This is a genomic window from Streptomyces callyspongiae (assembly GCF_047200695.1).
Lineage (GTDB): Bacteria > Actinomycetota > Actinomycetes > Streptomycetales > Streptomycetaceae > Streptomyces.
The window spans coordinates 1-57671 of record NZ_JBJZOM010000001.1 but is presented as its reverse complement, the minus strand read 5'-3'; the positions used below and the strand labels follow the sequence as shown (position 1 = coordinate 57671).

Annotated in this window: 48 protein-coding genes, 2 tRNA genes and 1 pseudogene (1 of these 51 running past the window's edge); 29 read left to right on the top strand and 22 right to left on the bottom strand. The window is 71.4% G+C overall.

What is annotated here, in order from left to right; genetic code table 11:
• A protein-coding gene (locus tag ACL06G_RS00255) for a S9 family peptidase (RefSeq protein ID WP_412784871.1) crosses the window boundary here: on the bottom strand, positions 1–994 show its 5' portion. Its footprint begins 842 nt before the window's first position; 994 of the gene's 1836 nt are visible here — the first part of the coding sequence; it begins with the start codon at positions 992–994; the stop codon falls past the left edge of the window.
• A 169-nt stretch (positions 995–1163) separates the two neighbouring features.
• Between ACL06G_RS00255 and ACL06G_RS00250 the strand changes: the two genes are divergently transcribed.
• The 3 genes from ACL06G_RS00250 (at position 1164) to ACL06G_RS00240 (ending at position 3017) form a co-directional block, all read left to right on the top strand.
• Positions 1164–1580, top strand: a complete 417-nt coding sequence (locus ACL06G_RS00250; protein WP_412784872.1) for a rodlin — start codon at positions 1164–1166, stop codon at positions 1578–1580.
• A 33-nt stretch (positions 1581–1613) separates the two neighbouring features.
• A complete protein-coding gene (locus tag ACL06G_RS00245; RefSeq protein ID WP_412835145.1) occupies positions 1614–2033 on the top strand; it encodes a rodlin in 420 nt (139 codons plus the stop codon).
• A 144-nt stretch (positions 2034–2177) separates the two neighbouring features.
• Positions 2178–3017, top strand: a complete 840-nt coding sequence (locus ACL06G_RS00240) for an ATP-grasp domain-containing protein (RefSeq protein WP_412784874.1) — start codon at positions 2178–2180, stop codon at positions 3015–3017.
• Between the two features lie 607 nt (positions 3018–3624).
• Here ACL06G_RS00240 and ACL06G_RS00235 read toward each other — a convergent pair.
• The 4 genes from ACL06G_RS00235 to ACL06G_RS00220 all read right to left on the bottom strand — a co-directional run bounded on the left by ACL06G_RS00235 (position 3625) and on the right by ACL06G_RS00220 (position 7629).
• A complete protein-coding gene (locus tag ACL06G_RS00235; protein ID WP_412784875.1) occupies positions 3625–4527 on the bottom strand; it encodes an ATP-grasp domain-containing protein in 903 nt (300 codons plus the stop codon).
• Between the two features lie 364 nt (positions 4528–4891).
• Entirely contained in the window at positions 4892–6133 is a 1242-nt protein-coding gene (locus ACL06G_RS00230) for an NsdA family TPR-like regulatory protein (RefSeq protein WP_412835144.1), read from the bottom strand.
• A 397-nt stretch (positions 6134–6530) separates the two neighbouring features.
• Positions 6531–6604 (bottom strand) — tRNA-Pro (locus ACL06G_RS00225).
• 83 nt (positions 6605–6687) lie between these two features.
• Entirely contained in the window at positions 6688–7629 is a 942-nt protein-coding gene (locus tag ACL06G_RS00220) for a metallophosphoesterase (protein WP_412784877.1), read from the bottom strand.
• 130 nt (positions 7630–7759) lie between these two features.
• On the opposite strand from ACL06G_RS00220, the gene ACL06G_RS00215 reads away from it, so the two are divergent.
• Positions 7760–8224 (top strand): GatB/YqeY domain-containing protein, encoded by a 465-nt coding sequence (locus ACL06G_RS00215; protein WP_412784878.1) that lies wholly within the window; start codon positions 7760–7762, stop codon positions 8222–8224.
• 103 nt (positions 8225–8327) lie between these two features.
• Here the strand turns inward: ACL06G_RS00215 and ACL06G_RS00210 are convergent, their stop codons facing one another.
• From ACL06G_RS00210 to nth, 4 genes are read right to left on the bottom strand one after another with little or no spacing between them, the layout of a single operon-like run.
• Positions 8328–10565, bottom strand: coding sequence for a transglycosylase domain-containing protein (locus ACL06G_RS00210; RefSeq protein WP_412784879.1), 2238 nt, complete (start codon positions 10563–10565; stop codon positions 8328–8330).
• Positions 10566–10608: 43 nt separating this feature from the next.
• Positions 10609–11811 (bottom strand): MarP family serine protease, encoded by a 1203-nt coding sequence (locus tag ACL06G_RS00205; protein WP_412784880.1) that lies wholly within the window; start codon positions 11809–11811, stop codon positions 10609–10611.
• Positions 11812–11823: 12 nt separating this feature from the next.
• Positions 11824–12534 carry an NUDIX hydrolase gene (locus ACL06G_RS00200; RefSeq protein ID WP_412784881.1) on the bottom strand — a complete coding sequence of 237 codons (711 nt, stop codon included), beginning with the start codon at positions 12532–12534 and terminating at the stop codon, positions 11824–11826.
• Positions 12531–13277 (bottom strand): endonuclease III, encoded by a 747-nt coding sequence (nth, locus tag ACL06G_RS00195; RefSeq protein WP_412784911.1) that lies wholly within the window; start codon positions 13275–13277, stop codon positions 12531–12533. The genes ACL06G_RS00200 and nth overlap by 4 nt, the downstream gene beginning before the upstream one ends.
• 411 nt (positions 13278–13688) lie before the next feature.
• Between nth and ACL06G_RS00190 the strand changes: the two genes are divergently transcribed.
• A complete protein-coding gene (locus ACL06G_RS00190; protein ID WP_027765274.1) occupies positions 13689–14363 on the top strand; it encodes a Crp/Fnr family transcriptional regulator in 675 nt (224 codons plus the stop codon).
• 102 nt (positions 14364–14465) lie between these two features.
• Here the strand turns inward: ACL06G_RS00190 and ACL06G_RS00185 are convergent, their stop codons facing one another.
• From ACL06G_RS00185 to sp36, 4 genes are all read right to left on the bottom strand, one after another.
• Positions 14466–15299, bottom strand: a complete 834-nt coding sequence (locus tag ACL06G_RS00185; protein ID WP_412784882.1) for an MBL fold metallo-hydrolase — start codon at positions 15297–15299, stop codon at positions 14466–14468.
• Positions 15296–16198: an NUDIX hydrolase gene (locus tag ACL06G_RS00180; protein WP_412784883.1), complete on the bottom strand. Its 903-nt coding sequence runs from the start codon at positions 16196–16198 to the stop codon at positions 15296–15298. The genes ACL06G_RS00185 and ACL06G_RS00180 overlap by 4 nt, the downstream gene beginning before the upstream one ends.
• Positions 16199–16313: 115 nt before the next feature.
• A complete protein-coding gene (locus ACL06G_RS00175; RefSeq protein WP_412784884.1) occupies positions 16314–16787 on the bottom strand; it encodes a RidA family protein in 474 nt (157 codons plus the stop codon).
• Positions 16784–16939 (bottom strand): Sp36 family protein, encoded by a 156-nt coding sequence (gene sp36 / locus ACL06G_RS00170; protein ID WP_412784885.1) that lies wholly within the window; start codon positions 16937–16939, stop codon positions 16784–16786. Before sp36 ends, ACL06G_RS00175 begins: the two co-directional genes overlap by 4 nt.
• A 110-nt stretch (positions 16940–17049) precedes the next feature.
• Here sp36 and bagA point away from each other — a divergent pair, with 110 nt between their 5' ends.
• The gene (bagA, locus tag ACL06G_RS00165) at positions 17050–18039 is read left to right on the top strand and encodes an ATPase BagA (protein ID WP_412784886.1); all 990 of its coding nucleotides are present in this window, start codon (positions 17050–17052) and stop codon (positions 18037–18039) included.
• Positions 18036–19439, top strand: a complete 1404-nt coding sequence (bagB, locus tag ACL06G_RS00160; RefSeq protein WP_412835143.1) for an ArsA family ATPase — start codon at positions 18036–18038, stop codon at positions 19437–19439. Before bagA ends, bagB begins: the two co-directional genes overlap by 4 nt.
• Before the next feature lie 87 nt (positions 19440–19526).
• Here bagB and ACL06G_RS00155 read toward each other — a convergent pair whose 3' ends face one another.
• From ACL06G_RS00155 to ACL06G_RS00130, 6 genes are all read right to left on the bottom strand, one after another.
• Positions 19527–19856 carry a WhiB family transcriptional regulator gene (locus tag ACL06G_RS00155; protein ID WP_412784888.1) on the bottom strand — a complete coding sequence of 110 codons (330 nt, stop codon included), beginning with the start codon at positions 19854–19856 and terminating at the stop codon, positions 19527–19529.
• Between the two features lie 356 nt (positions 19857–20212).
• Positions 20213–20398, bottom strand: coding sequence for a hypothetical protein (locus ACL06G_RS00150; RefSeq protein WP_412784889.1), 186 nt, complete (start codon positions 20396–20398; stop codon positions 20213–20215).
• 154 nt (positions 20399–20552) lie between these two features.
• Positions 20553–21488, bottom strand: coding sequence for an alpha/beta fold hydrolase (locus tag ACL06G_RS00145; protein WP_412784890.1), 936 nt, complete (start codon positions 21486–21488; stop codon positions 20553–20555).
• A gap of 12 nt (positions 21489–21500) precedes the next feature.
• Positions 21501–21959 carry a phage holin family protein gene (locus ACL06G_RS00140; protein ID WP_412835142.1) on the bottom strand — a complete coding sequence of 153 codons (459 nt, stop codon included), beginning with the start codon at positions 21957–21959 and terminating at the stop codon, positions 21501–21503.
• A gap of 185 nt (positions 21960–22144) precedes the next feature.
• Positions 22145–24109 carry an acetate--CoA ligase gene (gene acs / locus ACL06G_RS00135; protein ID WP_412784892.1) on the bottom strand — a complete coding sequence of 655 codons (1965 nt, stop codon included), beginning with the start codon at positions 24107–24109 and terminating at the stop codon, positions 22145–22147.
• A gap of 113 nt (positions 24110–24222) precedes the next feature.
• On the bottom strand, positions 24223–26631 hold the full coding sequence (locus ACL06G_RS00130; protein WP_412835141.1) for a SulP family inorganic anion transporter: 2409 nt from the start codon (positions 26629–26631) through the stop codon (positions 24223–24225).
• Positions 26632–26927: 296 nt separating this feature from the next.
• Here ACL06G_RS00130 and ACL06G_RS00125 point away from each other — a divergent pair, with 296 nt between their 5' ends.
• On the top strand, positions 26928–28193 hold the full coding sequence (locus tag ACL06G_RS00125; protein ID WP_412835140.1) for a polysaccharide deacetylase family protein: 1266 nt from the start codon (positions 26928–26930) through the stop codon (positions 28191–28193).
• Between the two features lie 51 nt (positions 28194–28244).
• Here the strand turns inward: ACL06G_RS00125 and ACL06G_RS00120 are convergent, their stop codons facing one another.
• Positions 28245–29228: an ATP-binding protein gene (locus ACL06G_RS00120; RefSeq protein WP_412788022.1), complete on the bottom strand. Its 984-nt coding sequence runs from the start codon at positions 29226–29228 to the stop codon at positions 28245–28247.
• A 105-nt stretch (positions 29229–29333) separates the two neighbouring features.
• On the opposite strand from ACL06G_RS00120, the gene ACL06G_RS00115 reads away from it, so the two are divergent.
• Positions 29334–30170: a Fic family protein gene (locus tag ACL06G_RS00115; protein ID WP_412788021.1), complete on the top strand. Its 837-nt coding sequence runs from the start codon at positions 29334–29336 to the stop codon at positions 30168–30170.
• Positions 30171–30515: 345 nt separating this feature from the next.
• On the opposite strand, the gene ACL06G_RS00110 is transcribed toward ACL06G_RS00115, so the two are convergent.
• Positions 30516–31355: an HAD family hydrolase gene (locus tag ACL06G_RS00110; RefSeq protein WP_412788020.1), complete on the bottom strand. Its 840-nt coding sequence runs from the start codon at positions 31353–31355 to the stop codon at positions 30516–30518.
• A gap of 486 nt (positions 31356–31841) precedes the next feature.
• On the opposite strand from ACL06G_RS00110, the gene ssd reads away from it, so the two are divergent.
• From ssd to ACL06G_RS00075, 7 genes and pseudogenes are all read left to right on the top strand, one after another.
• Positions 31842–33038, top strand: a complete 1197-nt coding sequence (gene ssd, locus ACL06G_RS00105; protein WP_412835139.1) for a septum site-determining protein Ssd — start codon at positions 31842–31844, stop codon at positions 33036–33038.
• A 158-nt stretch (positions 33039–33196) separates the two neighbouring features.
• Positions 33197–34339 (top strand): TadA family conjugal transfer-associated ATPase, encoded by a 1143-nt coding sequence (locus ACL06G_RS00100; RefSeq protein ID WP_412788023.1) that lies wholly within the window; start codon positions 33197–33199, stop codon positions 34337–34339.
• Between the two features lie 317 nt (positions 34340–34656).
• A complete protein-coding gene (locus tag ACL06G_RS00095; RefSeq protein ID WP_412788018.1) occupies positions 34657–35301 on the top strand; it encodes a type II secretion system F family protein in 645 nt (214 codons plus the stop codon).
• Positions 35298–36167: a type II secretion system F family protein gene (locus tag ACL06G_RS00090; protein WP_412835138.1), complete on the top strand. Its 870-nt coding sequence runs from the start codon at positions 35298–35300 to the stop codon at positions 36165–36167. The genes ACL06G_RS00095 and ACL06G_RS00090 overlap by 4 nt, the downstream gene beginning before the upstream one ends.
• A 147-nt stretch (positions 36168–36314) precedes the next feature.
• A complete protein-coding gene (locus ACL06G_RS00085; RefSeq protein ID WP_412788016.1) occupies positions 36315–36554 on the top strand; it encodes a DUF4244 domain-containing protein in 240 nt (79 codons plus the stop codon).
• The gene (locus ACL06G_RS00080) at positions 36541–36990 is read left to right on the top strand and encodes a TadE family type IV pilus minor pilin (RefSeq protein WP_412835137.1); all 450 of its coding nucleotides are present in this window, start codon (positions 36541–36543) and stop codon (positions 36988–36990) included. Before ACL06G_RS00085 ends, ACL06G_RS00080 begins: the two co-directional genes overlap by 14 nt.
• Positions 36987–37259 (top strand): annotated as a pseudogene (locus ACL06G_RS00075) (Rv3654c family TadE-like protein); the annotation flags it as partial. The gene ACL06G_RS00080 and the pseudogene ACL06G_RS00075, both read left to right, overlap by 4 nt.
• A 142-nt stretch (positions 37260–37401) precedes the next feature.
• On the opposite strand, the gene ACL06G_RS00070 reads toward ACL06G_RS00075, so the two are convergent.
• Positions 37402–39762, bottom strand: a complete 2361-nt coding sequence (locus ACL06G_RS00070; RefSeq protein ID WP_412835136.1) for a DEAD/DEAH box helicase — start codon at positions 39760–39762, stop codon at positions 37402–37404.
• Between the two features lie 193 nt (positions 39763–39955).
• Here ACL06G_RS00070 and bldG point away from each other — a divergent pair, with 193 nt between their 5' ends.
• The 13 genes from bldG (at position 39956) to ACL06G_RS00005 (ending at position 57607) form a co-directional block, all read left to right on the top strand.
• Positions 39956–40297 carry an anti-sigma factor antagonist BldG gene (gene bldG, locus ACL06G_RS00065; protein WP_237318857.1) on the top strand — a complete coding sequence of 114 codons (342 nt, stop codon included), beginning with the start codon at positions 39956–39958 and terminating at the stop codon, positions 40295–40297.
• A gap of 132 nt (positions 40298–40429) precedes the next feature.
• Positions 40430–40876 (top strand): ATP-binding protein, encoded by a 447-nt coding sequence (locus ACL06G_RS00060; protein WP_412788013.1) that lies wholly within the window; start codon positions 40430–40432, stop codon positions 40874–40876.
• 501 nt (positions 40877–41377) lie between these two features.
• Positions 41378–43771, top strand: coding sequence for a sodium-translocating pyrophosphatase (locus ACL06G_RS00055; protein WP_412788012.1), 2394 nt, complete (start codon positions 41378–41380; stop codon positions 43769–43771).
• A 209-nt stretch (positions 43772–43980) separates the two neighbouring features.
• The gene (locus tag ACL06G_RS00050) at positions 43981–44544 is read left to right on the top strand and encodes a small secreted protein (RefSeq protein WP_412788011.1); all 564 of its coding nucleotides are present in this window, start codon (positions 43981–43983) and stop codon (positions 44542–44544) included.
• Between the two features lie 96 nt (positions 44545–44640).
• Positions 44641–46200 (top strand): DUF7059 domain-containing protein, encoded by a 1560-nt coding sequence (locus tag ACL06G_RS00045; RefSeq protein WP_412835135.1) that lies wholly within the window; start codon positions 44641–44643, stop codon positions 46198–46200.
• Between the two features lie 140 nt (positions 46201–46340).
• Entirely contained in the window at positions 46341–46538 is a 198-nt protein-coding gene (locus ACL06G_RS00040) for a hypothetical protein (RefSeq protein ID WP_412788009.1), read from the top strand.
• A 210-nt stretch (positions 46539–46748) separates the two neighbouring features.
• The gene (gene topA, locus ACL06G_RS00035; RefSeq protein ID WP_412835134.1) at positions 46749–49619 is read left to right on the top strand and encodes a type I DNA topoisomerase; all 2871 of its coding nucleotides are present in this window, start codon (positions 46749–46751) and stop codon (positions 49617–49619) included.
• 85 nt (positions 49620–49704) lie between these two features.
• The gene (gene tmk, locus ACL06G_RS00030; protein WP_412835133.1) at positions 49705–52668 is read left to right on the top strand and encodes a dTMP kinase; all 2964 of its coding nucleotides are present in this window, start codon (positions 49705–49707) and stop codon (positions 52666–52668) included.
• A 154-nt stretch (positions 52669–52822) separates the two neighbouring features.
• Complete coding sequence (locus tag ACL06G_RS00025) at positions 52823–54034, top strand: DNA polymerase III subunit delta' (RefSeq protein WP_412788006.1); 1212 nt, start codon at positions 52823–52825, stop codon at positions 54032–54034.
• Positions 54035–54095: 61 nt separating this feature from the next.
• Positions 54096–55697 carry an alpha/beta hydrolase gene (locus ACL06G_RS00020; RefSeq protein WP_412835132.1) on the top strand — a complete coding sequence of 534 codons (1602 nt, stop codon included), beginning with the start codon at positions 54096–54098 and terminating at the stop codon, positions 55695–55697.
• A 93-nt stretch (positions 55698–55790) separates the two neighbouring features.
• Positions 55791–55867 (top strand) — tRNA-Thr (locus ACL06G_RS00015).
• An 829-nt stretch (positions 55868–56696) separates the two neighbouring features.
• The gene (locus tag ACL06G_RS00010; protein WP_412788004.1) at positions 56697–57044 is read left to right on the top strand and encodes a MerR family transcriptional regulator; all 348 of its coding nucleotides are present in this window, start codon (positions 56697–56699) and stop codon (positions 57042–57044) included.
• Positions 57045–57403: 359 nt separating this feature from the next.
• Positions 57404–57607, top strand: coding sequence for a cold-shock protein (locus tag ACL06G_RS00005; RefSeq protein ID WP_027735515.1), 204 nt, complete (start codon positions 57404–57406; stop codon positions 57605–57607).
• The last annotated feature ends 64 nt before the right edge of the window (positions 57608–57671 follow it).

Here is a 57671-nt window from a genome sequence, read left to right as displayed (position 1 = left end):
CGCCGCCCGTGGAACGGATCTGCGGCGGTTCCGCGGCGGAGGACCACAGGTATTCGACGGTGCCGTCCGGGCGGCTCGTCGCCCCGGTCACCGAGCCGGCGGGCGTCGGGAGGCGCTCCGGAGTGCCCGCACCGGTCGCGGTCAGCGGGCACCGCCACATCTCGCTGCGGGCCCGGTGGCTGTGCACGACCAGCAGGGCGCTGCCGTCCGGGTACCACTCGGCGCTGACGTCGCCGGGCAGCCCGAGCGCGACCTCGACCGTCCCGCCGGTCAGCGGATTCCACACCATCGGCTCCCAGCGCCCCCGGCGCTGGTGCCCCACCAGCAGGCGCGGGTCGCCCGCGACCGGGGCGAAGCCCAGCACGTTCAGGCCCAGGCCCTCCGTGCCGCCGCGGGTGTCGTCCAGCTCGGCGACGGTGGAGCCGTCGGTACGGACCACGCGCAGCGCGGCGTGCATCGCGTCACCGTGCTCGGTGTGCTCGACGGCGATCAGCTCGCCGTCGTGGCTGAGGTCGGCGACGTCCGCGGACTCCGCGTGCCGGTAGATCTCCACCGGCTCCGCCCCGGGGCGCACGACGTGGAGCGTCGAGCCCTCCTCGTCGGTGGAACGCCCGATCACCGCGGTGCCGTCCCGCCCAAGCGCCAGTCCCGCGGGGTAGGAGGCCGCGAGCCCCGGCGCGGCCGGCTCGTCCGGACCGCCCTCGAAGGGCTGCCGCATCCAGACGCCGAACTCGTCGCCGTCGGTGTCGGAGAACCACCAGATCCAGGCGCCGTCCGGGGTCAGGACACCGTCCGTCGTGCCGTTCGGGCGGTCGGTGGCCTGCCGCTGGGTGCCCGTGGCGCGGTCCCAGGCGTACAGCTCGAACGTCCCGGTCGCGTTGGAGACGAACAGGGAGCGGTCGGGGGCGTCCTCCGCCCATTCCGGCAGCCCCACGCGGGGCGCCCGGAACCGCTTCTCCCAGTCGGGCATGGCGTCGTCCGTGTGCGTCGTCATGGCATCCATTCTGCGGTGGCGGGCCGAGGTCACGGCCTGTGGGGGCAGGTACGTCCGTACAGGTGCCTACACAGGGCCATACGAGTGAAGCACGGCAACTTCCGGCGTGTGCGGCAGTTGTCCAGGATGCTCCGGCACCGGGGCACTCCATGATCCGGAAGGAATACTCGTGCTCAAGAAGGTCTGTGCGACTGCTGCCGTCGCTGCTTCCGTCGTCGGTGTCAGCGGTGCTGCTGCCGCCCCCGCCCTCGCCCTCGGCGACGGCAACGGGAGCGTGGCCACCCAGAACGGCAACGGCGCCAAGCAGGTGTACGGCAACACCACCACCGGCGGCAAGATGAGCCCGAACATGTCGCTGGTCAACGGCTCGCTGAACAAGCCGTGCGTCGCCGTGCCGGTCACCAAGACCAACGTTCTGAACGGCATCGGTGCCGTCGGCGTCAACGTCAACGACATCCTGACGAGCCAGAACAACCAGAACTGCACCGAGAACTCGACCCAGGTCGACGGCGACGACCCGCTGTCGCACCTGCTCGAGGAGGTGCCGATCATCTCGCAGAACGGCGCCGCCAACGGCAACGGCTGACGTCCCTCACGTCACGACCCGAAAGGAACTCCCGTGCTCAAGAAGGTCTGCGCGACCGCTGCTGTCGCGGCCTCCGTCGTCGGCGTCAGCGCTGCTGCCGCCGCCCCCGCCCTCGCCGTCGGTGACGCCAACGGCAGCGTCCACACCCAGAACGGCAACCACGCCGACCAGGTGTACGGCAACACCACCACCGGCGGGTACATGAGCCCGAACATGGCACTGGTCAACGGCTCGCTGAACAAGCCGTGCATTGCCGTGCCGGTCACCAAGACCAACGTGCTGAACGGCCTGGGCCTCATCGCCGGCGTCAACGTCGACGACGTGCTGACGAGCCAGAACAACCAGAACTGCACCGAGAACTCGACCCAGGTCGACGGCGACGACCCGCTGTCGCACCTGCTCGAGGAGGTGCCGGTCATCTCGCAGAACGGCGCCGCCAACGGCAACGGCTGACACCAGCCCCGGCCCCACGGCCGAACGACCCTCCGAAGGCCCCTTCCCGCCGCCGATGCGGGGAGGGGCCGCGCGTCGTCCCGGCGTCGTCCACCCCCTCCGCACCCGGTACGTTGGCGGAAACTGCCGCCACCCGGGAGAGCCATGTCGCCGGCCGTCGCCCGCCCCCGCCTGCTGTACGTCACCGACCTCACCTACCCGGCCCGCGGGCGCCGCTACGGCGACGAGGACGCGCACCTGTCCGCCGCGCTGCGCGACACCTACGACGTCGCACTCTGCCACCCGCGGGACGCCGCGGCGCTCCTCGACTCCTTCGATCTCTGCCTGGTCCGCAACAGCGGCCCGGTGATCCACTACCGGGAGGCCTACGACGCCTTCCGCGCGGCGGCGCACCGCACCGGGGCCCGCGTCCACAACCCCCTCACGGGCCGCGCCGACATGCGCGGCAAGCAGTACCTTGCGGAACTGAGCCGGGCCGGATTCCCCGTCATCCCGACCGTCGACCGCCGCGCCGACCTCACGCGCCTCCCGCGCGCGGAGCGTTACGTGATCAAACCCGAGGCGGGGGCCGACTCCATCGGCCTGGAGATCCTGGAACGCCAGGACCTGGACGCCCTGACCTTCGACGACGGCACCCATCTGGTGCAGCCGCACGTCGACTTCCGCTACGAGGTCTCCTTCTTCTATGTCGACCGCGTCTTCCAGTACGCCCTCAATGCCCCCGACCCGGAACGCCGTTGGGAGCTGCACCGTTACGAACCCACGGGGAGGGACCTGGAGTTCGCGCAGCGGTTCGTGGACTGGAACACCCTGGACCACGGCATCCAGCGCGTCGACGCCTGCCGCACGCGCGAGGGAGAACTGCTGCTCGTCGAGCTCGAGGACCTGAACCCGTACCTCTCCCTCGACCTCGTCGACGCCCAGCTGCGCGACCGGTTCCTGACGGCGCTCCGGGCATCGCTGCGCGCCGTGCGGGATCAGTGAGAAGTCAGTGCGAGTGGGATACCTTCCCTTACGGCCGCGCATCCCATGCGAACAGGGACAATTCGGGACATTCGTGTGGCGTGTCGGCGCGGCGGGGGCTATCGGGGACGAGCACCATGGCACTCATGATCGATCCATTCTTCCTCTCCCATGTCCTTGCGGACGGCGTCGGGAACAACCGCGCATCGAGCAGGTGCGCACAAGTCCCGGAGCACCGTCAGGACCGCAGCAACCAAACCCGTTGGGGAGCCCCACATCATCCCGCCCAAGGCCGGCGCTCGGGAGAGCCCGGGCAGGACCCTCATTGAGGAAGGCGCAGGTTCTCGCGGGCGATGGCTGTCGCCCTTCCGGTAGGGCCAATGCGGGCCAACCCCGGGACGGAGAACCCTCATCTCACAGGCATGCAGCGCTGCCATTGTCAGTCCGGGAATAGGCGCGTTGCGGGCTGTGCCGATCGAGAGGGCCACCGCACTGATCATCGCCCAGGGTGATCCGACCTCACTGGCAAGGCGTGCGCATGCCGCCACGCCCGGCTGAGGACTGACCGTTCCGAGACATCAAGAGTGCATTGGTGATGTACGCATTTCAGTAGAGCGGGCTACTCCTTTCAGCGCGAAGATCGCTGAGAGGTGCGTCCGAGCGGGCCGGGTTCGGCAGTGAGCCGGTCACGCAGTGCCGAAGCCAGTCGGTCGGCCGCCCCTTCGGCATACTCCAGGAAGAGAAAAGGCTCAGTCAGCTCGAGTTCAGCGATTCGCATGCGACCCTCGTCGTCGCGAAGCAGGTCAACTCGTGCGTAGAGCAGGGGATTATCCACAGGGACTGTCCTGAGGGCCTGCTCGGCGACTTCTCTGCATTCTTCCTCTGCGTTGCAGGGCGCGACGTCCCACTCTGAGTCGGCCGTTTCAGGGACCAAGAGACTGCCACGCAGGGTTTCTGGCCGCAGATATGGTCCTCGACGTACTGCATGACTAAATTTTCCGTCCAGGTATACCAGAGAGAACTCGCCCTCAGTGTCTACCGAGTTCAGGTACGGCTGCACCAGCACAGGGCCACCGCTGACCGCATAGGCCGATGCCTTCTCCGCGCTCCGGGTGCGCATGGCGCCACTGCCTCCGGCCCCCACCGTGGGCTTTACGACGATATCTGTCCATTCCCTCGGAAGGGCAGAGGTCAGCGCTGAACGACTGTTGCACACGTTCGGATCCACCCAAAGAGTGGGAACCACGGCACAACCGGAATCGGCCAGATCCCGAAGGTAGGTTTTGTCGGTGTTCCACGCGAGGACATCGAATGGATTGACGAGATCACAGAAAATGGATGCCCGATGCATCGAAGCGAGAAATGAATCCCGATTCTCGGCGTAGTCCCACGTGCTCCGCACCATGGCTGCACGACAGGAAGTCCATGGTGCGTGCTGGTCCTTCCAGTCGACCGAAGTCCAGGTCAACCCTGCAGTCTCGAGGGCTCGAGTAGTTGCCTCGAAGTCCGAGTCGGGCTTGTCTGAAGTCACGTAGGCAACATCGAACCTACGATCGCTGGAACCTGCCATTTTCAACCTCCCGTCAGTGCTCATCGGCACTGGTGAAATCCGCGTCCGGATGCGTCGTGGCGAATGCGCATCCCAACTGCTCCGGAGGTTCCACGAGACGACAGTCTCCGTGCGTGAGGCAAGCTACGGAAAGGAATGATGTGTTGAAAGCGTTGAATGCCGTGAGGCGCTCCGCGCAACTGGTCTCATTGTATGAGTATGCCTGCCATGCAGGGTTCATTCGAGGCCGGTTCGCCGAGAAGGCGGAATTTCCCGTGTTCGGGTTTCGACGAGGGAGCCTCCGGCATTACTGCTGTTGTGATCACCGCACCAGTGGGACGGTGTCTCATGCAGTGTCGTCAAGGAGCTCTGCTGCGCCGGGAACATGGCGCCACGGCCGAAGAGCCGACCGCATGCGCATGACATGCATCGTTGCCTGCGCAGAGTGCAATTGCACTGCTTGGTCGATGAAGTGTCGCCAGTGTTCGCACGCGGCTTCGATATGACCGCTGGAATGGAGCAGCTCCGCCAGTCGTGCTCGCGTCAGCGCGCGAGAACGTATCCGATGCGGTTCTCGCGCGCGCAGCGACGTGCGGAGAGCCCTGAGAGCAGCGGTGTGCTCGCCGAGGCTGGTAAGAGTGGAGGCTTTCTGGTAGGAAAAATCTCCCACCGAATATGTTTCGAAAGGGCTCTTGGAGTCGCCGACCGAAAAGGGGTCGCTTTCCAGGTTCCTCTCGGCCTTCATGAGTGTGCTCAGTGCCTCTTCGCGGTGACGTGTTGCAGCCAGGGCGGCTGAGAATTGAGCATGCAGGTATGCGTCAATATTGCGAGTTGTATGTCGTCCTTCCACGGCCCTCAAGGATCGGCGTGCGAACTTCAGTGACAAGTGAGGATAGCCGGTGCGCAGTGCTTGTGCGGAGAGAGCACGCAGCGCAATGGCATAGTGTTCGTGGTCGTTCGCGCGATAAGCGAGACGCGCAGATTTCAGGTGGTAGTCCTGGGCCTTCCCTTCTTCGTTCAGGTCGGCCATGGTGTGTGCGAGAATATGAGTGAGTCGGGCAGTTTGGATCAACGTACTGGGTGTGGGGTTTCCGTCGATCCACGGGGTGGCTGCTTCTTCGAAATGGGTTGCAAATGTTCTGTGGGTGTAACCGCTGCCGAAGGCTTCGAGGTGGTAAAGGGCAAGGTCGGTGAATCTCCCCAGCGCATGATCGCGCCGACGGGCCGACGTATCAGAGGGAACGTTTTTGCCAGGGAGCGAACAGGGCACTGGCGGGAGAGCGGGCACGGGTTGGTAGGGGGTGGTGGGCCGAGCAGCTTCGGGGGTGGGTGCGCGGAATCCGATGTCCGCCAGCGTGAGTGGACGGCCGAGGCGCGCAGACAGGACTTCGCGGATGAGCTGACACACCGGTGGGCGCGGTCTGGTTCCGGAGATCCAGTGGGCCACGGCAGTGCGGTCGTAGCGGGTGGTGCGCCCGGTACGGGTGGAAGCCGCATTCACTGCGATGGCCAGTTGTCCGTATGTCCATGATGCTTCATCAAGAACGGAGCGCAGAGCATCGTTGCGTCCCGCACGGAAGGTGTTCACGGTGCGACTGTCCGGTCGCTGTGCGGGTCATGGCAAGGCGCCCCCGCGAGGAGGGGTGAGATTGCGCCTTCTGCGAAGTGAAGGAATCGCTCCGATGTGGGTGCCCATCGAACGGCCGAAGTGCATGACAGGCCTAGAGATGCAAGGTTGCTTGAGCATCGAAGTGGAACATCATGTTCCGCGTGAGGTGGTCTCGCTGTCCTGGCCGGATGGCTGAATGTCCGAAACCAGGGTGTGGCCGATCTTGTGAATCGAGGTGGGTGCGGCTCCACCGGGGGCGGAAGCCCCGCGGTGCCTGTCAGAAGTGTGGCTCCCAGCCGTCTCCCAGGAGTCTCGCACAACACGTCGGGCCTGGTGCTCCGTTATGGAGTACCAGACCCGACCTGCGTTTCCTCTGTCGGGGTGGCGGGATTTGAACCCACGACCTCTTCGTCCCGAACGAAGCGCGCTGCCAAGCTGCGCTACACCCCGAAGCAACGCGCACCACTCTAGCCCAGGTCGGCGCTGAGGCGAAATCCGGTTTCGCGCGGCCGGGCTGAGCGTGCCGTTGCTGGTCAGGCGGCCGGGGTGAGAGTGAGCAGGGTGGCCTCCGGAGGGCAGGCGAAGCGGACCGGGGTGTACCGGTTGGCGCCGCAGCCCGCCGAGACGTGCAGGTACGAGAGGTGGCCGCCGGCGCGGTGGGTGGAGAGGCCCTTCACCCGCTCGGTGTCGAGGTCGCAGTTGGTGACCAGGGCGCCGCGGAAGGGGATGCAGATCTGCCCGCCGTGCGTGTGCCCGGCGAGGATCAGCGGGTAGCGGTCGGCGGTGAAGGCGTCCAGCACCCGCAGGTACGGGGCGTGCACCACGGCGAGGGACAGGTCGGCACCGGACTCCGGGCCCCCGGACACCTCGGCGTACCGGTCGCGCTTGATGTGCGGGTCGTCGAGGCCGGTGAGGGCGATCTCCTGCCCGGTGGCGATCTTGAGGCGGCCGCGGGTGTTGGTGAGCCCGACCCAGCCCGCCGCGTCGAACGCGTCCCGCAGGTCCTCCCACGGGTTGTGGACGGCGTCGACGACCGGGGCGTTGCCGTTCAGCCCGTGGCGTCCCTGCGCCTTCTCGACCAGGTACCGGGCCGGGTTGCGGAAGCGCGGCCCGTAGTAGTCGTTCGAGCCGAAGACGTACGCCCCGGGGAACTCCATCAGCGGGCCGAGCGCGTCCAGCACCTCGGGGACGGCCTCGGTGTCGGAGAGGTTGTCCCCGGTGTTGATCACGAAGTCCGGACGGAGGCCGGCCAGGGAACGGAGCCAGCCCGCCTTCTTCCGCTGGCCGCACACCATGTGGATGTCGGACACCTGGAGCACTCTGAGCGGCGGCGCCCCCTCGGGCAGGACCGGGACGGTGACGCGGCGCAGCCGGAAGGCGCGCGGCTCGATCGCCGTGGCGTAGGTCAGGGCCGCGGTGCCCGCCGCCAGTACACCGGCCGTGACACCGAGGGGAATTCCGTATCGGGCGCGCATCCGACCATGGTCGCAGACACGGCACGGAGCGTGCACGGTCGCGCTGCCGGGCCCCGCGGGTCCGCCGGCGCCGGGCCGCGCGGGGAACCCGGTGGGCGGCAGGGAGTGGATGCTGGCAGACTCAGGTGCCATGACCACGCTCAAGTCCCGGCTGCAGGACGACCTGACCGCAGCGATGAAGGCGCGCGACGAGCTGCGCTCCGCGACCCTTCGGATGACCCTCACCGCCGTCAGCAAGGAGGAGGTTTCGGGGACCCGTTCCCGTGAGCTCTCCGACGACGAGGTGCAGAAGGTGCTGGCCCGCGAGGCGAAGAAGCGGCGCGAGGCCGCCGAGGCCTTCCACCAGGGCGGGCGTACGGAGCAGGCCGAGCGCGAGCGGGCCGAGGGCGAGGTGCTGGCGGAGTACCTGCCGCAGCCGCTGTCGGACGAGGAGCTGGAGCGGCTGGTGACGGAGTCCGTCGAGGAGGCGAAGGCACAGGGCGCCGAGGGCCCCAGGGCCATGGGTGCCGTGATGAAGATCGTGAACCCGAAGGTGGCGGGCCGGGCCGAGGGCGGCCGGGTGGCCGCGATGGTGAAGAAGACGCTGGCAGGCTGAGGCCGGGCCCGGCCCCCGGCGACACGACGGCGACAGCACGAGAGGGGCGTTCCCCGTGCGGGAACGCCCCTCTCGTGCTGTGCCGCTCGTTGTGCGGTGGCGGTCAGCGGCCTCCGGTGCCACGGCCGCCGCCGTTGCCCCAGCCGCCGCCGTTCCCACCGCCGCCGAGGATGTCCGGCGGGATGGAGATGTCCGGCCAGGGCGAGTCGCCGCCGTTGCCCGGGCGGTCCCCGTCGTTGCCCCTGCCCCTGTCCTTGTCGTCCTTCGGCTTGTCCGGCCGGGCGCGGGGCACGTCGACGTCGTGGAACGCCGTGGGCGGCACGCCGGCCAGCGCGCCGGTCATCACGTCGCGCCAGATGGGGCCGGGCAGGCAGCCGCCGCAGACCTTGTCGTAGTACTGGCCGCCGATGGTGATGTCGACCATGGACACCTGTTCGGCCCCGTCGCCGCCGACCCAGACCGCGGTGGAGACGTCGGGGGTGTAGCCCACGAACCAGGCGTTGTGGCGGGAGTCGGTGGTCCCCGTCTTTCCGGCGTTGTCGCGGTCGGTGAGGCCGGCGGCGGTCCCCGTGCCGTCCTGCATGACTCCCGAGAGCATGGCGTTGATGGTGTCCGCCGTCTTCTCGGACATGGCCCGCCGGCACTCGCTCTCCGGCACCTTCATCGTGGCTCCCGTGGCGTCGGTGACGGACTCGATGGCCACGGGCGAGCAGTACTCGCCGCGGTTGGCGAAGGTGGCGTACGCGCTCGCCATGGTCAGGGTGGTCGACTCCCCGACACCGAGAGTGAGCGAGGGCACCAGCGGCATCGGCTGTCCGCTGCCCAGCGAGAAGCCCGCCTTCTCGGCCAGCTCGCGCGTCTTGCACAGACCCACCTGCTGTTCGAGCTTCATGAAGTAGGTGTTGATCGACTTCGCGAGGGCGCTGGACATGTCCCAGGTGCCCTTCTCGCTCTCCAGCTCGTTCGGGACGGTGAATCCGCCCTCGCCGACCGGCTTGCCCTCGCAGTCCGTGTAGTCCTCCTTGTTCAGCGCGACCTCGTGGCCCGTGCTGTAGGTCTGTGCGGGACTGATGCCGTTCTCCAGTGCCGCGGCCGCGGTGAACGCCTTGAAGGTCGAGCCCACCTGGAAGCCGTACGTCGAACCGCCCATGGCGTGGTCCGCCGACAGGTTGATCTGCGTCTGGTGCTCCTGGAAGCCGTACGGGCGGGACTGGCCCATCCCGAGGATCTTGCCCGTGCCGGGCTCCACCACGGCTGCCGCGCCGGCGACCGGGTCGTCGCCGTCCACGTGCGCGTTGATCGCCTTCTGGACGGAGGCCTGGGTCTTGGGGTCGAGTGTGGTCCTGATCGTCAGGCCGCCCTGGTCCCAGCGTTTCCTGCGGTCCTTGTAGGTCTTGCCGAAGGCGGGGCTGGAGAGGAAGGCCTCCTTGACGTAGTCGCAGAAGAAGGCGGCGTCCTTGGTGGCGGTGATGCAGCCCTCCTGGGGCTGGCTGATGTCCAGCCCCAGCTCCTTCTTCTTCGCGGCCTGCGCCTCCTCGCGGGAGATGCTGCCGCTGGAGGCCATCCGCTGCAGCACGGTGTTCCGGCGCTGCAGCGCACGGTCGGGATTGACGGTGGGGTCGTAGTAGCTCGGTGACTGCACCAGGCCGGCCAGCAGCGCGGCCTGGTGGAGGTCCAGCTTCGCGGCCGACGTGGAGAAGAACCTCTGGGAGGCGGCTTCGACGCCGTACGCTCCCTGCCCGAAGTAGGTGATGTTGAGGTAGTTCTCGAGGATCTGCTTCTTGGTGAGCTCCTCCTCGACCTGTATGGCGTACTTCAGTTCGCGGATCTTCCGGCCGACGGTCTGCCGGGTGGCTTCGGCGACCGCTTCCGCGTTGTCGCCGGCGGCCTCGACGAAGACGTTCTTGACGTACTGCTGGGTCAGCGTGGAGGCGCCCTGACTGACCTGGCCGGACTGGGCGTTCTCGTTCATCGCCCGCAGCACGCCCTTCAGGTCGACCGCGCCGTGCTGGTAGAAGCGGGAGTCCTCGGTCGCGACGACGGCCTTCCGCACGTACGGGGACATCTGCTGCAGGTCGACGACGGTGCGGTCGCGGGAGTAGACCTTCGCGATCTCCTCGCCGGTGCTGTCGAGGATCGTGGTGCGCTGGCTCAGCGGCGGCCGCTTCAGCTTGGCGGGGAGTTCGTCGAACCCTTCGACCGTGCCCTTCGCGGCCAGCCCGACGAGGCCGAAGCCGGGCAGCGCGATGCCGGCGGTGACCGTGCCCGCGAGCACACTGACTCCGACGAACCGTGCGACCTGCTGGAACAGGGACATTCCGCCCGCGCGCTTCAAAGCCATGACGGAAGCCTAGACGACGGGTGGACGCGTCGAGCGCCGGGAGCTACAGGGCGCAGCCCTGGCTGTCGACGGGGCCGAGTTCCTCGGTGTCGCTCGCCTCGACGTCGGGCCGCACCTCGCGTGCGGTCAGCGCGTATCCCGTGCGGTCGTTCTCCAGGGACTTGGCGAAGACCACCCCGTACACCTCGCCCTCGGGGGTGAGGAGCGGTCCGCCGGAGTTGCCCTGCCGGATGGTGGTGTACAGGGAGTACACCTCGCGGCGCACGGTGCCGCGGTGGTAGATGTCGGGGCCGTCGGCGCGGATCGTGCCGCGCACGCGGGCGGGCCGTACGTCGAAGGCGCCGTTCTCCGGGAAGCCGGCGATGATCGCGTCGTCGCCGCGGGTGGCCGCGGAGTCGGTGAACTGCAGTGCGGGAGCCTGCAGGTCGGGGACGTCGAGGACGGCGATGTCGCGCTCCCAGTCGTACAGCACCACGGTGCTGCTGTACTGCCGGCCTTCGCCGCCGACCTGCACGGTCGGCGCGTCGACGCCGCCGACGACGTGCGCGTTCGTCATGACGCGGCCGTCGTCGAACACGAACCCGGTGCCCTCCAGCACCTTGTCGCAGCCGTCCGCCGTCCCGACGACCTTCACGATGGACCGTTCCGCCCTGGTGACGACCCGGCTCTCGGCCAGCCGCGGGTCCGGCGGCGGTACGGCCGTGATGGGCTCGCGGGAGAACGGCGCGAACACCTGCGGGAACCCGTTCTGGGCCAGGACGGCGGAGAACTCGGCGAACCAGCCGTTCGCCTGTTCCGGGACGACGCGTGAGACGCCGAGCAGGATGCGGGAGTCCCGCACCTCCTTGCCGACGGTCGGGAGGGCCGTGCCCGCCAGGGCGGAGCCGATGAGCCAGGCGACGAGCAGCATCGCGAGGACGTTGACGAGCGCGCCGCCGGTGGCGTCGAGCATGCGCGCCGGTGACCAGGTGATGTGGCGGCGCAGCCTGTTGCCGAGGTGGGTGGTGAACGCCTGTCCCACGGAGGCGCAGAGGATGACGACGAAGACGGCTGCGGCCGCGCCGGCTGCCCCCGGCGGGGCGTCGTCGGTCAACTCGTGCCAGAGCACCGGCAGTACGAGGATCGCGACCAGTCCTCCGCCGAGGAAGCCGATCACGGACAGGACGCCGACGACGAAGCCCTGCCGGTAGCCGACGAAGGCGAACCACAGGGCTGCGAGCACGAGCAGTATGTCCAGGACGTTCACCGCGTCACCGTCTCATGCCTGCCGATCGAGGGGGACGGTGATGTCGCGGTCCCAGGGGCGCTCCCAGCCCGTGAGGTGCAGGATCCGGTCGATGAGTCCGGCGGTGAAACCCCAGACCAGTGTGGAGCCGACGGTGAAGGCGGGGCCGCGGTAGCCGCTGGGGTGGACGACGGTGACCCGGTGCGCCGGGTCGGTGAGGTCCTTGACCGGCACGGTGAACACCCGGGCGGTCTCCGCGGTGTCCACCGGTGCCACCGGGGTGGGGCTGTGCCACCAGCCGAGCACGGGGGTGACCGTGAAGTCGCTCACCGGTATGTAGAGCGCGGGCAGGGTGGCGAACAGCTGGACGCCTGCGGGGTCGAGGCCGGTCTCCTCCTCGGCCTCGCGCAGTGCCGCCCGCAGTGGGCCGTCTCCGTCCTGCGGGCCGTCCTCCGGGTCGAGCGCCCCGCCCGGGAAGGAGGGTTGCCCGGCGTGCGTGCGGAGACTGCCGGCGCGTTCCATGAGCAGCAGTTCCGGGCCGTGCGGGCCCTCGCCGAAGAGGATGAGTACGGCGGACGGCCTGCCGCCGCCCTCCGGCGGCAGGAAGCGGCTCAGTTGCTCCGGCGAGACGGTCGCCACGGCGCCGAGCACGGGCAGCAGCCACTCGGGCAGGCCGTCGACGCGCACCGCGACGGGGCGGGGTGCGGCGTCGTGGTGCTGCGGCCCGGGTGCGGGGAAGGTCACCGCGCCCCCAGCGGCGGCGCCGGTTCGCCCGGGTAGTCCGCCGGTGGTGCGAGCCGCTGTCCCGGCTTGCCGCCCATCTCGTACTTGAGGAGCTTCTTCGCCTTCTCCGGATCGGTCTCGCCCTCGCCGTAGGAGGGGCACAGGGGGGCGATGGGGCAGGCGCCGCAGGCGGGTTTCCGCGCGTGGCAGACGCGGCGGCCGTGGAAGATGAGCCGGTGCGACAGCATCGTCCACTCGTTCCGGGGGAAGATCTCCGCGATCTCGGCCTCGACCTTCTCCGGGTCCGTCTGCTCGGTCCAGCCGAATCGCCTCACCAGGCGGCCGAAGTGGGTGTCGACCGTCAGCCCGGGCACGCCGAAGGCGTTGCCGAGGACCACGTTGGCGGTCTTCCGGCCGACGCCGGGGAGGCTTACCAGCTCGGTCATGGTGCCCGGGACCTCGCCGTCGAAGCGTTCCACGAGCGCGGCGGACAGGCCCTGGACGGACTTGGCCTTGGCGCGGAAGAAGCCCGTGGGGCGGAGCAGCTCCTCGAGCCGTTCCGGGTCGGCCGCCGCCATGTCCTCCGGGGTGGGGTACGCGGCGAACAGCGCGGGGGTGGTCTGGTTGACGCGGAGGTCGGTGGTCTGCGCGGACAGCACGGTCGCGACGAGCAGCTGGTACGGGTTCGTGAAGTCGAGCTCCGGGTGGGCGTAGGAGTAGATCTCCGCCAGCTCGCGGTTCATGCGCCGGGCGCGCCGCACCATCGCCAGGCGGGATTCCGGCCTGCGGCGGGTGGAGGCGGCGCCGCGTGCCGGTGCGGGCGGCTTCGCTTTCCGGGACGGCGGGGTCGCCGTCTTCCGCCCGGTTTTCACCGAGCGTGCGGATTTCGTCGCTCCGGGGTGGTGCGCGGGGTCCTGTTCGCTCAGAGCGGAATCTTCTGTTTCCGTCACCCGCCCGGCCCCCTTCCTGCGTGCTTCACCGGGGTATTGGACACTCGGCCAGCCTACGGGGGCGGGCCGACGATCGCCCCGCACGAGCGCAATTCACAGCTCAATCGGCCCCCTGCCGTAGGGCGGGCTGCGCAGGTACGTCAAACTTGTGACTGATCGCACCGCTGTACCGTCCGGCATCATGGGGCCACAAGCTCCATGGGCAGGTCGACAAGGAGAGAACTCGTGGACGACGTTCTGCGGCGCGCACCGCTCTTCGCGGCGCTCGATGAGGAGCAATCCGCCGAGCTGCGCGCCTCCATGACCGAGACGACGCTCGCCCGCGGCGAAGCACTCTTCCACGAAGGGGACCCCGGCGACCGTCTCTACGTGGTCACCGAGGGCAAGGTGAAGCTGCACCGCACCTCGCCGGACGGTCGGGAGAACATGCTGGCCGTGCTCGGCCCCGGTGAGCTCATCGGTGAGCTCTCCCTCTTCGACCCCGGACCGCGTACGGCGACTGCGTCGGCGCTGACCGAGGTCAAGCTGCTGGGGCTGGGCCACAACGACCTGCAGCCCTGGCTGAACGTGCGGCCCGAGGTCGCTTCGGCGCTGCTGCGGGCCATCGCACGGCGGCTCCGGCGCACCAACGACTCGATGTCCGACCTCGTCTTCTCCGACGTGCCGGGCCGGGTCGCGAAGCAGCTTCTGGACCTGTCGCGCCGCTTCGGCGTGCAGTCCGAGGAGGGCATCCACGTGGTGCACGACCTCACGCAGGAGGAGCTGGCGCAGCTCGTGGGCGCCTCGCGCGAGACCGTCAACAAGGCCCTGGCCGACTTCGCCGGGCGCGGCTGGCTGCGCCTGGAGGCCCGCGCCGTGATCCTGCTGGACATCGAGCGCCTCGCCAAGCGCAGCCGCTGACGTCGGCGGGCGGGCAGCCCGGCCGACGGGCCGCAGGGCCGCGGTGGCGAGGGTGCCCCGCCGACGGCGCGCGGCGGCTGCGCGCTGCGGAGCGGCCAGCGGCTACGGCGTCCGGTGACCGCCGGCCAGGTACTCCAGCTGGGCACGCACGGAGAGCTCCGCGGCCGGCCACAGCGAGCGGTCCACGTCCGCGTACACGGTGGCGACGACCTCCGGGGCCGTCCGGTGCCCCGCCGCGACGGCCGACTCGACCTGTGCCAGGCGCTCGGCCCGGTGGGCCAGGTAATGGTCGAGGGCGCCCTGCGCGTCCTCCAGCAGCGGCCCGTGCCCGGGCAGGACGGTCGCGACGCCGTCGTCCACGGCCAGGGAGCGCAGTCGCCGCAGCGACTCCAGGTAGTCGCCCAGTTTCCCGTCCGGATGCGCGACCATCGTGGTACCCCGCCCGATGACCGTGTCCCCGGTGAGCACGGCGCGGTCGGCCGGCAGGTGGAACGACAGCGAGTCGGAGGTGTGGCCGGGCGTGGGGACGACCCGCATCTCCAGCCCGCCGGTGCTGATCACGTCGCCGGCCTCCAGCCCCTCCTCGCCGAGCCGCAGCTCCGGATCGAGTGCGCGCACCGGTGTGCGCGTCAGCTCCGCGAACCGCGCCGCCCCCTCGGCGTGGTCGGCGTGGCCGTGGGTGAGCAGGGTCAGACCCACCCGGCGGCCCGCGCGCTCGACCGCGGCGACGACCTCGTGGAGGTGGCCCTCGTCCAGCGGACCGGGGTCGACGACGACCGCGGCCTCGGAGTCCGGCTCGGCGACGATCCAGGTGTTCGTGCCGTCCAGGGTCATCGGCGACGGGTTCGGCGCCAGCACGCAGCGGGCCCGGTCGGTTCCGGTGCCGTGGATGGGACCGCCCAGCGGGCGCCCGGGGAGTGCGGCGGCGCCGGTCATGGCGCGACCCGCTTCGTGAACTCGTCGTGGCCGGGCCAGCTCAGTTCGATCCTGCCCTCGTCGTCGAGCCGGGCCTGCGCCAGCACGGGAGCGAGGTCGCGCTCGGCCGAACTCTCCAGCGCGCCGCCCGGAGTGTCGTGCTCCTGCAGCTGGCGCAGCGTCGCGATCGTGGGCGGCATCATGAGCAGGTCGCCGCGGTCGTAGCCGGCGGCGGCCTCGGCGGGGGTGATCCACACCGTGCGGTCGGCCTCCGAGGAGGCGTTCCGGGTGCGCTGCCCCTCGGGCAGGACGGCGACGAAGAACCACGTGTCGTAGCGCCGCGCCTCGAACTCGGGCGTGATCCAGCGGGTCCAGGCGCCGAGCAGGTCGCTGCGCAGCAGCAGGCCGCGGCGGGAGAGGAAGTCGGCGAAGGAGAGTTCGCGGGCGACGAGCGCGGCCCGGTCGGCTTCCCAGCCGTCCCCGGTGGTGTCGGCCACCACGGTCGTGGCGTCCGGGCCCGCCAGCAGGACCCCGGACTCCTCGAAGGTTTCGCGGACGGCCGCGCACACGATGCCCTGCGCGGTCGCTTCGTCCGTGCCGAAGCGCACGGCCCACACCGAGCGGGCCGGTCCTGCCCAGCCGAGTTCCGTCTCGGCGGCCTCGTCACGCGGGTCGACGGAGCCGCCCGGGTAGGCGTAGGCACCTCCGGCGAACGCCATGGAGGCCCGGCGCCGGAGCATGTACACGTCGAAGCCGGCACCGGCCGGTTCCGCCGGCGTCGCGGCGGCCCGGCGGGACGCGCGGAGCAGCATGACGGTGGCCGCGCGGCGGGGCGTGACCGGGGTGAGGTCGCCCGCCGCGAGGGCCCGGATGCGCTCCGGCCACTCCGGCGGGTACCACTGGCCGTTGGTGGAGGTCATGAGGCGGATGCTACGGGGCACCGTCCGGATGTTCGAGGGGTGCCGGGCGATGCCCGGCACCCTGTCCTGCTGCGTGCCGGGGCGGGTGGCGCACCCGCGGAAGGCCGCGGCGGTGTCAGTCGGTCAGCTCGACCTGGATCTCGACCTCGACGGGCGCGTCCAGCGGCAGCACGGCCACGCCGACGGCGCTGCGGGCATGCACGCCCTTCTCTCCCAGCACCTCGCCGAGCAGTTCGCTCGCGCCGTTGACCACGCCCGGCTGGGCGGTGAAGTCCGGAGCCGAGGCGACGAACCCGACGACCTTCACGACCCGCGCGATGCGGTCAAGGTCGCCGACGGCCGACTTGACGGCGGCCAGTGCGTTCAGGGCGCACACCCCGGCCAGTTCCTTGGCCCGTTCCGGCGACACCGCGGCGCCGACCTTGCCGGATGCGGGCAGCTCCCCGTTCACGAACGGGACCTGTCCGGCGGTGTAGACGTACTGTCCGCTGCGGACTGCCGGGACGTAGGCACCCGCGGGCGCGGCGACCTCCGGCAGGGTCAGGCCGAGTTCGGCGATCCGCGCCTCGACCGAGCCGCCGCCGCTCACGCCTTCTCCCGCTTCAGGTAGGCCACGAGCTGCTCGCTGTTCGGGCCGGGAACGACCTGGACGAGCTCCCAGCCGTCCTCGCCCCAGGTGTCCAGGATCTGCTTCGTCGCGTGCACCAGCAGCGGTACCGTCGCGTATTCCCACTTCGTCATGCCCCCGACCCTAGCGTCTGCCGTCCTGCCGGGGCCCGTACGGCCCACCCGGAGCCGACGCGGCCCCCTGATGCGCGTGACATCCGCGTCTCCTGGTTAGGCTCCGGAGCGTGAGCAGGCTGCACGTGGTGTCCGGCAAGGGCGGGACCGGCAAGACGACGGTCGCCGCCGCACTCGCGCTCGCCCTGGCCTCGGACGGGCGGCGCACGCTCCTCGTCGAGGTCGAGGGGCGGCAGGGGATCGCACAGCTCTTCGAGACGGAGGCGCTGCCCTACGAGGAACGCAAGATCGCCGTCACGCACGGCGGAGGCGAGGTGTACGCACTCGCGGTCGACGCGGAACGCGCGTTGCTCGACTACCTCCAGATGTTCTACCGCATGGGCGGCGCCGGGCGGGCGCTGCGCAGGATGGGCGCCATCGACTTCGCGACCACCATCGCCCCGGGGCTCCGGGACGTGCTGCTGACCGGCAAGGTGTGCGAGGCGGTGCGGCGCCGCGACCGGGAGGGCCGGTGGGCGTACGACGCCGTGGTGATGGACGCCCCTCCCACCGGGCGGATAACGCGATTCCTCGGCGTCAACGACGAAGTGGCGGGGCTGGCGCGGGTCGGCCCGGTCCACCGGCAGGCGCAGGCGGTGATGAGCGTGCTCAAGTCGCCGGAGACGGCCGTCCACCTGGTCACGCTGCTGGAGGAGATGCCGGTCCAGGAGACGGTGGACGGCGTGGCGGAACTCCGCGCCGCCGGACTGCCGGTGGGAGCGGTGATCGTCAACATGCTGCGCCCGCAGCTGCTGGACGACCGTGCCGCCGCCGCGGTGGCCGAGGGCCCGGACGTGACGGCGGACGGCGTGGCACGGGTCCTCGCCGCTGCCGGCCTGGGCGGTGCGCGCCGCGGCGGCAGGGCGGAGAAGCTGGCCGGTCCGTTGCTGCAGCAGGGGCGCGAGCACGTGGCGCGGCTGGAGCTGGAACGTGAACAGCGTTCCGCGATCGACGGCCTGGGGCTCCGGGTGCACGAACTGGAGTCCCTCGCCGACGGAGTGGACCTCGCCGGCCTCTACTGGCTCGCGGACGACCTCGGACACCAGGGGGTTCGGGAATGAGTGCGGCACGTGCACGCGGCGCGGGCCGGCGGGCTGCCGGCCGTCCGTTCGGCGACCCGTCGGCCCTGCGGGCCGACCCGTTGCTGGACGATCCGCAGACGCGCATCCTGGTGTGCTGCGGCTCGGGTGGTGTCGGCAAGACCACCACCGCCGCGGCCCTGGGACTGCGGGCGGCGGAACGCGGCCGGAAGGTCGTGGTGCTCACCATCGACCCGGCCCGGCGGCTCGCGCAGTCGATGGGGCTCGACGAGCTGGACAACAATCCGCGCCGGGTCCCGGGTGTCGCCGAGGACAAGGGCGGCGAACTCCACGCCATGATGCTCGACATGAAGCGGACGTTCGACGAGGTCGTCGAGGCGCACGCGGACGAGGACCGGGCCCGCGCCATTCTGGAGAACCCCTTCTACGCCTCGCTGTCCGCGGGCTTCGCCGGTACCCAGGAGTACATGGCGATGGAGAAACTGGGGCAGCTCAGGGCGCGCGACGAGTGGGACCTCATCGTCGTCGACACCCCGCCGAGCCGATCGGCCCTGGACTTCCTGGACGCGCCGCAACGTCTGGGGTCCTTCCTCGACGGCCGGTTCATCCGTCTGCTCACCGCGCCGGCGAAGGCAGGCGGCAGGGCCGGCATGAAGTTCGTGAACCTGGGGGTCGCCGGGCTGTCGGTGGTCACCGGGGCGCTGGACAAGCTGCTCGGCGCCTCGCTGCTGCGGGACGTGCAGACGTTCGTGGCCGCCATGGACTCCACGTTCGGCGGGTTCCGCAACCGCGCCGACGCGACGTACCGGCTGCTCCAGGGGTCCGACACCGCGTTCCTCGTCGTCGCCGCTCCCGAACAGGACGCGCTGCGCGAGGCGGCGTACTTCGTGGAACGGCTGACGGAGGAGCGCATGCCCCTCGCCGGGCTGGTGCTCAACCGCATGCACAGCAGCGGCGCTTCGGCGCTGAGCGCGGAGCGGGCGCTGGCGGTCGCAGAAAATCTTGAGGAAACCGACATTGTGGATCATCGGGAGGGGAAGGCACAGGAGGGTGGCGGTGTGCGCGCCCGCCGTGCCGCCGAAGTCCCCGCCGACACCTCTTCCGAGGGCTCCCCCCGCCGCGAGGATTCGGTATCGGCGAACTCGGTGCGCTCCGCTGCGCGTTCCGCGGGCGCGGCGCGGGCCGTGGCCCCGGACGCCGCCGATGCGGCGCTGGCGACGGGCCTGCTGCGGCTCCATGCGGAACGGATGCGGGTGATGGCGCGTGAGCGTCGCACCCGTGACCGGTTCGTCGCCCGCTTTCCCCAGGTGCCGGTCGCCGAAGTGGCGGCGCTGGCAGGCGATGTGCACGATCTGGACGGTCTGCGCGCGGTCGGCGGACTGCTGGCACGCCAGTCGGGGGCCGCCGGGACCGGGCAGTAGCCGGCGGACGGGACGGAAGCGGACGTGCGACGGCGGGCGGGCGTGTCCGGCCGTTGGCCCGACCGGAGTCCCGCCGTCGTCCAGCCTCTACGCGACCACTGCGTCGAACGCGTCCTGCTGGACGTCGTCGCCCTCGCCGCCGCGCTCGTACTCCGAACGTGCCGTCTCCAGCAGCCGCCGCCACGACGTGACGGTCGGCCGGCGGCGCAGCAGCGCCCTGCGCTCCCGCTCCGTCATACCTCCCCACACGCCGAACTCGACGCGGTTGTCCAGGGCGTCCGCCAGGCACTCCGTACGCACCGGGCATCCGGTGCAGACAGCCTTGGCGCGGTTCTGTGCCGCCCCCTGCACAAACAGTTCGTCCGGATCGGTCGTGCGGCAGGCCGCCTGCGCACTCCAGTCGGTAACCCAGCTCATGCCGGTGCCGTCCTCTCCCGAATCGAGGCTCCCCCACGGCGGCAAGCGGCATATTCACCGTTGCCAGTCCAGGACGTTACGGAAGCGCGTGCACGCCGCACCACCCCCTGCGGGTCCAATCTTGAATGGCCCGAACGGACTATGCGTACGCGGCAAGTCACCCAACGGAGTGACGCCGCGGCAACCTGCGCTTTTCCGGTGGCGCCGGACGATTGCCGGGCGCCGGGTCCGGGAAGGCAGGGGCGTATCCGGTGGGTCCGCCCGGCACGGGGCCGGAGCGGGCAGGCCGGAATGCGACGCGCCCGGGGCCGGGCGGTCGGCGAAGCGCACTCCGGGGCAGCTGCGGTGGCGGTGCGTCAGCTGCGGGGATGCCGCAGTCGGGCACCGACCCAGCGGGCGCGGCGCTGGAGGATGCGCGGGATGCCGATGGCCGGATCGCGGGGGTCCCGGTGCGTCAGAGGGCTTCTGCGCCCACCCGGGCGCTCCCCCTCCGGAAGGTTGTGCTCGCGTGCCACGTCGCGGTGGTCGTGCGTCAAGCCCATACCCCCGACTGTGCCCGGACCCCATGGTCGATAACCGTCCAAGTCTCACCCGTCGGGCGTATGTTCCGGGCACATGTGCGAGACGTGTCGGGTTGGTATGCGCGGGGGTGACGGTGCGGCGGGAGCGGCCGGCAGACGTGCCCGGGCGGGCGGGTCAGCGGTCGGGCTCGGGGTCGCGCAGCCAGTCGACGAGTTCGGTGGAGAACACCTCCGGGTCCTCCTCGTGCGGAAAGTGGCCGAGCCCGTCGAACAACCGCCACCGGTAGGGCGCCTCGACGTACTCCCCGGACCCGGCAGCGCTCCGGGTGCGCAGTACCGGATCGAGCGAGCCGTGCAGATGCAGGGTCGGGACGCGCACCGGTCGCTTCATCCGCCGGTTGAACTGCACGCCGTCCGGCCGGGCCAGGGAGCGCACCAACCACCGGTAGGGCTCCACCGAGCAGTGGGCCGTGGACGGAATGCACATGGCGCGCCGGAACCGGTCCAGCGAGGCGTCGTCCAGGCTCTCGTCCAGCTTGGGGCCCGACCACTCCCGGATCAGACGGCCCACCAGCGCGCCGTTGTCGGCGGTGAGGCGGCGTTCCGGGATCCAGGGGCGCTGAAAGCCCCACACGTGACGCCCGGCCGCCGTCTGCCGGAGATCCGTCAGCATCGCGGCGCGCCAGCGTCGCGGGTGCGGCATCGAGGCGACCGCGAGACGGCGGATCAGTTTCGGGCGCATCACGGCGGCCGTCCACGCCAGGTAGCCGCCCAGGTCGTGTCCGACCAGGGCTGCGTCGGGTTCGCCGAGCGAGCGGATCACCCCGGTGACGTCCAGCGCCAGGTTCGCCGGGTCGTAGCCGCGCGGTGTGCGGTCGCTGCCGCCGACGCCGCGCAGGTCCATCGCCACCGCCCGGTAGCCCGCCGCGGCGAGCGCCGTCAGTTGGTGCCGCCAGGTCCACCAGTACTGCGGGAAGCCGTGCAGCAGCAGCACCAGCGGCCCGTCGCCGAGTTCGGCGATGTGGAACCGCGCGCCGTTCGCGGCCACGTCACGGTGCAGCCAGGGCCCCTCGGGCCGGACGACTGCTGCGGTGCTGTCGGGGTGTGCCATGCCCCGAGAGTTTCACACCGAGGACTTCTCCATGCTCACGGAGGGCGTTGCGGAGCGGCCGGTGTCGGGCCGGGGGTGCGGCTTGGCGTGCTGGAGCACCGCCGCGGACTCCTTGGCCGAGTCGATGATGGCCTGCTTCGGCGGTGAGATCCGCTTCAGGACGGCCTTGGCGACCAGACCCAGCAGCGCCGCCAGCACCATGAACGCAAGACCCGTGAACAGGAAGGACAAGGCGAGGCCCAGCCCCAGGTTGTGGAGACCGTAGGCGGCGGCGAAACTCAGCACCGGCAGCGAGAACAGGACCAGAACCACGGCGACGACCGCGGCACCGCCCCCGATGGCGCCCCGTTTCACGTCGTGACGGAGTTCCGCCTTGGCCAGCGCGATCTCGTCGTGCACCAGGGCGGACAGCTCCGTGGTGGCCGAGGCGACCAGTTGGCCCAGGCTCCGGTCGTCGGCGGCTGTGCTCATCGGCTCTCCCTGTTCTCGGTTCTTCACTTGCCGGTCCGTCACCCGATGATGCCGGATCACCTGCCTCGCGGGGGTATCCACGCGCGACGCGGGGGCACCGGAACGGACCGCGCCGTCCTCCGGTGCCCCCGCGTCGTCGGGATGCCCTCCTGTCTGCCGTCTCGGCCCGACGAGGGCCGGGCGGCTCAGTCCTCGCTGGGGGCGCTCGGCATCTTCGCCTCGATCAGATCCATCACCGAGGAGTCGGTGAGGGTGCTGACGTCGCCTCGTTGACGGTTCTCCGCGACGTCGCGGAGCAGGCGCCGCATGATCTTGCCGGAGCGGGTCTTGGGGAGTTCCGCCACGGCGAGGATCTTCTTGGGCTTGGCGATCGGCCCGAGCTGCTTGCCGACGTGCTGCCGCAGTTCCTCGGTGAGGCCCTCGTCCTCCGCCGCCGAACCGCGCAGGATGACGAAGGCGACGATCGCCTGCGTGGTCTGCGGGTCGGTCGCGCCGACCACGGCGGCCTCGGCCACCTTCGGGTGCGCGACCAGGGCCGACTCGACCTCGGTGGTGGAGATGTTGTGGCCGGAGACGAGCATCACGTCGTCGACCCGGCCCAGCAGCCACACGTCGCCGTCGTCGTCCTTCTTGGCGCCGTCACCGGCGAAGTACTTGCCCTCGAAGCGGGACCAGTAGGTGTCCAGGAACCGCTTGTCGTCGCCCCAGATGGTGCGGAGCATCGAGGGCCACGGCTCGGTGAGGACGAGGTACCCGCCGCCGCCGTCCGGGACTTCGTGTGCCTCGTCGTCGACCACCGTTGCGGAGATGCCGGGGAGCGGCACCTGGGCCGAGCCGGGCTTGGCCTCGGTCACGCCGGGCAGCGGGCTGATCATCACGCCGCCGGTCTCCGTCTGCCACCAGGTGTCCACGACGGGCGTGCGGTCGCCGCCGATGTGGTGCCGGTACCAGACCCACGCCTCCGGATTGATCGGTTCGCCCACTGAGCCCAGGATGCGGAGCGAGGACAGGTCGAACTTCGCCGGGATGTCGTCGCCCCACTTCATCGCGGCGCGGATCGCGGTCGGCGCGGTGTAGAGCAGCGTCACACCGTACTTCTCGACGATCTCCCACCAGCGGCCCTTGTGCGGGGTGTCGGGGGTGCCCTCGTAGAGGACCTCCGTCGCGCCGTTGGCCAGCGGGCCGTAGACGATGTACGAGTGGCCGGTCACCCAGCCAACGTCGGCGGTGCACCAGAAGACGTCGGATTCCGGCTTGAGGTCGAAGACGGCGTGGTGGGTGTAGGCGACCTGCGTCAGGTAGCCGCCCGTGGTGTGCAGGATGCCCTTCGGCTTACCCGTCGTGCCTGAGGTGTAGAGGATGAACAGCGGGTGCTCGGCATCGAAGTCCTGCGGGGTGTGCTGGTCGGACTGGCGCTCGACGAGCTCGTGCCACCAGACGTCGCGGCCGTCGGTCCACGCCACGTCCTCCTGGCCCGTGCGGCGCACCACCAGCACCGAGCGCACGTTCTCCGTGCCCGGCCGGGTCAGGGCCTCGTCCACAGCAGGCTTGAGGGCGCTGGGCGCGCCCTTGCGGTACCCGCCGTCGGCGGTGATCACCACGCGGGCGTCCGCGTCCTGGATGCGAGTGGCCAGGGCGTCGGCGGAGAACCCTCCGAACACCACGGAGTGCGGGGCGCCGATGCGGGCACAGGCCAGCATGGCGACGACGGTCTCCGGGATCATCGGCATGTAGACGGCTACCCGGTCCCCCGCCTCCACACCGAGCTCGGTCAGCGCGTTGGCCGCCTTGGACACCTCGCGCTGCAGATCGGCGTAGGTGAGCGTGCGGGAGTCGCCCGGCTCACCCTCGAAGTGGAAGGCCACCCGGTCGCCGTGCCCCGCCTCCACGTGCCGGTCGACGCAGTTGTAGGCCACGTTCAGCTTGCCGTCGGCGAACCACTTGGCGAACGGTGGGTTGGACCAGTCCAGCGTCTCGGTGGGCTCGGTGCCCCAGGTCAGGCGGCGTGCCTGCTCGGCCCAGAAGCCCAGCCGGTCGGTCCTCGCCTGCTCGTAGGCCGCCGCGGTGACATTGGCGTGTGCGGCCAGCTCGGCAGGCGGAGTGAAGCGGCGCTCCTCCTTGAGCAGGTTGGCCAGGCTCTCGTTGCTCACGACATCTCCCTTTCCCAGGGTGTCCGTTGTGTCCCGTGCCCTAGCTCATCAGCCCAGCACCTCTCTGACAAGGGCTGACGCGGGGAGGTGGTGTATACCTTTCGCGTCGGGAGTCACTGCCGTGCACCTGCGGCTTCGACCTCCGAGCCGCAGCCGCGACGGGCGTGGTGTTCCTCCGAGGAGCGCAGGTCGCCGCCCTCGACCGGTACGAACTCCGGGGCGCGGAGCGCTGTTCCGTCGGGGGCGGCGCCCCCGGAGGGCGGCCACGGGTCCATGACGTATGCCTGGGCCTCGGCCACGTGGAAGTACATGCCGTGCAGTTCGAGCCGGCCTTCGGCGACGCGCGTGGCGACCGGGGGGTGGGCCAGCAGGTGCTCGAGCTGCTGAACGATGTTCGTCAGGCACAGCCGTTCCAGCCCGTCCGCGTTCCGGCCCGCGATGCGCGGTACGGATGCGGGGTGCTCGGTCATTCGGTGCACGCTCGGCCTGCCGTGGCGCAACCACCGGCCCAGTGCCGTGTCCTGCCCGGCGGAGTCCGTGGCCTGCAGGGCCTGCATCGCCCCGCAGCCCGAGTGGCCGCACACCGTGATCGATTCGACCTGGAGCACCTCCACCGCGTACTCGATCGCGGCGGCCACCGAGGCGTCCTGCCGCTCGTCGCCGGGCAGCGGTACCAGGTTTCCGACGTTGCGCACCGTGAAGAGGTCACCGGGGCCGCTCGATGTGATCATGCTGGTCACGAGGCGGGAGTCGGCGCAGGTGAGGAAGAGTTGGGAGGGCCGCTGCCCCTCCTCCGCCAGCCGTGCGAGTTCCGCCCGCACCAGAGGTGCCGTCCGGCGCTGGAAGTTGCGCAGTCCGCCGAGCAACTGCCGGCGGTGCGGGGGGTGGGCGTGGTGTTCCTCCGCCTCCGGGCGGGTGCAGTGGTGGTTCCGCCAGGGAGTCCACGGCGAGCAGGCGTGGGAGGAGGGTTCCGCGATCTGGCGTCCTTCCCGGCCGCACAGCTCCGCGCTGCCGCCGCGCGCCTCGTGCGAGAGGCGCCACTCCTGGAGTGTCTCGAAGGCTGCGTGGTCGATGAAGGAGCCGTCCAGCTCCACCCTGGCGGAGGCCCCTTCGGGGACCTGCGCCAGCGCCCTGCTGAGGCGGGGGACGGCGAGGAAGGTGAGCTGTCCCCGTACGCGGACCCGGTGGGTGTCACCGGCCGGCTCGACACTCACGCGGGTCCGCGCCAGGCGGTGCAGGGCGACGGTCACCGCGACCGCGATTCCGAGGCCGACCCCTTCCAGGACGCCGAGGAACACCACGCCGGCCAGCGTCGCCGCGTAGACCAGGGCCTCGCGGTGCCGGGTCACGGTGCGGATGTGGGTGATGTTGACCATCTGCACCCCGACCACCATCACCAGTGCGGCCAGTGCTGCCAGCGGGATCTGCTCCAGCAGGGCGACGGCCAGCCATGCTGCCAGCATCACCCACACCCCGTGGAGGATCGAGGAGTTCCGGCTGACGGCGCCGGCGGCCACGTTGGCCGAGCTGCGGACCGCCACTCCGGCCACGGGCAGGCCGCCGAGGGCACCGGAGACGACGTTGGACGCGCCGAGTCCGCGCAGTTCGCGATCGAGGTCCGCCCGCGGCACCTGCGTGTCCCCGGTGCGCGAGGCGGTGAGTTTGTCCATCGCGACCGCGGAAAGCAGCGTCTGAACGCCGGAGACCACGGTGATGGTCAGCACGCCGGCGAGCAGCCCCGTGAACGCCCCCTCCGGCATGCCGGGCAGCGCGTGGCTCTGCCAGGACGGCAGGTCTACCCGGGCGACGCGGAGGTCGGTGAGTGAGGCGGCGGCCGTCGCGAGGCCCACGGCGGCCAGGGCCGCAGGGAGCCGGCCGGTCCACCTGCCCGGTCGGCCGGGCAGGCGCCGCAGGTGGGGCCAGGCGAGCAGCACGGCGACGGTGAGACTGCCGACAGCGAGGGCGACGGGGTGCGGTTCCGTCAGCTGGCCGGGCAGGGCCAGGGCGTTGGCGACGGGGGAGCTCTCGGGGGTGCCGCCGAGCATGATGTGGAGCTGGGCGAGTGCGATGGTGACGCCGATACCGGCGAGCATGCCGTGCACGATGGCCGGGCTGACCGCCAGCGCGGAACGTGCCACGCGCAGGCGCCCCAGCAGAAGCTGGACGAGGCCCGCTCCTACCGTCAGGGCACAGGTGGTGCGCCAGCCGTGGGTGGCGATGAGGTCCGCGGTGACGACGGTGAGCCCGGCGGCGGGGCCGCCGATCTGGAGGGGTGCCCCGCCGAGGCGGCCGCCGACGATGCCGCCCACCGCGGCCGCGACCAGACCGGCCTGGAGCGGAGCTCCGGCGGTCAGTGCGATGCCGAGCGAGAGCGGCAGGGCGATGAGGAAGACCGTCACGGAAGCCGACAGGTCGGCTGCGTGGCGGCTGCGGCGTCGGGCGCGCAGCGTACTCCTGGAGTCCTCGTGTCCTCCGGCTCCGTCGTCGTGATGCGGCGGTCGTGCGGGGGCACAGGTGGGCATCGAGCGGTACCTCCTCGCGGTCGTTCTCCGTCGTTCCCGGTCGTTCACCAACGCTTGCTCGCCGCACGACATGCGATGACTACGCAGCGTGTCGGTAAATGAAGCGTAAGAGAACGTAAAGACTTGGAGAAGTCGAGGACGGCGATCGTGGGAGAGGTTCCGTCGAGCGAGTGAAAAAGGCATTCAGTCCGCTTGTCATACGAATTCTCCGCTGTCGCCGTGTCAGGTTGAGCTGTCATCAGTTACACAAATGTCTCGAATGACGGCATGTCCTGACATGCGAATGCGAGGTGAACATGACGGCCACCAGACGCCGGCTCGCGGGCACGGCCGCACTGGTCGCGTTGGCGGTTCTGCTCGGCGGGTGCGCGGGCGGTACCTCGGCCCCGGAGAAATCCCGTCCCGGATCGGACGACGAGGCGCCGCGGGGCAGGCCGGAGCGGCAGGTGAGGGTCCTGGGGGACGGATCGACCGCGGTGACCGGGCGTCAGCCGAACCAGCCCGTCCCCACCCGCCTGGCCCCCGGCGAGAAACCCCCGCAGTTCGTGGTGTTCTCCTGGGACGGCGCGGGCGAGGACGGCAACCGGCTGTTCTCCCGCTTCCGCCGGCTGGCCGCCGAGCACGACGCGTCGATGACCTACTTCCTCAGCGGCCTCTACGTCCTGCCCGAGGACTCCCGGGAGCGCTACCACCCGCCCCGCCACACCGCGGGCGCCTCCGACATCGGATTCCTCAACGACGACCACATCCGCGCCACCCTCGAACAGCTGCGACTGGCCTGGCTCGACGGCAGCGAGGTCGGCACCCACTTCAACGGCCACTTCTGCGGCCCCGACGGCGTCGGTGCCTGGACGAGCGACGAGTGGAAGAGCGAGATCCGGCAGGCGAAGTGGTTCGTCCAGCACTGGCGCACCACCACCGGCCTGGACGGTACCCCGCCGCTGCCCTTCGACTACGACGCCGAACTCGTCGGCGGCCGTACGCCCTGCCTGGAGGGGCGGGAGAACCTGCTGCCCGCGGCTGCGGAACTGGGCTTCCGTTACGACTCCAGCGGCAACGGCACCCAGGTCTGGCCGGACAAGGAGCAGGGCCTGTGGGACCTGCCGCTCCAGCAGATCCCGATGCCGGGGCGTGCGTTCGAGACGCTGTCGATGGACTACAACTTCCTGGCCAACCAGTCCGGCACCGTCAACGGTGCGCCGGCGAACCGGCCGGCGTGGCGCAAGCAGTGGCACGACGGGTTGATGCAGGGCTTCCGCCGCGCCTACGACGGCAACCGGGCCCCGATGATCGTCGGCAACCACTTCGAGCAGTGGAACGGCGGCATCTACATGGACGCCCTGGAGGACGTCATCACGAAGGTGTGCTCCCTCGAGGACGTCCGCTGCGTCTCCTTCCGCCAGCTCGTCGACTGGCTCGACGCGCAGGACCCCGAGGTCCTCGCCCGGCTCCGCACCCTTGGAGTCGGCGAGAAACCCGCCGAAGGCTGGGAGGAATTCCTCGCGCGGAAGCCCTCGCCGAAGGCGGGCGGCCCCCGTCGGCAGGAGCGCGGTACGCAGTAGCCGGGACGGCGGTGCCGGTGCTCGGCACCGCCGCGCCGGCGGCTCCGGGGGTCAGGCGGGCTGCGGCGCCGGCTTCTCGCGGAGCACGAAACCGGGATCGATCTGGGCCGCCAGGTCGGTCCCGGTCCGCGCGTTCCCCCAACTCTCCGCGTTGCGCAGGTGGAAGTGGACCATCTGCCGCGTGTACCGCTCCCAGTCGCGGTCCGCGTGCGCCGCGTCCACCGTCTCCCGCAGCGTCTCCAGCGCGGCGCGGTCGCCCTCCGCCAGCGCGGACAGCGGCCGCGGCCTGCCGCGCTCCGCCGCACGTACCCACTCCGAATGGCCCAGGACGGTCAGCAGATCCGTTCCCACCTGCTCCCGCAGGAACTCCAGATCCTCCCGGTCCTGCACCTTGTTCCCCACCACGCACAGGCGGACCCCGAAATCGCGCGCGTAGTCGCGGTACTGGCGGTAGACCGCCACACCCTTCCGCGTCGGTTCGGCGACGAGGAAGGTCACGTCGAACCGCGTGAACATGCCCGAGGCGAACGAGTCGCTGCCCGCGGTCATGTCGACGACGACGTACTCCCCACGGCCGTCCACGAGATGGTTGAGGCAGAGCTCGACGGCGCCGACCTTGGAGTGGTAGCAGGCCACACCCAGGTCGGACTCCTCGAACGGCCCGGTCGCGAGGAGCCGGGCATCGCCGCCCTCCAGCGGAACGCGGCGCGCGCAGGCCTCGAAGACCGGGTTGTCCTCGGTGACCCGGAGCAGCCGGGAACCCGTCCCCGGAGGAGTCGTCTTGATCATCGTGTCGGCGGAGGCGATGCGCGGGTTCGTGCCCCGCAGGTGCTCCTTGATGAGGGGGAGTTGCGCGCCCATCGCGGGCAGGGACGCCGCAGCGGCCTCGTCCAGGCCGAGCGCCTGCCCCAGGTGCTGGTTGATGTCGGCGTCGACCGCCAGAACGGGTGCGCCCGCCGCGGTGAGATGCCGGATGAACAGTGAGGACAGCGTGGTCTTGCCGCTGCCGCCCTTTCCCACGAAAGCGATCTTCATGTTCACCAGCGTAGTCGGATGCTCACGGAGGGTTGCGACGCTGCGTGAACAAGACCACTCGATCGGGGTGCCTCACGGTGAGCCGGTGTGCGTAGGCTCATACGCATGGGTAACACCGCTGACCGCTCCCCCGACGACCCCCTCGCCCCTCTCGCGGAACTGCCCGGCGTACCGCAGGCCGTGGCCTCGGTGCGGAAGGCCGTGGACCAGGTGTACGGGCACCGGGTGATGCGTCGTCGCAGCGCCGAGGTCAGTGCGGAGGCCGCGCTGCGCGGAGCCCGCGCCTCGGCCGCCCTCGACGGTGCCGATTGGGCATTGGAGGAAGTGCGCCGGCGCAGCGACTTCGGCGTCGACGGCGAGGCCCGCACCGTCGGCGGTGCCCTGCGGGCCACGGCCGAGTCGGGACACCTGCTGGACGTCTGGCGGCAGTCGCCGATGCGGGTGCTGGCCAGGTTGCACCTCGTAGCCGTCGGCGGCAACGAGACGCAGGACTTCGTCGGCCGGCCGCGGCGTGCGGGCGAGAGCGTGGCCGACGACAGGCTCGACCTGCCGCTGCCGGACGCCGACGAGGTCGCGGCGCGCCTGACGGCCCTCACCCGCCTGCTGGTCTCCCCCTCCGAGGCGCCCGCCCTGGTGACGGCGGCAGTCGTGCACGCCGAACTGCGGGTGCTCAGGCCCTTCCGTTCGTGCAACGGGCTGGTGGCGCGGTCGGCCGAGCGCATCGTGATGGTGGGCAGCGGGCTCGACCCCAAGGCGGTGGCCCCCTCCGAGGTCGGGCATGCCGAACAGGGCGAGGGCGCGTACCGGGCGGCTCTCGCCGGCTACGCCTCCGGGACGGCGCAGGGCGTGGCCGACTGGATCGCCCACTGCGGGCGGGCGGCAGAGCTGGGAAGCCGCGAGAGCACGGCGGTGTGCGAGGCGCTGCAGCGCGGGGCCGCCTGAATGTGGCCGACGCGAGCCGCGGCGGGGCCCGGCATCGTGGCCGTGAGGAGGAGCGGATGCGGCGGTACCGCTCTGCGATACCGCCGCTGGCATGTCCACCGGGTTACCAGTGCGTGCTCCACATAGCGTCCATCAGGTCGGGACTTTGCCCGTCACCTGGTGCGACTGGCCCGAATCGCGGGTCGGCTGCGCGTGGGTGCCCGATGTTCATGCAGGCGGTCCGTGGGGCCTTGGTGCGTTGGCGGGATCCTCTCGGATGCCACTGGTCTCGCGGGCCGTTGTCTCTTTTGTACCGCGCGGGGAGATCCACAGGAACCCCGGGGCGGGAGATCTTTGCCCTCCCGTTCACGCGGTGCCGGGACGGGCCCGCCGCCGCCCGCTGTACCAGACGATTCCCGCGGTGGCGGCGGCTGCCAGGACCGCCGCACCGGCCACCGCCAGCGCTGGCCGGGTGGGCATCGTCCAGGACGGAAGCCGCTCCTTCAGCGGCACCGGCCTGGAGAAGTTGAGCACCGGCCAGCCGCGGGCCAGGGCCTCCTTGCGCAGCGCACGGTCGGCGTTGACCGCGTGGGGGTGGCCGACGGCCTCCAGCATGGGCAGGTCCGTCGCCGAGTCGCTGTAGGCGTAGCACCGGCTCAGGTCGTAGCCCTCCTCGGCCGCCAGCTCGGCGATGGCCTCCGCCTTCGTGGGGCCGTAGGCGTAGTACTCCACGTCCCCGGTGAAGTACCCGTCCTCCACCACCATGCGGGTGGCCACGACGCGGTCGGCGCCGAGCATCCTGCCGATGGGCTCCACCACTTCGGCGCCCGAGGTCGAGACGATCACGACGTCCCGGCCCTCGAGGTGGTGCTGCTCGATGAGGGTGGCGGCCTCGTCGTAGATGATCGGATCGATCCTGTCGTGCAGCGTCTCCGCCACGATGTCGCGCACGTGCTGGACGTTCCAGCCGCGGCAGAGGTCCGACAGGTACCGCCTCATCCGTTCCATCTGGTCGTGGTCCGCTCCGCCGGCCAGAAAGACGAACTGGGTGTAGGCGGTGCGCAGTACGGCGCGGCGATTGATGAGGCCCCCCTCGTAGAAGGACCTTCCGAAGGTGAGTGCGCTCGACTTCGCAATGACCGTCTTGTCCAGGTCGAAGAAGGCGGCAGTACGGGGTAGCGACTGGTTTTCCACGGCCCCGAGCATAGGGCGCCCACCATTCGGCGTAAGCTGTGGCGCGTGGGTTTGCCTGAGAAGGCCTTCGGGTACACCATGGAAGTCACGGATCGTTCGCGACCGTGCTAACCCGGTCCGGCTCCTCCCCCCCGAGTCGGCCGTGGAGACGACCCCCGCTCTCCCCCCCGGCGGGGGTCGTCGCATGTCCGGGGGCTTTTTGCGCGGCCCCGACCGCTGCTCTCCCTTCTCTCCCTTCTCCCGCGTCCTGTTGAGCAGGACTCCCGCGCCGCCGGGAAGCACCGGCTCACGGCTCCCAGTAAACCCTCACTGCGCGTAATCGGGAAGCTTCGCTCCGAACGTCACCGGAACGGGTCGCCGAGTTATTCACAACCTTCCGGTTGTCCACAGATTCGCTTCGCGATCCCCACGTTCCTGCCGTGCACGCGACGGTGTTTCGGAAGACGCCCGCAGGTCGTTGCGAGCGTGGCGGAACGACAGGTGAAGGGGGTCGGCACCGTGGCCGAATCCATCTTGATCGTGACGGAGGACGAGGAGCTGCTGGATGATCTCCTCCGGCTCTGCGCGGCCGCCGGCGCGGAGACGTGTGTGGCGCACGGCGCCCCTGCCGAACGGTCGGCATGGTCGCGCTGGAATGCCGCGGACGCCTGGGAACGGGCCCCGCTCGTCCTGGTCGGAGACGACTGCGCAGCTGTCTCCACGGGACTGGGCGGCGACGGCACCGGGCCGCCCGGCAGCGCACGTCGCCCGGGTGTGCTGCTGATCGGAAGGGACCTGGACGACCCGGGCGTCTGGGAACGCGGGGTCCGGATCGGGGCCGAGGGCGTGGTGATGCTGCCCGATGCCGAGAGCTGGCTCACCGGACGCATCGCCGATGCGGCGGAGGACGTCGGAGACCCCGCTCTCACCGTCGGCGTGATCGGGGGCCGGGGCGGAGCAGGAGCCTCCACCCTTGCTTGCGCCCTGGCGCTCTCGGCCGCCCGGCGCGGGAGCCGCACCCTCCTCGTGGACGGCGATCCGCTCGGCGGCGGCCTCGACGTGCTGCTCGGCGGAGAACGCGCCGAGGGAGTGCGCTGGCCCGCGCTCGCCGCGTCACGTGGACGCGTGGGAGCCGCGGCCCTGGTGGAATCGCTGCCGAGACTCCACGACCTCAGCGTGCTCAGCTGGGACCGCGGCGACGCGGTGGCGCTCCCCCAGGAAGCTGTGCGGTCCGTCCTCTCGGCGGCCCGCCGCGGGGGCGGCGCGGTGGTCGTCGACCTGCCCCGCCGCCTCGACGACACGACCGCCGAACTCCTGGCGCAGCTGGACCTGGCACTGCTCGTGGTCCCTGCCGAGCTCCGGGCCGTCGCCGCCGCGCACCGCGTCGCACGCACCGCGCGGACGGTGCTGCGCGACCTGCGCGTGGTGGTGCGCCCGCCGGACCGCGCCCCCGGCGGAACGTACGGGCGAGGCCTGGACGAGCAGGAGACCGCCCGCCTGCTCGATCTGCCGCTGGCCGGTGAACTGCCCTGGGAGAGCGGGCTGCCGGAGGCCGTGGACTCCGGTGTGCCCCCGGGCCACGACGACCGGGGCGCCCTCGCCCGGTTCTCGCGCGAGTTCTGGCAGCGGTCCCTGGCGTCCGCCGGTGCGGCGGCCGGCACGGCAGTCGGAAGGACCGGACGGGTGCGAGGAACCGAAGGGGGCGGAGCGTCGTGAACCGTCCGCCCGTGCCCGCGTCCGCGGCGCCGGCCGGCTCCGGCGCCGGGCCGGCGCCGATCCTGCACGGGCCGTCCCCGAACGCGGCTATCCGGCACGGGGCGGCCCCGCGAGCGGGCGCCCGGCCGGAGCACGACGACCCCTCCGCGGGCCCTGCGCTGCTCGAATCGGTACGCCTCCGGCTCGCCGAGACCGGGGCGGAGCCCACACCGGCGCGGGTCGCCGCGGCCCTGCGGGCGCAGGGGCGGCTGCTCGGCGACAGCGCGGTGCTCCGCGTCGTCGAGACGCTCCGTTCGGAGATGATCGGCACGGGCCCGCTGGAGCCCCTGCTCGCCGACTCCCGGGTGACCGACGTCCTGGTCACCCGCCCGGACGAGGTCTGGGTGGATCGGGGCGCCGGCCTGGAACGCGCCGCTGTGCGATTCCCCGACGAGGCCGCCGTACGCCGCCTCGCCCAGCGGCTGGCCACCTCCGCCGGCCGGCGACTGGACGATGCCCGGCCCTGGGTGGACGCGCGCCTGCCGGACGGTACCCGCCTGCACGCGGTGCTCCCGCCCGTCGCGGTCGACGCGACCTGCCTCTCGCTGCGGGTCGTGCGGTCGCGGGCCTTCGACCTCGACGAGCTGATCGCGGCGGGCACCGTGCCGCCCGGCGGGGACCGGGTGCTCCGCGCCATGCTCGACGCGCGGCTGTCCTTCCTCGTCAGCGGCGGCACGGGAAGTGGGAAGACCACCCTGCTGTCCTGCCTGCTCGGTCTCGTCGGGCACCGCGAACGGATCGTCCTGGCGGAGGACTCGGCGGAACTGCGGCCCGACCACCCCCACGTCGTGCGCCTGGAGTCCCGCCCGCCCAACCAGGAAGGCGCGGGACGCGTCGACCTGCGGGACCTCGTCCGACAGGCGCTGAGGATGCGGCCCGACCGGCTCGTGGTCGGCGAGGTGCGGGGCAGCGAGGTCACCGACCTGCTGATGGCCCTCAACACCGGCCATGACGGAGGATCGGGAACGGTCCATGCCAACGCGGCGGCGGACGTACCGGCCCGGCTGGAGGCACTGGCGGCCACCGCCGGTCTCGACAGGGCCGCTCTCCACAGCCAGTTGGCGGCTGCGCTGGACGCCGTCGTGCACCTGGTGCGGGACCGCGACGGCGGACGGCGCGTCGCCGAGATCCACGTGCTGGAGCGGGACGCCCGGGGCCTGGTCACCACGGCTCCTGCCGTGCGCTGGGGCCGGGCGGGGTTCGTCGCGGAGCAGGGAGCGCCGCGACTGCACGCTCTCTGTCACCGGGCAGGCGCCCGATGACGCATCTCTCCGACGGCCTCGCGGAGGGGACGTTCTGCGCCGTCCTGATCTGCGCCGCGCTCCTTGGCTGGTGCGCCACGAGCCGGCTGGGGCCGGGGCGGTCCCGGGCACGGACGGCCCTCGGGTACCCGCCGGGGATTGGGCCGCCGTGGGCCCGGCGTGCGTGGTGCACGGGCGGGGCGGTCACGACCCGACTGCGGCGGCCCGACGGTCCGCGAAGCGGCGGGGCACCGACCGGACGCGGTCGCTCCGCGCTGCGTCGCCTGCTCGTAGCGGCTGTCTCCTGCGGTCGGGCCTGGTGGTGCTTCCCGGCCGGGGTGTTCCTCGCCCTCTGGGGACAATCCGTCCTGCCCGTGCTCCTGGGGGCCGCGGCCGTTCCCGTCACCGCCCGCGTCCTGCGGGCCCGCCGCGCTCGCGCGGCCGCCGCGGACCGGGAGGACGCGGTCATCTCGCTGTGCACGGCGGCTGCGGGCGAACTGCGTTCCGGGCGGCACCCGGGCGGCGCGCTGCTGGCGGCGGGGGCCGGACGGTGGGGTCGCGAGGGGGCGGCGCTGCTGGCAGCAGCCCGGTTCGGCGGCGAGGTGGCAACCGCCCTGCAACGCGCTGCGCGGCTGCCGGGAGCGGAAGGACTGCGGGGAGCAGCGGCCTGTTGGCAGGTCTCCGCGGACCGGGGAGCCGGTCTTGCGGACGGGCTGGACCACGTGGCCGACGCGCTGCGGGCCGAACGGGACCAACGCGAGGACGTCCGCGCCCAGTTGGCCGGGCCCCGGTCGACGGCGGCAGTGCTGGCGCTGCTGCCCGGCTGCGGACTCCTGCTGGGGACGGCCATGGGTGCCGAACCTCTCGGGGTCCTGCTCCACACACCGGCGGGACTGATCTGCCTCGCGGTCGGCGGAGCCCTCGAATGGGCCGGATCGGCCTGGGTGAACCGACTGGTCCGGGCAGCGGAGGAGGGGTCGTGAGGACGACACTGGTCGCCGGGGCGGGTGGTTCCGGCGGGGCCACCCCGCTGTGGTGGGTGCTCGCACTGGCGATGGCGTCGGGAGCCGCAGCAGTGGGGTTCCTCGGATGGCGTGAGAGGTACGTGCGCCGCCGCAGACGGCAGACCGTCCTCGGGCCGGTGCGTGCCGGTCCGGGCGGTCCACTGCGGTCGGTGCGCCGGGCAGCTGCCCGGAGCGGTGACCTGGGCCGCCCGGGCGGCAGCGGGCGGCAGCTCCTCCAGAACGTAGGGGCCGTCCTCGGTGGTGCCGCGTGCGGGGCCGTGGCCGTCGGCGGAACGGCTGGAGGGTGGGGTGGCGCCGTCGTCGGACTGGCGGCTTGGCACTACCACCACCGCAGCCGTCGGCGCACCGGGAACGTCGCGGACCGTGCCGCTGCGCTCGCACGGGCCCGGGAGGTCGAACGCCGGCTGCCCCTGGCCTCGGAGCTGCTCGCCGCATGTCTGGCAGCCGGTTCCAGCACCGTCGAGGCCGCCCGGGCCGTGGGCCGCTCCACCGGGGGCCCGCTCGGTGAGGGCCTGGTCCACGCGGCGACGCAGCTGCGCCTCGGCGCCCGGCCGTCCGACGTCTGGCAGCGGTTCGGCGAGACCCCCGGATGCGAGGGGCTGGCCCGCTGCCTGGAGCGGGCAGGAAGCTCCGGCGTACCGCCCGTGGCGGCGGTGATACGGCTGGCCGCCGAGTGCCGGGCGCGGCGCGCCCGGCGGGCGACCGCCCGTGCGAGACGGGTGGCCGTGCAGGTCACCGGACCGCTCGGACTGTGCTTTCTGCCGGCCTTCCTCGCCCTCGGCGTCGCCCCGGTCGTCGTCGGGCTGGCCCGCTCCCTGCTCTGACGGCGAGGGCCACCCGGCGAGACGCCCGCCGGCCGCACGCCGCAGGGCCCCGGCCGTCGCCCGACCCCGCGGATCCACGAACGATCCCGGACCCACGAACCACCGCGGATCCATCGATCACCGAGAACGACCGAAGAGGAGAGAACCATGCAGCAGATGTCGCAGCGGCACGGCCGACGCGCGCAGAGCCGGGTGCGCAGGTGGGGAGCCCGACGGGTGTCGGCGCTGCGCGGCCGGCGGGACGCCGGAATGAGCACGGCCGAGTACGCCGTGGGAACGCTCGCCGCCTGCGGGTTCGCCGCCGTGCTCTACAAGGTGGTCTCGAGCGGGCCGGTCAGCGAGGCGATGCAGGGCCTCGTGGAACGGGCGCTCGATGTGTCCTTCTGAGGCACGCGCCGCTCTCCGCGCCCCGGGAGGCAGAGCGGACGGCGCGGACGGCGGTGACGCGGGCTACGTCACCGCGGAGACGGCGGTGGTGGTGCCGTCCCTGGTGCTGCTCGCCGCCATGATGCTGTGGGGCCTGACCGCGGCGGCGGGACTGGTGCAGTGCGTGGACGGTGCGGGCGCGGGTGCTCGCGCCGCCGCGCGCGGCGAGTCCGGCCCCGCGGTGCGCAGACTGGCGCGGTCAGTGGCCCCGGAAGGGGCCCGCATCGACGTGTCGCGTGCGGGAGAGCTGGTCAGGGTCCATGTCTCCGCCCGCGCGAGAGGCCCGGGCCCGCTGGCGATCCCGCTGGAGGCGGAGGCCGTCGCACTCGCCGAGGACACCTACGCGCGCGACGGTGCGGGAACCGGGCCGGCCGCGGACGCGGGGCGTGCCCGATGAGCGCGCCGCGCGACGGCGACCGCGGCTCGGCGTCGGTGTGGGCGGTGGTGTCCGTGCTGGGACTGTGCACCGTGTGCGCTGCCGTGCTGGTGCTCGGTCAGGTGGTGGCAGCCCGGCACCGGGCTGCCGGTGCGGCGGATCTCGCGGCCCTGGCCGCCGCCCGCCGGGCCCTCGACGGCCCCGCGCGCGCGTGCTCCGTCGCGCGGCGGGTGGCGGCCCGCCACGGGGCGCGGTTGCCGCGCTGCTCCCTGACCGGTGAGTTCGCCGACGTCACCGCCACTGTGCGCACCGGCCCCCACCTCGCACGCGCCCGCTCCCGGGCGGGCCCCGCCTGGGCCGACGGCGAGGTCGACCGCACGGCGGCCACGCGCCCGGGCCCCGCCCCGGTGGGAGAGGGGGTCCCGGTGCGGTTCAGGAGTCCGCGGACCCGGTCTCCGCGCCTTCCTCGGGGGCGGCGGCCAGCAGCGTGCCCAGCAGACGTACCGCGCCGGCCTTGTGGAGAGGGTCGTTGCCGTTGCCGCACTTCGGGGACTGGATGCAGGAAGGGCAGCCCGCGGCGCACTCGCAGGCAACGACGGCGTCACGGGTGGCCGTCAGCCACGCCCTGGCGGTGCGGAAGGCCCGTTCGGCGAATCCCGCGCCGCCCGGGTGCCCGTCGTACACGAAGACCGTCGGCAGCAGTGTGTCGGGATGCAGGGGCACGGAGACCCCGCCGATGTCCCAGCGGTCGCAGGTCGCGAAGAGCGGCAGCAGGCCGATGGACGCGTGCTCGGCCGCGTGGAGCGCGCCCGGCAGCACCTTGGGGTCGAGCCGCGCCGCTTCCAGCTGATCCTCGGTCACGGTCCACCACACGGCGCGGGTGCGGAGTGTGCGGGGCGGCAGGTCGAGTTTCGTCTCGCCGAGAATCTCACCGGTGATCGGCCTGCGGCGCAGGTACGACACGACCTGGTTGGTGACCTCGACCGAGCCGAAGTGCAGCCTGCCGTCCCCCCACGGAACCTCTGCGTCGGTCTCCAGCACGGAGACCGAGGTGGTGTCCCGCGCCATCGTGGTCCAGGGCGGGGACGCCTCCTCCACGAGGGCGACGGCGTCCTCGAGGTCCAGGCTCCGCACCACATGGGTGCGTCCCTGGTGCAGGTGTACGGCGCCCTCGTGCACCGTGCTGTGCGCCGCCTCGGCGTCCACCGTGCCGAGCAGGCGTCCGGTGGCCTCCTCCACGACCTGCACCGGTCGGCCGCCGCTGCCGCGGATGTCGGTCAGCTCCGCCGCCCGGTCCCTGCGGGTCCAGTACCAGGCGGAACCACGGCGCCGCAGCAGCCGCTGTTTCTCGAGCCCGGCCAGCACCTCGTCGAAGCCGGGACCGAAGAGGTCCGCGTCCTCGCGGGTCAGCGGCCGTTCCGCGGCGGCGGCACACAGATGCGGGGCGAGAACGTACGGGTTGTCGGGGTCGAGGACGGTCGATTCGACGGGGTGGCGGAACACCGAGTCCGGGTGGTGCACCAGATACGTGTCGAGCGGATCGTCCCGGGCGACCAGCACGGCCAGGGCTCCGTGGCCGGTGCGGCCGGCGCGTCCCGCCTGCTGCCACAGGGAGGCGCGGGTTCCGGGGAAACCGGTGATGAGGACGGCGTCGAGGCCGGCCACGTCCACGCCGAGTTCCAGCGCGGACGTGGCGGCGAGTCCGAGGAGTTCGCCGGAGTGCAGCGCGCGCTCCAGCCCGCGGCGCTCCTCCGGGAGGTAGCCGCCCCGGTAGGCCGCGACCCGGTCCGGGAGCGAGCGGTCCACCTGGCCCAGTTTCTCCCGGGCGATGAGCGAGATCAGCTCGGCCGCCCGCCGAGACCGTACGAATGCGACCGTGCGGACTCCCTGCACGGCGAGGTCGGTCAGCAGGTCCGCCGTCTCGGCCGTGGCGGTGCGTCGGACCGGGGCGCCGCGTTCGCCGGCGAGATCGGTCAGGGGCGGTTCCCAGAGGGCGAAAACCAGCTCGCCCCGGGGCGAGGCGTCCTCGGTGACGGCCGTGACCGGGAGGCCGGTGAGCCGGGTGGCCGCCTCCGCCGGGTCGGCCGAGGTGGCGGAGGCGAGGAGGAAGACGGGATCGGCACCGTACCGGGTGCTGAGGCGCCGGAGGCGGCGCAGGACCTGTGCGACGTGCGACCCGAACACGCCGCGGTAGGTGTGGCACTCGTCGACGACGACGTACCGCAGTGCGCGGAGGAAGGAGGACCACCGGGTGTGTGCCGGGAGGATGCTGCGGTGCAGCATGTCCGGGTTGGTGAGGAGGTAGTTGGCGTACAGCCGGGCCCATTCGCGTTCTTCGGGAGGCGTGTCGCCGTCGTGCACGGCGGGTCGTACGGCGCCGCCGAGCGGTGCGGCCAACCGGGCGACGGCGCTCCGCTGGTCGGCGGCGAGGGCCTTGGTCGGGGCGAGGTAGAGCGCGGTGGCGCCTCGGCCGTTCGGTGCCGCCGCGCCGTCGAGCAGGGTGCTCAGCGTGGGGACCAGGTAGGCGAGGGTCTTGCCGGAGGCGGTTCCGGTCGCGACGACCGTCGACTCCCCCCGCAGGGCGTGTGCCGCCACCTGCGCCTGGTGCTGCCAGGGCCGTTCGACACCTGCCTGCCGTGCGGCCTCCACCACGTCCTCGTGCACCTGGTCGGGCCAGTCCGCATGACATCCTGACCGTGAGGGCACATGCTCGGTATGAGTGATGCGCGCGGTCCGGTCCGCCCCGGCGGCGAGCCTGTCGAGGACGGTCTGCGGGTGGTGAGTCGTGGCCATCGGCACCGAGTCTGTCACCGGCACGACGGACAATGGGCGTAAGGCGTCGTGCACGTCTGCCGGTAAGTGATTGAATGCTTCTGCGGCTGCCGATCCGTCCCCTGCGTCGCCCGCCCCGGCGGGTGGACAGGACGGGGCTCCCAGACGGGAAGTCCCGGGGCGGACCGCTCGATAGCAAGGTGCTGGAGGATCAGTGGACCTGTCTCTGTCGACCCGTACTGTTGGCGATCGCACGATCGTCGAGGTCGGTGGCGAGATCGATGTATACACCGCGCCCAAGCTGCGCGAGCAGCTCGTCGAACTTGTGAATGACGGCAGTTACCACCTCGTTGTGGACATGGAGGGTGTCGACTTCCTGGACTCCACCGGTCTCGGTGTGCTCGTCGGTGGGCTCAAGCGTGTGCGTGCCCATGAGGGTTCGCTGCGACTGGTCTGCAACCAGGAGCGCATTCTCAAGATCTTCCGTATCACGGGCCTGACGAAGGTGTTTCCGATCCACGGATCGGTGGACGAGGCCGTCTCGGCCACGGACTGACACCATCACGCCCCGGTCCGGGAGCGGCGCGCCGCGCGGCCCTGGATCGGCGGACGACGCGGGTGACGGGGACTGCCGGCGCGGTCCCCGCGCTGCCCTGTGACTTCGGACCTGTCGATCGGGAGGGATGGCATGGCCACCGTCGAACTGCGCTTCAGCGCGCTGCCCGAGCATGTGCGGACGGCCCGTCTGGTGGCTGCCGCCGTCGCGCGGCGGGCCGGGGTGGACGAGGCCGTGCTCGACGAGGTGCGTCTCGCCGTCGGTGAGGCCTGCACGCGCGCCGTGGGCCTGCACATGAGCAACGGCGTCGACAGCCCCGTGCGGGTCGCCCTCATCGAGGAGGAGAAGACCTTCTCCATCGAGGTCGGCGACGATGCTCCGGGGACCGGGGGCGCGCTCGTGCCGGGGGCCCGCGACGAGATCCCGGGACCGGCCGGCGAGGACGACGAGAGCGAGGACGCCATGGGCCTCGCGGTGATCTCCGGCCTGGTCGACGACGTCGAGATCACCACCGACGAGGTCGGTGGCACCATTCGGATGAGCTGGCCGACCGCTTCCGCGCCGTCCGCCGCTTCCTGACGTCCGCCGCCTCCTGACGTCCGCCGCCTCCTGACGTCCGACGTCACCTTCCGCCCGCCCGCAGGGGCAACCGGTCGCGGTACCGGTCACAGCTCTCGTGCTGCCCCTCTGTCGTGCTGCCGTGCTGTCTGCGCCGCCTGCGCCGCCTGCCACGCGCTGCCGCACCGGTGCCGCACCGCCGCGGAGGGCGGCACCGTGCCGCGCCCGGAGCCAGGATGTCCGCGGGTCCGGAGCGCCTCTTCCGATCATTTCCTGTGATCAACATAAAGCGATTGTCGATCATCTTTCGAGATCATTTAATGGCTCTGGTCAATTCATCGGGTTACCTCGCGCGAGCGAATTTCCCTCCCTCTTTCATTTGATCTTCGCTGTTGGCGGCTCATTTCCGCTCCCGTACCCTGTTTTGCTCCGGGTCCGCTCTTTAGAATTCGTCCACATCTTTGCAGCAGGACGCCTGAGCGTGCTTGCGCGCGCCCATGTGCCAAACGTCAAGGAGGACGAATGGCGGGGCAACTCACCCCACTCCAGACTCACCAGCACCTCGCGGACGCCGTGCTCACCACGGGCAACCGTGGTCTCGTGATCGTGATCGCGCTCATCGCCCTGGCGGCACTGGGTGTGGCTCTGATGCTGGTACGACAAGTGCTGTCCGCCGACGAGGGCACCGACAGCATGAAGAAGATCGCAGCAGCCGTGCAGGAAGGGGCGAACGCCTATCTCGCACGGCAGTTGCGCACCCTGGGCGTATTCGCCGTCGTGGTCTTCTTCCTGCTCATGCTGCTCCCCGCCGACGATATGACGCAGCGGATCGGCCGGTCGTTGTTCTTCCTGGTGGGTGCGGGATTCTCCGCAGCCACCGGATACATCGGAATGTGGCTGGCGGTGCGCAGCAACGTACGGGTGGCCGCGGCTGCGCGTGAGGCGACCCCGCACGGTGGAAGCAGCGACTCCGCCGAGGTCGACCTCACTGCGGTGGCCCATCGCGCAACCAAGATCGCCTTTCGTACGGGCGGCGTCGTCGGCATGTTCACGGTTGGTCTCGGCCTTTTCGGTGCCGCGGTCGTCGTTCTCGTCTACGCCGCCGACGCACCCAAGGTGCTGGAGGGCTTCGGGCTCGGAGCCGCGCTGATCGCGATGTTCATGCGTGTCGGCGGCGGCATCTTCACCAAGGCGGCCGACGTGGGTGCCGACCTGGTCGGCAAGGTCGAACAGGGCATCCCCGAGGACGACCCGCGCAACGCCGCCACCATCGCCGACAACGTGGGCGACAACGTGGGCGACTGCGCCGGCATGGCCGCCGACCTGTTCGAGTCCTACGCCGTCACGCTCGTCGCCGCGCTCATCCTCGGCACCACGGTGTTCGGCGACGCCGGACTCGCCTTCCCGCTGATGGTGCCCGCGATCGGTGTCGTCACGGCCGTCATCGGCGTCTTCACCGTCGCCCCGCGGCGCAGCGACCGCAGCGGCATGACGGCCATCAACCGCGGCTTCTTCGTCTCCGCGCTCATCTCCCTGGTGCTGGTCTCGATCGCTGCCGTCACCTATCTGCCGTCCCGTTTCTCCGGTCTGGAGAACGTGCCGGTGGCGATCCAGGAGCACCAGGGCAACCCGCAGGTTCTCGCGATCGTCGCCGTGGCCATCGGCATCGTGCTCGCGGCGGTCATCCAGCAGCTCACCGGGTTCTTCACCGAGACCACCCGCAAACCGGTGCGGGATGTCGGCCGGACCTCCCTCACGGGCCCGGCCACGGTGGTGCTCTCCGGTGTGTCCCTCGGCCTGGAATCCGCCGTCTACACCGCCCTGCTGATCGGCCTCGGTGTCTACGGCGCCTTCCTGCTCGGCGGCGGCACGCTGATGCTGGCGCTGTTCGCCGTCGCGCTGGCGGGCACCGGCCTGCTGACGACGGTCGGCGTCATCGTGGCGATGGACACCTTCGGCCCGGTCTCCGACAACGCGCAGGGCATCGCGGAGATGTCCGGCGACGTCGAGGGCGCGGGCGCCCAGGTCCTCACCGACCTGGACGCGGTCGGCAACACCACCAAGGCCATCACCAAGGGCATCGCCATCGCCACCGCGGTCCTGGCGGCGGCGGCGCTCTTCGGCTCGTACCGCATCGAGCTGGCGCAGGCGCTGTCGGACGCCGGAGAGGGCACCGGGGAGATGCTCTCCGCACTCGACATCGCCCAGCCCAGCACGCTGGTCGGTCTGATGCTGGGTGCCAGCGTGGTGTTCCTGTTCTCCGGTCTGGCGATCAACGCCGTCTCGCGGTCCGCCGGTTCCGTGGTCTACGAGGTGCGGCGCCAGTTCCGGCAGAAGCCCGGGATCATGGACTACACCGAGAAGCCCGAGTACGGCCGGGTCGTCGACATCTGCACCAAGGACGCGCTGCGGGAACTGACCACGCCCGGACTGCTCGCCGTCTTCGCGCCGATCGTCGTCGGCTTCACGCTCGGCGTCGGCGCGCTGGCCGCGTTCCTGGCCGGTGCGATCGGCGCCGGAACCCTGATGGCGGTGTTCCTCGCCAACTCCGGCGGCGCCTGGGACAACGCCAAGAAGCTGGTCGAGGACGGCCATCACGGCGGAAAGGGCAGCGAGGCCCACGAGGCCACGATCATCGGTGACACCGTCGGAGACCCGTTCAAGGACACCGCCGGCCCGGCGATCAACCCGCTCCTCAAGGTGATGAACCTGGTGGCGCTGCTCATCGGGCCTGCCGTGGTGCAGTTCAGCTACGGCGACGACGCGGACGTCGGTGTCCGTACCGTGATCGCCCTGGTCGCGGGGCTCGTCATCGTCGGCGCGGTGTACGTCGCCAAGCGGCGCGGCATCGTGGTGGGTGACGAAGGCAACAACGACCACACCGCCACGTCGCAGGACGCCGTGACGGCTTCCTGAGGCACACCGGCTGACCTGCTCCGCAGGACGGGCGGGCGGGACGCGGAAGTGTCCCGCCCGCCCGTCGTCCCCCTGGCCCGCCTCCGCCGCGCCGCCCGCACACGGCTGTGCCAAACGGCTCATTCAGGGGCATACCGATCGTTCGGCGTCTCACGAATGCGGTCGAGGCGTGTAAGTTCCGGGGCCGGAAGCCATGAAGGGATCGATCGGTGAAGAAGAAGCTCGCGGTCGCGCTGTCCTGCAGCGCGGCTCTCGTACTGACGCTGACCGGCTGCGGTGACGACGCCGCGGAGTCCGATGCCTGGGCGAAGAAGGTCTGCGACAAGGTGAAGCCGCAGGTCGACAAGATCCAGCAGGCCAACGCGTCGATCAACGAGGCCTCGCAGCAGGAGCAGTCGCCCAAGAAGGTCCAGAAGGTCGACTCGGCCGCCTTCCAGGACATCTCGGACGCCTACGCCGCGCTGGCCCGGGCTGTCGACGACGCCGGCACCCCGCCGGTCGAGGACGGTCAGAAACTGGAGAAGAACGCGGTCAAGGAACTCAAGAACCTCTCCAAGGCCTACGGCGACCTCAAGACGACGGTGGACGGACTGGAGACCGGCAACCAGTCGAAGTTCGCCGAAGGCCTCAAGTCGGTCGCCCAGAAACTGGGCAAGCTGGGGGAGAGCGGCGACGAATCGTTGCAGAAGCTCCAGTCCGGCGCCCTGGGCGAGGCCATGGCCGGGCAGCCGGGCTGCCGCAAGGCCTCGCCGGGCACGACTCCCGGGGCCTGACCCGACCGGTCCGTCACACCCCGTCGGCCTCGCCCGCGGCCGCTTCGAGAAGGAGCCGCGGACGGGGCCGCGCCCTGTCCGCGGCGGCGCGCCACAATGGGCGCCGTGGTCAACTCCGAAGGACACGTCCTGCCCTCGCCCGTCCCCGCTGCCGACTCCGCCGAACGGATCCGTTCCGCCCTGCTCGCCGCCCGCTTCACGCCGGACGGTCTGCTGGAGCTGCTCGGCGGCGTCGCCTACGCCGCCCTCGCCCGCAACGAGACCGTCCCCGCCCGGCGCGCGCTGCAGAGCGACGGCCCGCTGGAGACTCTGGTGCGCCTGTTCCTCCTCCAGCGTCCGGTGCCGGAGGAGCACGCGGGCCGGGCCCTGCCGCTCGACGTCGCGCTCGCCGACGGCTGGCTGGTGCCCGCCGACCCGGGCGCCGCACCTCCGGGCGGCCCGGTGGTACGGGCGGCGGTGGACATCCGTCCGTACGGGGGCCCCGAGGGCGAGGACTGGTGGATCGTCTCCGACATCGGCTGCGCGGTCGGCGGCGCCGCCGGTATCGCGGGGCGCCACCAGGACGTGGTGCTGGGCGTCGGCGGTGCCTCCACCACCCTCGCCGGGCTCACGGTCCGCACCCCGGTGGACCGCGTCCTGGACCTCGGCACGGGCTCCGGCGTCCAGGCCCTGCACGCCACCCGGCATGCCGCGGAGGTGATCGCCACCGACGTGAACCCACGGGCGCTGGCGTTCGCCCGCCTCACCCTCGCGCTCTCCGGTGCCCCCGATGCCGACCTGCGGGAGGGGTCGCTCTTCGAGCCGGTGGCGGACGAACCCGGCTTCGACCTGATCGTTTCCAACCCGCCTCTGGTGATCTCGCCCGACACCCGTTTCGAGTACCGGGACGGCGGCATGCAGGGCGACGAGCTCTGCCGCTCCCTCGTCCGCCGGGCGGCCGGCCACCTGACACGGGGCGGCTACCTGCAGCTGCTCGCCAACTGGGAGCACCGGGAGGGCGAGGACTGGCGCGACCGCCTGACCTCCTGGGTGCCGGACGGCTGCGACGCCTGGATCGTGCAGCGCGATGTGCAGGACGTCACCCAGTACGCCGAGCTGTGGCTGCGGGACGCGGGCGACCACGCCCTGGGGCAGACGGCCTACGAGGCCCGGTACGACGCCTGGCTCGACGAGTTCGAGCAGCGCAGTACCACCGCGGTCGGATTCGGCTGGATCACTCTCCGCGCCACGGAAGCCGAGGAGCCGTCCGTGATCGTCGAGGAATGGCCGCATCCGGTCGAACAACCGCTCGGCGACGTGGTGCGCGCGCACTTCGCGCGCCAGGACTTCCTGCGGGCCACGGACGACGCCTCGCTGCTCGCGCAGCACTTCCGGCTGGCGGAGGACGTCGTCCAGGAGCAGGTCGGCATGCCGGGCGCCGAGGACCCGGAGCACGTGGTGCTGCGCCAGAACCGCGGGATGCGTCGTGCGACGCAGGTGGACACCGTCGGCGCCGGATTCGCGGGCGTGTGCGACGGCTCGCTTTCGGCGGGGCGGATTCTGGACGCGATCGCCCAGCTGCTCGGCGAGGACGCCGTCGGGCTGCGGGACCGTACGCCGCAGACGATCCGGAGGATGGTGGAGCAGGGATTCCTCGAGCCGGTGCCGGCACCCTGACTCCGGCATTCCGGGGCCGCCGTCCGGGGGAGCGGCGCGGCCGACCGGACCAGTCGGAGGACCGCCGTTCGGGCGGAGCCGTTCACCCGGAGTTCGTCGTGGTGTCGACGGAGGGTGCCACCGTGCGCACCATGGGCGGCATGGAGAGTGGACCCGCGGTTTTTGCCGGAACGGCACTCACGGTGTTCGGGGTCGCGCTGCTGTTGTGGACCTCGACACGTGCCCGGTTGCGTCAACCCGTGGCCGAGGGCGTGCACCCCGTGGCGGCGATCGCGCTGGCCGCCGCGTTCGGCGTGGTCTCGCTGGCCCTCGGGGCCCTGATGCTGCTGCCGGGCTGAGTGCGGCGGCGCGGGATCGGGTGAGGCGGAACCCGGGTCGAAGCGGGGTCGGGCGCGGCCGGGAACGGCGGTAGGGCGGCAGGAAACCGGGTTGTCGGGTTACCGTTCGAGTGGCGCCGAGGACTTTTTCCCGTTTGACACGGGGGCGGGCGGTACCGTCACACTCCGCAAGCGTCACAGACCGATGCCGACCGGAGAGAAGAGCAGAAGTTGTCCCCGACCAGCGAGACCACCAAGAGCGGGCGCCGACTCGTGATCGTCGAGTCGCCCGCCAAGGCCAAGACGATCAAGGGCTATCTGGGCCCTGGCTACGTGGTCGAGGCGAGCGTCGGGCACATCCGCGACCTCCCGAACGGCGCGGCCGAGGTGCCGGCCAAGTACAAGGGCCAGCCGTGGGCGCGCCTCGGCGTCAACGTGGAGCACGACTTCGAACCGCTCTATGTCGTCAACAGCGACAAGAAGGACCAGGTCAAAAAGCTCAAGTCGCTGCTCGCGGAGTCCGACGAACTCTTCCTCGCCACGGATGAGGACCGCGAGGGCGAGGCGATCGCCTGGCACCTGAGGGAGGTCCTCAAGCCCAAGGTGCCGGTCCGCCGCATGGTCTTCCACGAGATCACCAAGGACGCGATCCGGGAGGCGGTGAACAACCCCCGCGACCTGAACCAGAAGCTGGTCGACGCGCAGGAGACCCGCCGCATCCTCGACCGCCTCTACGGCTACGAGGTCTCGCCGGTGCTGTGGAAGAAGGTCATGCCCCGGCTGTCGGCCGGCCGCGTCCAGTCGGTCGCCACCCGGCTCGTGGTCGAGCGGGAGCGGGAGCGCATGGCGTTCCGTTCCGCGGAGTACTGGGACCTGACGGGCGTGTTCGCGACCGGGCCGGGGAGCGCGGGGGACTCCTCGGAGCCGGGCACGTTCGGCGCCCGGCTGAGCGCGGTGGACGGTCGCCGCGTGGCGCAGGGCCGCGACTTCGGCCCGGACGGCCGGTTGAAGGCGGCTTCGGCCTCGGCGCAGGTGCTCCCGCTCGACGAGGCGGCGGCCCGTGAACTCGCGCGCGGCTTGGCGGACACCGCCTTCTCGGTACGAGCGGTCGAGTCCAAGCCGTACCGCCGGTCCCCGTACGCGCCGTTCCGCACCACCACGCTGCAGCAGGAGGCGAGCCGCAAGCTCGGGTTCGGCGCCAAGGTCACCATGCAGGTGGCGCAGAAGCTGTACGAGAACGGCTTCATCACCTACATGCGCACCGACTCCACCACTCTCTCGGACACCGCGGTCACGGCCGCGAGGTCCCAGGTGACGCAGCTCTACGGTGCCGACTACCTGCCGGACAAGCCGCGCACCTACGCGGGCAAGGTCAAGAACGCCCAGGAGGCGCACGAGGCGATCCGCCCCTCGGGCGACCGCTTCCGCACTCCTGCCGAGACCGGTCTGACCGGCGAGCAGTTCAAGCTCTACGAGCTGATCTGGAAGCGCACGGTGGCGTCGCAGATGAAGGACGCCGTCGGGCAGTCCGTGACGGTCAGGGTCGGTGGCCGCAGCGCGGACGGGCGTGACGCCGAGTTCAGCGCCACCGGGAAGATCATCACCTTCCATGGCTTCCTCAAGGCCTATGTGGAGGGTGCCGACGACCCCAACGCCGAGTTGGACGACCGCGAGCGCCGGCTCCCCCCGGTGGAGGAGGGCGATTCCCTCACCGCGCGGGACCTGACCGCGGACGGGCACGCGACCAAGCCGCCGGCCCGCTACACCGAGGCCACGCTCGTCAAGGAGCTCGAAGAACGGGAGATCGGCCGTCCCTCGACCTACGCGTCGATCATCAGCACCATCCTGGACCGGCGCTACGTCTTCAAGAAGGGCACGGCCCTGGTGCCGTCCTTCCTCTCGTTCGCCGTGGTCGGTCTGCTGGAGAAGCACTTCGGGCGGCTCGTCGACTACGACTTCACCGCCAAGATGGAGGATGACCTCGACCGCATCGCGGCCGGCAACGCCGAGTCGGTCCCGTGGCTGCGCCGCTTCTACTTCGGTGAGGACGGCGGCGACGCCGAAGCGGCCCCCGGCAGCGCAGCCGATTCCGGCAACGGCGACGGCGACCACCTGGGTGGACTCAAGGAGCTGGTCTCCGACCTCGGCGCCATCGACGCCAAGGGGGTCTCCTCCTTCCCGGTCTCCGAGGACATCGTGCTGCGGGTGGGCCGGTACGGCCCGTACGTGGAGCGGCTGACGGAGGACGCGGAGCCGGGCAAGCGCGCCGACGTGCCGGAGAACCTCCCCCCGGACGAGCTGACGACCGAGTACGCGGAGGAACTGCTGGCCAAGCCGAGCGGTGACTTCGAACTCGGGGAGGACCCGGAGACCGGGCGCCCGATCGTGGCGCGCGACGGCCGCTACGGTCCGTACGTCACGGAGATCCTGCCCGAGGGGACGCCGAAGACGGGCAAGAACGCGGTCAAGCCGCGCACCGCCTCGCTGTTCACCAGCATGTCGCTCGACACGGTGACGCTGCAGGACGCGCTCAAGCTGCTGTCGCAGCCGCGCCTGGTGGGACAGGACCCGGAGTCGGGGACGGACATCACCGCCCAGAATGGCCGGTACGGCCCGTACCTGCGCAAGGGCGGCGATTCGCGGTCGCTGGAGTCCGAGGAGCAGATCTTCACGATCACCCTCGACCAGGCTCTCGCCCTCTACGCCCAGCCGAAGCAGCGCGGCCGCGCCGCGGCCAAGCCCCCGCTGAAGGAGCTCGGCACCGACCCCACCACCGAGAAGCCCGTGGTGGTCAAGGACGGCCGTTTCGGCCCGTACGTCACGGACGGCGAGACCAACGCGACGCTGCGGACGACGGACGACGTGGAGTCGATCACCTCGCAGCGCGCCTACGAACTCCTCGCGGAGAAGCGGGCGAAGGGGCCGGCGAAGAAGAAGACGGCGGCGAAGAAGAGCACCGCCAAGAAGACGACCGCGAAGAAGACGACCGCGAAGAAGACGACCGCGAAGAAGACGGCGGCGAAGAAGAGCACCGCCAAGAAGTCGGCGGCCAAGAAGGCCGCCACGCGGGAGAGCAGCTCGGACGCGACCTCCGCGACGTAATCGCCCGAGGTTCCGAACGCCCGCGGCCCGCTCGAATGTTCGGGTGGGGGGCCGGTGCGTCATCGGCTCCCTATACGCTGGCAGGATGACGCATTCGGAGCAGCCGACTGGCGTGGACATGATGAACAGTGCGGTGGACGACGCGCTCGCGGCGGACTCGCGTGAGCGTGCGGTGGGAGCCCTGCTCCGCTACGGCCCCCTGCGGCGGCTCTGGAGCGCCCGCTTCACGGGCGGCGTCGCCGACGTTCTCGGCCTCCTGGTCCTGCTGCTGCTCGCCCTGCACGCCGCGGTCGCCGCTCCCGCGGCCGGTGCCGCACCTGTCCTCGGCGGGGGGTACCAGGGCGTGGCGCTCGCCGTCGCCGCCGTGTTCGGGGCGCGCCTCCTGGCAGCCCTGCTCTTCGGTGTCCTCCTGCTCGGGCCGCTGTCCTCGCTGACCGCCGCCGGCGGCCACCTCGACCGGCGGTGGACGATGATCGTCGCCGACGCGCTGCGCGTCCTGGCGTTCCTCGTCGCCCCGCTCTGGCAGGACTGGATGCCGCGCACCGCGTTCGTCTGGCTCCTGGCAACCGTGTTCGTCACCGGCGCGGCAGAACGCGTCTTCGCCGTCGCCAAGGACAGCACCGCGCCCGCACTGCTCCCCGCACCGCCCGCGGAGGGCGCGGCGGTGCGTCCGCTGCCCGACCGTCACGAGGCGCTGCGGCGCCTGTGGCTGCGCAGCGAGTTCCTCGCCTTCCCCGTCGCAGCCACAGCACTGATCGTCATCACCCTGGTCAGCAACCTGCTCGGCACCGGCATCAGCTGGTTCACGACCCATCAGGCCGCGCTCGCCGCCTACGTCGCGGCGGGGCTCTTCGCCGGTTCGCTGTCGGTCCTCACCTTCCTCCACCTGCCCGACTCCGCCACCCGGCGGCCCCGTTCGCCCCTCGAAGGTCTGCGCGCCACGCGCACCGAGGGCCGCCGCGACAAGGGCCGCACGGGCGCCCTCCGGCTGCTCGTGCTCGGGTGCTCCTCGGTCGCCGGCGCAATCGGTGCGGCCGTCGCACTGTCCGTGCTGGAGGCCGCCGATCTCGGCGCCGGCCCGGTCGGCTTCGGGCTCCTCGTCCTGGCACTCACCGGAGGCACCGCCCTCGGTATCCGCCTCGCTCCGCACACCCTGCGGGTGCTGTCCCGCCGCAGGCTCTTCGCCCTGGCCATCGCGGTCACCGGCATCGCCCTGCTGGCCGTCGGCCTCACCCCCGACACCGCCACGGTCTGCTTCCTGACCCTGCTGGCCGGCATCGCCGCAGGGATCGCCGCCCACACCGGCCACGTGCTGCTCGACCAGGAGGCCGAGGAACGGCAGCGCCCCCGGACCACCGCCCACCTCCTCGCCGTGGTCCGACTGACCCTGGCAGCGGCCGCGGTCCTCGCCCCCGTGCTGGCCGCCGTGATCGGCCCGCACCGCATCGGCAGCGGCGACTTCGTCTTCGCGCACGACGGCGCGGCCTTCGCGCTGATGCTGGTGGGCGCCCTGCTGCTGCCGGTCGCAGCCCTCGTCCTCGGGCGCACCGACGACCGCCACGGAGTGTCGCTCCGCCGCGACCTGCGGGAGGCCTTCCGCGGCGGCGAGCCCGCCCAGGGACCGGCTGCCGAAGGCTTCTTCATCGCCGTCGAGGGTGGCGACGGCGCAGGCAAGTCCACGCAGGTCGAAGCCCTCGCGGACTGGATCCGCGCCAAGGGCCACGAAGTCGTCGTCACCCGCGAGCCGGGCGCGACACCTCTCGGCAAGCGACTCCGTTCCATCCTGCTCGACGTCTCCTCCGCCGGACTGACCGACCGCGCCGAGGCCCTGCTGTACGCGGCGGACCGCGCCGAGCACGTCGACACCGTCGTGCGCCCCGCGCTGGAGCGCGGCGCCGTGGTCATCACCGACCGGTACATCGACTCCTCCGTCGCCTACCAGGGCGCCGGACGCGACCTCTCGCCGACGGAGATCGCCAGGATCTCCCGCTGGGCCACGGACGGCCTGGTCCCCCACCTCACCGTGCTGCTCGACATCTCTCCGCAGACGGCCCGCGAGCGCTTCACCGAGGCGCCCGACCGCCTCGAGTCCGAGCCGGACGAGTTCCACCGCCGCGTGCGCGCCGGATTCCTGTCCCTGGCAGCCGCCGACCCGGCCCGGTACGTCGTGGTCGACGCCGGGCAGGAGCCCGAAGCCGTCACCACGGTCGCCCGGCACCGGCTGGACCAGATGCTTCCGCTGTCGCAGCAGGAGATCACCGCGCGCGAGGAGGCCCGCAGGGCGGCCGAGGAGGAAGCCAGGCGCCGCGCCGAGGAGGAGGCCGAGCGCAAGGCCGAGGAGGAACGCCGGGAACGCGAACGCGAGGAGCAACTGCGACGCCTCCGCGAGGAGGAGGCCGAGCGCAAGCGCCGCGACGAGGAACTGCAGCGGCAGCGCGAGGAAGCGCGCAGGCTCGAGGAGTCCCGGCAGCGGGCCGAGGAGAACCGCCGCCGCGCCGAGGAGGAGCGCGCCCGCCGCGAGGCCGAGGAAACCGCCCGCCGCGAGGAGGAGGAACGCCGCCGGCGTCTCGCCGACGAAGAGGAGCGGCTGCGGTCCGAGGCCGAGGAGCGCCGTCGCGAGAAGCAGCGCAGGGCGGAGGAGTCGCTGCTCCGTTCCGAGGACGCACGACGCGCCGCCGAGGGCGCCCCGAACGGGGCCGGTGCAGACGAGACCATGCCCATGCCGCGGGTCGACATGCACAAGCGGACCCCGGGCGACGCGGGCGGCGCCGGACCGGAGGAGGAGACCACGGTGATGCCGGCCGTGTCGTCGGAGGAGGAGACCACGGTGATGCCGGCCGTCTCCCCGGACGAGGAGACGGCGGAGGTCCCCGAGCCGGAGCGGACACGGGAGATGCCCCGGGCCGCCCCGGGCGCCGCCCGGCCCTCCCGGGAACGGCCGGACTGGGCGGAGGAGACCCCGCTCGACGACGTGCCCTCCCTCGCCGACGAACTGCTCGGTTCGCACGACGACGAGGACGACGGCGGCGGCGGCCGCAGGACCCGCTGACAGGCGGCCGCCCCGGACATCCCACCGGCACCGCCGCATCCGCCCACCGCGTCCCGCACGGTGCCCGCGGGGCACCCGTGCGGGACGCCGCCTGTCACCGGCGTCCCGCACAATGGGAGCGCACAGCGAAGCGCCCCGCACGGAGAGGACACCCATGGCCGTCTGGGACGACGTGGTCGGTCAGGAGCGGGTCGTCGGCCAGCTCACGGCCGCCGCACGCGATGCCGGCGCGTACGTCGCCGCACAGGCCGCAGGAGGTGATCCCGGCGTCCTGCGCGGCTCGTCCATGACACACGCCTGGCTGTTCACCGGCCCGCCCGGTTCCGGCCGCGCCACCGCCGCCCGCGCCTTCGCCGCCGCCCTGCAGTGCACGGGCGCCGACCACGGATCGGGCGGCGCACCCGGCTGCGGCTTCTGCGACGGCTGCCACACCACGGTCGTCGGCACCCACGCCGACGTCGAAGTGGTCCGCACGGACCTGCTCAGCATCGGCGTCAAGGAGACCCGCGAACTGGTCCGCCGCGCCCAGATGTCCCCGGCGGGCGGCCGCTGGCAGGTCATCGTGCTGGAGGACGCCGACCGCCTCACCGAAGGCGCGGGCAACGTCCTCCTCAAGGCCGTGGAGGAGCCCGCCCCCCGCACCGTGTGGCTGCTCTGCGCGCCGTCCACGGAGGACGTGCTCCCCACGATCCGCTCCCGCTGCCGCACCCTCGGGCTGCGCACCCCGCCGGTGGACGCCGTGGCCGACCTGCTGGTCCGGCGGGACGGCATCGAACCGGGCGCCGCAGCGACCGCCGCTCGCGCCACGCAGGGGCACATCGACCGGGCCCGCCGCCTGGCCACCGACGAACGGGCCCGTGCCCGGCGGACGGCAGTGCTGCGCATGCCGCAGCGCGTGGCCGATGTGGGCGGTGCCCTCAAGGCCGCGCAGGACCTGATCGACGCGGCGAGCGAGGACGCCAAACAGATCTCCGAGGAACTCGACGCCAAGGAGACCGAAAACCTCCGCGCCGCCCTCGGCGCCGCCGAGGGGAAGCGGCTGCCGCGCGGCACGGCCGGGGCGATGAAGGAGCTCGAGGACAAGCAGAAGCGGCGCGCCACCCGCGCCCAGCGCGACTCGCTCGATCTCGCGCTCACCGACCTGACGGGCTTCTACCGGGACGTGATGGCAAGGCAGTTCGGGTCCGGCGTGGCCGCCGCCGACGACGAGGCGCGCGACGCCGTCGAGCGGATCGCCGCGCACTCCTCGCCGGAGCAGACACTGCGGCGCATCGAGGCCGTCATGGAGTGCCGTGAGGCACTCGACCGCAACGTCGCCCCGCTCCTCGCCGTCGAGGCGATGGCGATGTCGTTGCGCGCGGGATGACCACTCGTCCGGATACGCTCGGTTATCCGAGTGATCTGCCGGACTGCAAGGGAACGTCTCCATGGACCTCAGGCGTGTGCTCCGCTCCTCCTCCGTCGCCCTGGTCGGCGCCGCGCTGCTGATGTCCGGGTGCTCCTCGGGGGACGGCGGGTCGGCCGGGGCGGAGAGCAAACCGGCGGAACAGCCGCCCAACAGCACCCGCACGCCCGGCGGGGACGCGGAACCGCTGCGCCCGCTGCAGAAGAAGATCCCCGCCGACCTCGCGCCGTACTACGAGCAGAAGCTGAAATGGCGCGACTGCGACGCCGCGGGATTCCGGTGCGCCCGCCTCACCGTGCCACTCGACTACGAGGACCCCTCGGAGGACGCCGAGTTGCGGCTGGCGGTCTCCCGCAGGAAGGCCTCCGGCGACGGCCCCGCCATCGGCTCCCTGATGGTCAACCCGGGCGGCCCCGGAGGGTCGGCGATCGACTACCTCCGCCAGGCCGCCGCCGTGGGATTCCCGGCCGAACTGCGCGACCGCTACGACCTGGTCGGCATGGACCCGCGCGGCGTCGGCCGGAGCGAGCCCGTGGAATGCCTGTCCGGGCGGGAGATGGACCGCTACACCCGCACCGACCAGACCCCCGACGACGCGGACGAGGTCGACGCGCTCGCCACCGCGTACGAGAACTTCGCGAAGGGCTGCCGGCAGCGCTCCGGAGGTCTGCTGGAGCACGTCTCCACCCGTGACGCCGCGCGGGACATGGATGTGCTCCGTGCCGTCCTCGGCGACAGGAAGCTCTACTACTACGGCGCTTCCTACGGCACCTACCTGGGCGCCACCTACGCCGGCCTCTTCCCGTACCGCACCGGGCGGCTCGTCCTCGACGGGGCGATCGACCCGTCCCTGGACGCGCTGGAGATCAACCGGCAGCAGACCGGCGGCTTCGCGACCGCGTTCCGCGCGTTCGCCGAGGACTGCGTGGAGCGCGACGACTGCCCGCTGGGGACCGGAAGCGTCCAGCAGGCGGGCAAGCGGCTCGGCGACCTCTTCGAGAAGATCGACCGCAAGCCGCTGCGGACCGGTAGCTCCCGCACGCTGACCGAGTCGCTCGCCGCCACCGGCGTGATCCAGGCGATGTACACAGAGGTGTACTGGCCGCGGCTGCGTCTGGCGCTGACCGAGGCGGCAGGAGGGAACGGCGCCGGGCTGCTGGCGCTCTCCGACGCCTACTACGAAAGGGGCTCCGACGGTTCGTACGGCAACATCATGTTCGCCAACGCCGCCGTGAACTGCGCCGACCTGCCCCCGGCCTTCTCCTCGCCGGGCGACGTCGAAGACTCCGTCGGCTCCTTCGAGAAGGTCTCCCCGGTCTTCGGCCGGACCTTCGCCTGGGCCTCGCTGAACTGCGCCTACTGGCAGGTCGAACCCACCGGCAGCCCCCACCGGATCGCCGCCGCGGGCGCCGCCCCGATGCTGGTGGTCGGCACCACCCGGGACCCGGCCACCCCGTACTCCTGGGCGCAGGGGCTGGCCGGGCAGCTGCGCACCGGCCGGCTGCTGACCTACGAGGGCGACGGCCACACCGCCTTCATGCAGGGCAGCCAGTGCATCGACGCGGCGATCACCGACTACTTCGTCGACGGCGATGTGCCGCCCGAGGGGACCCGCTGCGAGTAGCAGCCGGGAGGCGGGGTGCCCCGTTACGGGGCACCCCCGTGAACCCTGTAGACTGCTTCCCGCTGCTGCCGCCACCATGGCGGCGGGCGAAATGCCGCCTTAGCTCAGTTGGCCAGAGCGACGCACTCGTAATGCGTAGGTCGGGGGTTCGACTCCCCCAGGCGGCTCCACACGAAGCCCAGGTCACGCGAGGCGTGACCTGGGTTTTTTCGTACCTGGCCCCGATCGAGGGCCGCCTTCGGGGCGGAGATCGATGCCCTGGGGTGTGGGTCCGCGCCGGGCGATCCGTGGCGTTGGCAACCGATGCAGAGCCCGTCACCGACTGCGCTTCCGCTCGCCCCCCCTGCCGTAGTTGCCGCCGCGTTTCGGAACGGTTGGCACAGCGGGGTGGCGGAGGGTGCCACGAAGTCCCCGGGCAGCCCCAGGATCGCCTCCGACGGCGGGGCCAAGTATGCCGTCGGTGTCCGGCGCAGACTCCTTCCCTTTCAGAGGCATGGTTGACGGCGGTCCATCCTGCAGAAAATCTGTGATCGCGAAGGTAGACATGTGCGCACTCCGAGGGTAGAGTTCCTCGTGTACTCGCAGAGATCAGAGAGGCGGGGCAGATGACGAACTGCCCCGCATGCGTACCAAGCAGGTCGAGGTCCGGCGGTCGAGTGGTGGGGCCGATGGTGAGGGCTCCGTCAGTGGGTGCCGGACCGGGCGATCCCAGGGATCGCATGCAGTTCTGCAGGATCGAAGCAGTGCAGGACAGAGGAGAAGGAGGAGAGAGGCGCCATCAGGATCGCCCGGGTGGGAAGGGTCCGCCCGGGTACCGCAGACCCCCGGATTGGAAGGTGGTCCCCGGTCACGCAGCTGCGATCCCCGCGCCCCGTCCTTCCGGGCGGGTGTGCGGACCAAGGAAACCGGTGCACATAGCCGGTAGATGGTGTTATTCCCCTCGGGGCCCTGGTGCCGCACGGCGCCAGGGCCCCTCGACGCGTTTCCCGAGAGGTGCCGGTGGCCGCAGACAACACATCCACCCCGTCGAGCAATCTCGACGACGACGACTACCCTGCCTTCACGATGGGGCGAGCTGCCGAGATGCTCGGCACCACGCCGGCCTTCCTGCGGGCCATCGGTGAAGCACGCCTGATCGTGCCGTTGCGCTCGGAGGGCGGGCACCGGCGCTATTCCCGCTATCAGTTGCGACTTGCCGCCCGGGCCCGGGAACTGGTCGACCAGGGGACCTCCGTGGAGGCGGCGTGCCGCATCATCATCCTGGAGGACCAGCTCGAAGAGGCCCAACGCATCAACGAGCAGTTGCGGCGTCGGGAGGGGCCCTCGGGTCCGAAAGCCGACGCCTGACGTCCCTCGGCGTGCGCCGCGGTGCGTGGCGCGCCGCGACGCGGTAGGCACTCCCGGTCGAGCGATTTCGCTATGTGTCCGACCACGTAAATCTTGCTCCGCCGCTGCAGAAACTCAGGTGGAGCGCGAGCAGGAATGGCGCCGGGGTGGATCTGTTCCCGAGAGTCGGCCGCACTCCTCGAAGTGTCTGTGTTACGGTTGCGCCAGTTGCAGTTGTGGTTCCCCAGATTTTCAAGCGCTCTTCCAGGGTTACCGGAAAGAGGCTTGTGCAGTTCGGTATTTCCGGAGGGTGATCATCGCGGCAGCTGCGGCATCGTGCGCAGTGCACGTGCCGGGTACCGCCCCGAAGGAGATATATCTTGGCTACTGGCACCGTTAAGTGGTTCAACGCGGAAAAGGGTTTCGGCTTCATCGAGCAGGAGGGTGGCGGCGCTGACGTGTTCGCCCACTACTCGAACATCAACGCCACCGGCTTCCGTGAGCTGCTCGAAGGCCAGAAGGTGAACTTCGATGTCACGCAGGGCCAGAAGGGTCCGCAGGCGGAGAACATCGTTCCCGCCTGACGCTGACGCGTAGAGCGAGCCGGGGGCGCCCGCACCGGGGGGCCCCGCGCGCGGGGGTTTTGTC

Excerpts from the sequence above, each read along its gene's own strand:
- ACL06G_RS00130 (WP_412835141.1), bottom strand. The coding sequence starts at position 26,631 with ATGCCCACCTGTGCCCCCGCACGACCGCCGCATCACGACGACGGAGCC.
- ACL06G_RS00125 (WP_412835140.1), top strand. The coding sequence starts at position 26,928 with ATGACGGCCACCAGACGCCGGCTCGCGGGCACGGCCGCACTGGTCGCG.
- ACL06G_RS00150 (WP_412784889.1), bottom strand. The coding sequence starts at position 20,398 with ATGGGCTTGACGCACGACCACCGCGACGTGGCACGCGAGCACAACCTT.
- ACL06G_RS00185 (WP_412784882.1), bottom strand. The coding sequence starts at position 15,299 with ATGACCGGCGCCGCCGCACTCCCCGGGCGCCCGCTGGGCGGTCCCATC.
- ACL06G_RS00080 (WP_412835137.1), top strand. The coding sequence starts at position 36,541 with ATGTGTCCTTCTGAGGCACGCGCCGCTCTCCGCGCCCCGGGAGGCAGA.
- ACL06G_RS00180 (WP_412784883.1), bottom strand. The coding sequence starts at position 16,198 with ATGACCTCCACCAACGGCCAGTGGTACCCGCCGGAGTGGCCGGAGCGC.
- ACL06G_RS00145 (WP_412784890.1), bottom strand. The coding sequence starts at position 21,488 with ATGGCACACCCCGACAGCACCGCAGCAGTCGTCCGGCCCGAGGGGCCC.
- sp36 (WP_412784885.1), bottom strand. The coding sequence starts at position 16,939 with ATGACGAAGTGGGAATACGCGACGGTACCGCTGCTGGTGCACGCGACG.
- ACL06G_RS00240 (WP_412784874.1), top strand. The coding sequence starts at position 2,178 with ATGTCGCCGGCCGTCGCCCGCCCCCGCCTGCTGTACGTCACCGACCTC.
- tmk (WP_412835133.1), top strand. The coding sequence starts at position 49,705 with ATGACGCATTCGGAGCAGCCGACTGGCGTGGACATGATGAACAGTGCG.
- ACL06G_RS00220 (WP_412784877.1), bottom strand. The coding sequence starts at position 7,629 with ATGCGCGCCCGATACGGAATTCCCCTCGGTGTCACGGCCGGTGTACTG.
- ACL06G_RS00110 (WP_412788020.1), bottom strand. The coding sequence starts at position 31,355 with ATGCTCGGGGCCGTGGAAAACCAGTCGCTACCCCGTACTGCCGCCTTC.
- ACL06G_RS00115 (WP_412788021.1), top strand. The coding sequence starts at position 29,334 with ATGGGTAACACCGCTGACCGCTCCCCCGACGACCCCCTCGCCCCTCTC.
- ACL06G_RS00140 (WP_412835142.1), bottom strand. The coding sequence starts at position 21,959 with ATGAGCACAGCCGCCGACGACCGGAGCCTGGGCCAACTGGTCGCCTCG.
- ACL06G_RS00055 (WP_412788012.1), top strand. The coding sequence starts at position 41,378 with ATGGCGGGGCAACTCACCCCACTCCAGACTCACCAGCACCTCGCGGAC.
- nth (WP_412784911.1), bottom strand. The coding sequence starts at position 13,277 with ATGGTGCGGCGCGCCCGGCGCATGAACCGCGAGCTGGCGGAGATCTAC.
- ACL06G_RS00085 (WP_412788016.1), top strand. The coding sequence starts at position 36,315 with ATGCAGCAGATGTCGCAGCGGCACGGCCGACGCGCGCAGAGCCGGGTG.
- bagB (WP_412835143.1), top strand. The coding sequence starts at position 18,036 with ATGAGTGCGGCACGTGCACGCGGCGCGGGCCGGCGGGCTGCCGGCCGT.
- ACL06G_RS00210 (WP_412784879.1), bottom strand. The coding sequence starts at position 10,565 with ATGGCTTTGAAGCGCGCGGGCGGAATGTCCCTGTTCCAGCAGGTCGCA.
- ACL06G_RS00215 (WP_412784878.1), top strand. The coding sequence starts at position 7,760 with ATGACCACGCTCAAGTCCCGGCTGCAGGACGACCTGACCGCAGCGATG.
- ACL06G_RS00025 (WP_412788006.1), top strand. The coding sequence starts at position 52,823 with ATGGCCGTCTGGGACGACGTGGTCGGTCAGGAGCGGGTCGTCGGCCAG.
- ACL06G_RS00040 (WP_412788009.1), top strand. The coding sequence starts at position 46,341 with ATGGAGAGTGGACCCGCGGTTTTTGCCGGAACGGCACTCACGGTGTTC.
- ACL06G_RS00045 (WP_412835135.1), top strand. The coding sequence starts at position 44,641 with ATGGGCGCCGTGGTCAACTCCGAAGGACACGTCCTGCCCTCGCCCGTC.
- ACL06G_RS00020 (WP_412835132.1), top strand. The coding sequence starts at position 54,096 with ATGGACCTCAGGCGTGTGCTCCGCTCCTCCTCCGTCGCCCTGGTCGGC.
- ACL06G_RS00070 (WP_412835136.1), bottom strand. The coding sequence starts at position 39,762 with ATGGCCACGACTCACCACCCGCAGACCGTCCTCGACAGGCTCGCCGCC.
- ACL06G_RS00155 (WP_412784888.1), bottom strand. The coding sequence starts at position 19,856 with ATGAGCTGGGTTACCGACTGGAGTGCGCAGGCGGCCTGCCGCACGACC.
- ACL06G_RS00120 (WP_412788022.1), bottom strand. The coding sequence starts at position 29,228 with ATGAAGATCGCTTTCGTGGGAAAGGGCGGCAGCGGCAAGACCACGCTG.
- ACL06G_RS00060 (WP_412788013.1), top strand. The coding sequence starts at position 40,430 with ATGGCCACCGTCGAACTGCGCTTCAGCGCGCTGCCCGAGCATGTGCGG.